Genomic DNA, 55,155 nt, shown 5'->3' on the forward strand with positions numbered 1-55,155 from the left:
GGCTTGCCGAAGCCCAGCGAGTACGACACGTCGGTGTGCATGATCCTGTCGCGCACGCCCCGCGTCGGCGCCGCGGCAGGCGCCTCCAGGGCATCACGCACCGCGCGGGAGAGGCCCAGCTCAGCAGCGCCGGTGGCCGCGGCGCCGTACAGCTTGGCGACGGCCCGTGCCGTGGTCGTGCCGTTGACGGCGGGCATCTCGACGACGCGGAATTCGTCGCGGTTGAGCGCCGCGGCGTCAACCACCCCCTGGGCCAACACGAAGGCCCGCGCCACGAGGCTGGCCTTGTTCATCATCGCCAACGCGAACATCGGCGGCATCGTGTTCATGTGGAACAACAGATCCAACCGGGACAGCGCCTCGAGGCGGGCGATGCGCTCACGGTCGACGGATGCAGGAACCCCGATGAACAAATCGAGGTCGAGGGGCGCGGCGATCTCGTCGGCGAGGAATTGACCCACTGTCCGCCGCTGCGGGTCGACCTGGCGGATCAACGCCGACTCGTACCAGCCGAGGGTCACGGCGTGATAGCCGTGGCGGGTCCCAGGTGGCCATGCGGGAGCCTGTTTCGCGATCCGCGCCGACATGACGTCGGGGTCGGCGATCTCCGAGATCGTGAGCGGGGGGTCGATGGCGACCAGACCGGCCTGGTGGCTCAGCAACTGGCGCACGGTGATGTCGGCCTTGCCGGCCTGGGCGAAGTCGGGCCAGTACTCGGCGACTCTGGTGTCGTAGTCGAGGAGACCGCGCGAGGCAGCGACCGCCACGGCAAGGGAGGCAACACCTTTCGTCGTCGAAAAGACGTTGACGAGCGTGTCGCCCCGCCACGGCGACCGCGTGGATGCATCGCGGTAGCCGCCCCATAGGTCCACCACCTTGCGACCGTCGCGGTACGCCGCCACCGCCGCGCCGATTTCGCGTCCGCTGCTCAGGTTGCGGCGGAATGCGTCGGCGACCTTCCCGTAGCCCTCGTCGACGTCACCGCCGATCAGGTCGGGCGAGATTCTGGTCTTCTGCCCCATCGCGTGATGGTAGGCCGCCCGCGCCGAACGGAGCGGTCGTTCCGGTGAATGCTTCGGCTAGGCGGCCGTCTGCTTGCGGCCGCGCGACCAGTTGGCGTGCAGTCGCTGGCAATCGGCGAACCGCAGAGGGTCGGCGCCGGCGAAGTCCGGCCGCACCGCGACCGCAGCCGGGATCTCGGGCGTGCCCTCCCCCGTGATCACCAGGGTCGGCATTCCGGCGGTGTTCGCCGCCCGCAGTCCGGACGCCGAGCCGGTGATCGCGAACGCCTCGTCGGCCGACAGGCCGAGCTCCCACAGCGCGTGTCGGTGGGCCTCCGCATCGGGCATCGGTTTGACGACATCCTCGGCGGCGACCACGACCTCGACGAGGCCCTCACCGACCAGCTGGCGCACCAGCGGTTCGGCCCAGCCGCGCTGGCCGTTCACCACGACGGCCACCTGCGCACCGCCGCCGACGGCGTCCATCACGAAGTCGACGAGGCCGGCGCGCGGGGCCAGGTCCCGCTCGAGGATCAGCTCGTCGAACAGCATGGACTTGGTGTTGTAGATCTCGTCAGCCAGCAGCTTGGTCAGCACATCGGCCTCGGTGGCCACGCCGCGCTTGCGCAGTTCGGCCGCGACCCGTTGCCGCTCATCGGTGAGCGCGAGCAGTTGCCGGTAGCGCGGCACCGACCACTGGAAATCCAGTCCGTGCGCCTCGAAGGCGGCGTTGTAGGCGACCCGGTGGCCGTCGATCTCGATGTCGGTCAATGCATCGAGGTCGAACACCAGACCGCACGCCGCCCTGCGCGAACCGGGAGGCGCGCAGTCCCACCAGAACCGGCCCGCCCGCCACGTCGTCTCCTGCGTTGTCGGCATAGGTAAAGAGTGGCCGCCATCACACGCCTGGGCCTCCCCCAATCGGGGGATCATCGGTGCGGATTCCTCCCGCCACGCCCCGACAACCTGCTTCACCTGGGAAATGACGCCTCTAAGGTGGGGGGATGCCGAGCAGCCCACCGGTGCGTCTTGTGCTGGTCGACGACCACGAGATGGTCATCGAGGGCCTCAAGGCCATGCTGGCGGCGTTCTCCGACCGGGTGCAGGTCGTCGGCCAGGCCGTAGGTGCCGAACGCGCGGTCGCGGTGATCGACGATCTCGACCCGGACATCGTCCTGTGCGACGTGCGGATGCAGGGGGCGAGCGGGCTGGACCTGTGCGCCGAACTGCGCCAGCGCAACGCCGGACGCAAGATCGTCATGCTGTCGGTCTACGACGACGAGCAGTACCTGTTCCAGGCCCTCCGGGTGGGGGCGTCCGGTTATCTGCTCAAGAGCATCAGCAGCGACGAGTTGGTCCGTCAGCTGGAGTTCGTGCACCGCGGCGAAACCGCCATCGATCCGGGCATGGCGGCCAGGGCCGTCGACACCGCGGCTCGGCTGCAACGCGACGAGTTCTGGCCGGGCGCGCGCCAGGGCCTGACCCAGCGCGAGAGCGAGATCCTCTCGCTCGTCGTCAACGGGCTGTCGAACCGGGCGATCGCGGCCAAACTCGTGATCGGCGACGAGACGGTGAAGACGCACCTCAGCTCGATCTACCGCAAGCTGGGCGTCAACGACCGCACGGGCGCCGTCGCGACCGCTCTTCGCGAAGGAATCTTCAAGTGACCACGGCGCCGGGCTCATCGGACGCGGTGCACGATCTCAGCCAGTACGCGCTGGCCGCCGACCGCGAGCTGGCGCTGCTGCGCGAGCTGATCCAGGCGGCATCTAAAGGGCCGGGCGTCGAACCGCTGGCCGCCGCGGCCGCGCGGATGATCACCGCGGCGACGGCCAGCGACGTGTGCTTCGTCCACGTGCTCGACGACAGCGACCGCTCACTCACGCTGGCGGGCGCCACCCCGCCCTTCGACGCCGAGATCGGCAAGATCAGACTGCCGCTGGGACAAGGCATCTCCGGCTGGGTGGCGAGCCACCGCGAACCCGTAGTGATCACGCAGGACAAGGAGTCCGACCCGCGCTACATGCCGTTCCAGTCGCTACGGGGTTCGGACTTCACGTCGATGGTGTCGGTGCCGATGGAGACCGATCCGGGCGGCCTGGTCGGCGTGCTCAACGTGCACACCGTCGAGCGCCGCGAGTTCACCGACCGTGACGTCGAACTGCTGGTGGTGATCGGCAGGCTCATCGCGGGCGCGATGCACCAGGCCCGGCTGCACCGGCAGCTGGTGGCCCGCGAGCGCGCGCACGAGAACTTCGTCGAGCAGGTGATCCAGGCTCAGGAGCTCGAAAGGCGCCGTCTCGCAGGCGATATCCACGACGGCATCTCACAGCGGCTGGTGACGCTGTCCTACCGGCTGGACGCCGCGACCCGGTCCGACGACCCCGCGATCGTCGCCGAACAACTCGGCAAGGCGCGCGAACTCGTCGACCTGACGCTTCAGGAGGCGCGGGCGGCGATCAGCGGGCTGCGCCCGCCGGTCCTCGACGACCTCGGACTGGCCGGCGGCCTGGCCAGCCTCGCCCGGTCGATACCGCAGATCGGTATCGACGCCGACCTCGCCGAGCGCCGCCTGCCCGACCACATCGAGCTCGCCCTGTACCGGATCGCCCAGGAGTGCCTGCAGAACGTGGTCAAACACGCCAAGGCGACATCGGCGCGCCTGATGTTCACCGTCGATTCCGGTGACAACGGCGATGTCGCGCGGCTCGAGATCGTCGACGACGGAATCGGTTTCGACACTTTCGAGCATCCGCTGGGTGGCGACGACATGGGCGGCTACGGCCTGCTGTCGATGGCCGAGCGCGCCGAGATCGTCGGCGGCCGGCTCAACATCCGGTCGCGCCCGGGCGCGGGCACCGCGGTGACGGCGACCATCCCGCTGCCGTCGGTGCCGGACTAGGGCCGATCACTCCAGGGTGCAGTCCTTGGCCCGATGCTCCTCGATCGCGGCGATCACGTCTTCGGACATCTCGCGAATCGCCGCCAGCCGTTTCGGGCCGAGCACGTCGATGAACAACTCCCGCACCCGCGCGGCATTGGCGGGTGCCGACGCCTTGATCGCGTCACGCCCGGCCTCGGTCAGCACGATGTCCGGATAGCGGGCCCCTGAGTCTTCGCGGCGGATCATCCCGCGCTTCTCCATCCGGCGCAGGTGATGCGACAACCGGGTCTTCTCCCAATGCGTGGCCCTGCCCAGTTCATACGCCCGCATCCGACCCTTCGGCGCCTCGGACAGGTTGACCAGGATCTCGAAATCGGAGTCCGACAACCCGAAATCCCGCTGTAGGTGGGCCACCAAGTGACGCTCCAGCCCGTGGCGCATCGCCACGAACGCACGCCAGGCGTCCAGTTCTTCCTGCGGCAGCCGCCCATTACCAGCCATGTTTCCGATCCTACCCGATTGGGTTGACATATCAACCTAGCGCGCTACTCTGGATTGGGTTGACGTATCAACCTAAGAGGAGATGACCATGTCGCAGCAATTGATCACCGTGGTGGGGGCCACCGGCAAGCAGGGCGGCGGGCTGGCCCGAGCGATCCTCGCCGACCCGGACCGGCAGTTCCGGGCGCGCGCGATAACGCGCAACCCGCAGTCGCCGCAGGCCAAACAGCTGGCCGACGCCGGCGCGGAAGTGGTCGAGGCCGACCTCTACGACACCGCGAGCCTGGAGCGCGCGTTCGACGGCGCCTCGGCGGCGTTCGTCGTAACGAATTACTGGGCGGACCGGACGGCGCAGGAGGAGGCCGCACGCAGCCGCGCGGAATCCGAACTACACCAGGCTGAAACGGCCGCCCGCGCGGCGAAGTCCGCCGGCGTGGCACACGTCGTCTGGTCGACGCTCGAGGACACCCGTGACCACTTCGGTGAGGACGACCGGGTGCCGACGGTCGAAGGCCGATACAAGGTGCCGCACTTCGACGCCAAGGCCGAGGCTGACGGCTTCTTCACCGAATTCGGTGTGCCGACGACGTTTCTGCGCACCGCCGGGTTCTACGAGGGATTCACCGCGGACCTGCAACCGGTGCGCGCCGACAGCGGCGAACTCGTGCTCACGCTGCCCATGGCGGACCGGCCGATGGCCGCGATCGCCGTGGACGACATCGGCCGGACCGCGCTGGGCATCTTCAAGCGCGGGGCGGAATTCATCGGCGAGACGGTGAGCATCGCTGGTGACCAGTTGACCGGCGAGCAGTTCGCCGCGGAACTGTCGACGTTGCACGGCGAACCGGTGCTCTACCGTCCCCAGTCCTGGGACGAGTTGCGCGCGCTGGGCTTTCCCGGCGCAGTCGAGATAGCCAACATGTTCCAGTACTACGCCGAGGATTCCGAGCGGTTCATCGCGGTGCGCGATCTGGAGTTCGTCCGGACACTCAATCCCGATCTGCAGTCGTTCCGCGACTGGGTGGCGCGCCAGAAAGCGTGAGTAACGACTCCCGCGAGCAGACGAAAGTTGCCTATTTTCGGCGGTTTTCGGGCAACTTTGCGTCTTCTCGGCGTGCGGCGCGACGCACGCCGCGCCGTGCACCGACCGGACCTAGAAGTCCCCGGAGTTGCGGCGCAGAGTCTGGATCGAGTCGGCCAGCGCTCGCGACTCGGCGGCCGACATACCGATGTCGGCGAAGACCTCGTTGTTCAATGTCACCGTGGCGTCCTCGACCGTCGAGCGGCCGAGTTCGGTGATCTGCACCAGCGTCGTCCGGCCGTCGGTCGGATGGGGAATCCGCTCGACCAGAGCGTCGGCCTCGAGCCGTCGGATCGCGTGCGTGACGCTGGTGACGTGGACCTGCAGCCGGTCGGACGCCTTGGTGATCGGCAGTGCGCCGTTACGGGTGAACGCCAGCAACCTCAGCAGCTCGAAGCGCGAGAAGCTCAGGTCGTAGGGGCGAAGTGCGCTTTCGACGCGGGCCAGCAGGATCTGGTGGGCCCGCATCACCGACGTCACCGCCACCATGCCGTCGGCGACATCCCCCCAACCCGAACGCTGCCAATTGGCGCGGGCGAGCGCGATCGGGTCACGGTCGTCCTGCGGCGGTCGTGACGGTTCAGGGGCCACGCCTCTTCATACCGCATCGCTCGACGCGGTCCGCAGATTTCAGCGCAGCGCCTCGGCCACCGCCGCGACCACGGCGCGCGTCGACCGGCGATCGCCCACGGTGATGCGCACACCGCCGTCGGCGTACTGCCGGACGCGCACCCCCGTCGACGCGAATGCCGGTCCCCAATCTCGGCCGCGCTCCGGCACGTACACGAAGTTGGCGTTGCTCTCGGTGCTGTACACGCCCATCGACCGTAACCGCATGCGCAGGTACCGACGCTCGCTGGTGATCATCCGGATGCGTTGGCACAGCTCGGCTTCCGCGTCGAAGGACGCCGCCACCGCGACGAACGCCGTGATCGCCACACCGAACGGCAACTGCATGGTCCACAGCCGGCGGGCGAGCCGAGGTGCGCAGAAGCCGTAACCGATGCGCAGTCCGGCCAACCCGTACGCCTTCGAGAACGTCCGTAGCACTACGACATTGGGGTAGCGCGCCACCAGATCGACGGCGTCGATCCGGCATTCCGGCGCCAAGAACTCCGCGTAAGCCTCGTCGAGGAGCACCACGGTATCCGGCGACACCTTCCGCAAGAACCGCTCGAGGTCGGCGGCGGGTTCAATGGTTCCCGTCGGATTGTGCGGGCGGCACACCACCACGACGCCGGCATCGGTGGCGGCCGACGCCATCGCGTCGAGATCGTGGTGACCGTGCGCGTCCAGCGGAACGGTGACGGATCGGAGCCGCGCCATCTGCGCGAAGATCGGATATCCGTCGAACGTCGGCGAGGCCATGAGCATGGTGTCGCCTGGGCTCGTCACCGCATGCAGCACCTGCATGATCACACCGGTCGCACCGGCCCCGATGATGACCTGCTCGTCGCACAGACCCATCCGATCGGCGATCAACGAACGCAGCCGCTCGGGTAGGTACTCCGGATACCGGTTGGCCGCCTCGATCGAGGCCGTCAACGCTGCTCGCACGGAGGGCAGCGGCGGAAAGGGATTCTCGTTGAGCGACAACGCCGTCGGGTCCAGGGCGGTGGGTAGCGCGCCGACGGCCTGCGCACCGCTGTGCCTCGGGGCCGCCATCAGCCGCGGCCGCCCCAACGCACAGCGGCCGCGCCTGCGAAGTCACCGGCATGAGCGAACGCGGCCATCAGGACGACGTCACCCGACGTGAGCGTGCCAGTGCCGATCGCGCGATCCAGATTGATCGGAATGCCCGCGCCGAACAGGTTGCCGCACTCGTCGAACGTGTCGACGTGACGGTCGGCGGGAAGTTCGAGCGCATCACGCCAGTTGCGCAAGAACACCCGGTTCGGCTGATTGGTGACGAGCACGTCGAGGTCGGGTGGCTTGATCCCGATGCGGTCGCACACGGCGTACGACACCTCGGGAACCTGCCGGTTGCCCCGCGCCAGCACCTTGGTGATCTTGCTCTCGGTGAAGCCGATGTAGCCCTCGCCGGGGCCGGGCTGCCACCATTTTCGCGGCGGATCGGAGGTGACCGTCATATCGCCGGCGAACTCTCCGTACGTACGGCATTCGACATCGAGTATCGGCGACTGCTCGGACAATGCGACGAGGCCGACGGCCGCACCGTCGCCGGGCACCGCCGCCTGCGCCTTGCGCCGGACCCCCGGCTGGTCGAAAGCCTGCCCGGCGGCGTTCTGCGCGACGGCGATCAGCGCCGTGCGGCCGGCGCCGGACGACAACAGTTGTCGCGCCACCTGAAGGCCGAGCACGAACGCCGCGCAGCCGCCGTTGTGTAGATCGAGCACCCACGACGGTTTCATGCCGAGCCGGTGCGCCATGGCGCCGCCGCCTCCGTAGAACGGCACATCGGGCATCTGTGTGTGGGTGATCAACACGTCCGCGCCCGCGACCGCATCCTGGCCGTGACGCTCGATCAGGCCCGCGGCCGCCCGCTCGACCATGTCCACGGCCGTCTCGTCGGGGGCTACGTGGTGACGGAATCGCGGTGCGCGGAACATCAGGTTGTCCCGCAGGTCGTCGGATTCGGCGAACTGCGCATAGTATTCGGCGCCGATCGGTTCGCCGGGCAAATACGTCGAGACGTCGAGAAGGCTGACGGTCATCGGTTCACCTCATCCAATCGGGTGTCACGGGAAGGCCGTTGCGGTGCCGGTACTCGGCAATGGCCTTGAGATTGCGCAACTCGAGCAGATGGCCGGGCCCGAACATGTCCCAGAAGTCACCGACCCAGACCGGCCGCTCGGGCGGGGCCGTTTCCGGGTAGGGGTTTCGGTCGTAGAACGGGTGATGACAGTTCGTCCACAGCACGACCGATCCCGGCGTGTCGAGGACGACTCGTGCGTCGACGACGCGCATCAGGTAGATCATCCACAGATGCCTGCCCTGATCCCACGCGCAGTGGTAGTCCACCGTCATGGCTGCTTCGTTCGCCACCGTGCGGGTGAAAATCTGTGTCTGCGAACCCAACCGGTCGTAGGCCGCCCACAGTCCCGGTTCTTCGGTGGGCGCGAAGCCGCGCAGGCTGTACGTCCATTCCTCGAGACACCGGGTATCGGACAGGTACGCGAACAGCTCGTCAGGCGGACAGTCGACGTAGTCGTTGACGGTGCAGTACTCGCCGTAGACGTAGTCGTGTGGATAGACCGAACGCATCATCTCCATGATGATCGGCGTCGCCCTCTCACGCGGCGACGTTTCGACGCGTATCAGGCCGTCCAGCGGCTCGGCGGTGCCCCGGTGGGCCGTGATGTCGTCAAGGGCGGGTAGCGACATGGCTTGAGTTCTCCTCTGTGGCGGGCGCTTTGGTGGTGGCCTGGTCGAGAAACGCGGCGAACGGCGGAACCTCGTCGGCGGAACATTCGACGCTGACGACCGCGGGGCCGTCGGCCCGCAGCGCTGTGCTGAGCGCGTCTGGAAGCGACGCGATGTCATCGACATCGGCGCTCGGCAGTCCCGGGAACATCGCACCGATCCCCGCGCCCAGCCGACTCGGCCCAAACCGGTTGTAGCTGTAGCGATCTGAATAGAAGCGCTGCTCGCGGGTGACGCACATCGCGTGCGCATGGTTGTCGAACAGGCAGAACGTCACGGGTAGGTGGTACTCGCGTGCGGTGTGGATCTCCATGCCGTGCATGAGGAAGCTGCCGTCGCCGGCGATCACCAGCGTGCGCCTGCCCCTACCGAACGCCATTCCGATCGCGGCGCCGAAGCTGTATCCCATCCCACCCATGCCCAGCGCGACGACGAAGCGACCGTCACGGCGCGCCGCCAGGTGGTGGATCGCCGCCGCCCCGATGTTGCCCGCGTCGACGACGATGTCCACGCCGTCGGGCAGCACCGCGTCGAGCGCGATCATCGCGTCGCGGTACCGGATCCCCGGCCCGCGGTGCGTCGGCGGCCGCAGCTCGGACCGCGTCACCGTGTCGGGCACCCGCACGTGCGTAGGGCGGCCCGCACCCGACAGCGCTTCGGTGAGCGCCGCCAGCGAGCCGCGAAGATCGTCGGTGTGCACATGGGTGCACGCGAAATACGGTGGCGCGGCACCGATCGAGTACACGGGCACCGAGGCCAGTGCGTCGTCGAGACCGGCGCGGGCCGTCACCGTCATCCTGCTGCCGATCACCAGGCACACCGCGCTGCCGGCGAGTGCGGAGGCGATGTGCGGACGCCCCATCACACCGGTCACGCCGAGCGCCGACGACGAACCCATCCCCGGCGTGCCCGCCACATCCTTCGCATCGGGCACGGTGGCGACCCGGGCGCGCAGAACCGCCCGCAGCGCCTCGAGCTCTGCGCGCGCATCGTCTCGCGCGACCTGTTCACCCGCGATGATCGTGACCGGCCCCGTGGCCCGGCGCAGCGCCCGCGCGATCACCCGCGGGTCGCCCGAGCGCACCTCCGCCTGCTCACCGACCACCACGCCACCGTTGGCCGGCACCTCGCCTTGCTGAATGTCCTTGGCCAGCAGCAGGACCGACGGTCCCCGCCGGGTCCGCGCGGCCTCGATCGCGGCGGGCAGCGCGGTGACGATGTCGGCGGGCGCAGTCACCCGACGGCAGTGCACGGACACCGCCGAGAACAGCGCGTGTGCGTCGAGTGCCCCGTTGCGGCCACTGGTGTCCTGAAACGCGCCGCGGCCGTCGAGCGCGGTCGGCGACTGCCCGATCAGGGCCAGCATGGGAACTCGGCTCGCGAAGGCCTCGCCCAGCGCGGGAACGGTGTTCAGCGCACCGCCACCCGACGTCGCGGCCATCACGCCGATGCCGCAGCCACTACGGCTGTAGCCGTCGGCCATGGTCGCGGCGGAGAATTCGTGTTTGGCGAGCACGGCGTGGATGCCGGAACGGAAGAACGCCGCATCGTAGAGATCCTCGATGTTGGCGCCGTCGACACCGAAGATATGGCGCACTCCGATCGCCGCGAGGTACTCGACGATGTGGTCGACGACCCGATGGCCCATTGCTCACCTGCTTTCGGACTTCACGAATGACACGGTGCGCGGGCCGGTGGAGTTCATATGTTCAGCGAACTCACAGCGAACGCTCGAGAAGCACCTTGCCCGAGTCGGGTGAAACCAGTTGCACGGCAGCGATTTCGTCCATCTGCATCGGCGTGGTGGCGCTCGGCAACGCGGTCGCCCCGGAGAGCCCCAGCCATGTCGCCACCTGGCTGCGGCTGCCGTCATGGCCCACGACCACCATCCCCAGGTTCTGCGGCGGCGCATCGCGACGGCCCCAATCGCCGTACGTGCACGCCATGTCGATCCGGGTGCCCCAGCCGTACCCCGTCATCGAGATGGTCGCGTTGATCGGCGTCTCGGACACCTTGGCCATCTCCAGTTGCTGACCCGAGGCCGTGGGCGGTGTGCCGGCCTGCAGCCCGAATGCCTCCGGACGAACCGCGATCACGATCCCGATCGCCAGCACCGCGGCGGCCAGACCGACGGCGGCCGAGGCCAGCCACCGCGAGCGCCTGCGCCGCGTGCGCACCGTGTCGAGCAACCCGGTCAGCAGTTCGGCTGGCGGTTCGGCCCGCGCCGGGTCGAGGCCGTCGAACTCCGCGGGTTCGACCGTGCTCAGCAAGGCGGGGATGGCACTGAGTTCGGCCACGGCGGCCGCGCAGCGCTCACATGCGTCCAGATGCGCCTCGTACTCGCGGCGCTCCCCCTCGGAGAGCGATCCCAGAACGTAGGCGGCGTCCCATGTCGCGTACCGATCGTCGTCCGTCCGGCCCAGGGCCGGTTCGAATGCCGTCACGGTGTCACCCCCATCTCCTCCAGCCGGAGCTTGAGCGCACGCACCCCGTAGTGGAGCCGCGACTTCACGGTTCCTTCCGCGATGTGCAGATCGGCCGCAATCTGCGCCGTGGTCCAGCCCTGGTAATACGCGCGACTGATGACCGCGCGATGCTCCTCGGACAGTTCACCGATGGCTTCGCCGAGCATCATTCGGTTCAACGCAGCCTCCACCTCGTCGGGCCCGGGCCGGTCCGCGGTTGTTTCCATGTCGGCGGTGCCCGACTCGCTGCGGAACCGGGCACTGCGCGCTTCGTCGATGATGAGATTGCGGGCCACGGTGAACAGCCACGCCCGCGCCGATCTCGAGGCGTCGGCCGTCACCTCGGGGTGCCGCCACGCCCGCAGTAGCGTTTCCTGCACGACGTCCTCCGCCCGGGCCGTATCGCCCGTCAGCCGCACCGCATAACGCCAGATCGCGGCGGCGTGCTCCGCGTAGAGCACCCGCATCACGGTCGCTTCCGGGTCGTCCAATATCAACCTCCGCTTTAGACACGAGGTTGGCGGTCATCCGGTTCAGTATCGGCGCTGCGCCCTCACAGCGGGACGGAGTTGCGCCGGGCGCCGGCCTGACTGTCGGCGAACCGCTCATGGAGGGTGCGCAGTACCGCTGCGCATGCCGCACGCTCGGCCGGGTCGATGTGGTCCAGCACCCGGGCGAGTTCGCGGCGACGACGAGCGGTGACCTGCCGGACCAGTTTGCGGCCCTGGGCGGTCAGTTCCAGGGTGACGACGCTGCGGTTCGACGGATCCGAACCGCGCACCAGGTGACCCGATGCATGCAGCCGGTCGGCCAGCCGCGTCACCGTGGATCCGACCACGCCGAGCGCCCTGGCGCATTCCGTCGATGTCGACCGGCCATGCTGCTGCAGCACCGCCAGCAACCGGAACTGCGGCAGCGAGACGTCGACCTCGTCCACACTGCGCAGTGCAAGGCCCACGAGGTCCCTGGCCGCCACCTCGAACGCCGTCAGCTCTTCCTTCGGCGTCTTGGTCACATCGGTATTCCGCGCGGATGCATGCCGAAAGTATCGCACGCAGGCGCGGCCACTCAGCACGGCCGACGTCGAGGTATTGCGTTTTGCAAGCCTTGCATAATGCAAGAGGATGGGGCACACTGGATTCTTGACTGGTTCAAGTATCCGGAGGGCCGCATGTCCGTGACTCGTTGGCACGACGACCTGCGCGCCGCGGGGTTGCGTATCACCAAGCCCCGACTCGCGGTGCTCGCCGAGGTGCAGAAGCATCCGCACGCCGACGTGGAAGAGATCGCCGCCAGAGCGCGCCGGCGCATCGGATCGCTTTCGACACAAGCGGTTTACGACGTGCTCTACGCCCTCACCGGCGCGGGCCTGTTACGCCGGGTCGAGCCTGCCGGCTCACGCGCCCGCTTCGAACTGCAAACCGGCGACAACCATCACCACGTGGTCTGTCGATCGTGCGGAGCCATCGACGACGTCGACTGCGCCACCGGGCGCGCCCCGTGCCTACAGGTCGACGGCGCGACCGGCTACGCGATCGACGAGGCCGAGGTGACTTTCTGGGGCCTGTGCCCCGACTGCAAAGGCAGCACACAACCCACCTGAATGGAGATTCCCATGACCGCTTCACAATTCGGTTCCACGACCGGCACCGGCGCACCGGCGTTCAGCGACCGCAACACCCTCAGCGTCGGCCCCAACGGGCCACTCGTCCTGCACGACGTGCATTTCCTGGAGCAGATGGCGCACTTCAACCGTGAACGGGTACCCGAACGCAGCCCGCACGCAAAGGGATCGGGCGCCTTCGGCGTTTTCACGGCCACCGAGGACGTCTCGCAGTTCACCAAGGCCGCACTGTTTCAGAAGAACACCACAACCGATATGTTGATCCGGTTCTCGACCGTGGCCGGTGAGCAGGGCAGCCCGGACACGTGGCGCGACGTGCGCGGCTACTCGATGAAGTTCTACACCTCCGAAGGCAACTACGACCTCGTCGGCAACAACACGCCGATCTTCTTCGTGCGCGACCCGATGAAGTTCCCCCACTTCATCCGCAGCCAGAAGCGGCTGCCCGACTCCGGCCTGCGATCCTCGCAGATGCAGTGGGATTTCTGGAGCCTGAACCCCGAGTCGGCCCACCAGGTGACCTACCTGATGGGTGAGCGCGGCCTGCCGCGGACCTGGCGCCACATGAACGGCTACGGCTCGCACACCTACATGTGGGTCAACGCCGCCGGCGAGAAGTTCTGGGTGAAGTACCACTTCCACACCGACCAGGGTCTGGAGTTCCTCACCAACGCCGAGGCCGCCGCCCTGGCCGGTGAGGACAGCGACTTTCACCGCCGGGACCTCTTCGATGCGATCAACCGCGGCGAGCACCCGAGCTGGCGGCTTTCGGTGCAGGTGATGCCCTACGCCGAGGCGGCCGACTACCGGTTCAACCCGTTCGACCTGACCAAGGTGTGGCCGCACGCGGACTACCCGCTGATCCCGGTCGGCACATTCACGCTCAACCGCAACCCGGAGAACTTCTTCGCCCAGATCGAACAGGCGGCGTTCTCCCCGGGCAACACGGTGCCGGGTGTCGGGCTGTCGCCGGACAAGATGCTGCTCGGTCGCGCGTTCGCCTACAGCGACGCGCAGCGCAACCGCATCGGCACCAACTTCCACCAGCTGCCGATCAACCAGCCGCGCGACGGTGTTGCGATGAACTCCTACATGTTCGACGGCCAGATGGCCTACCACCACTCGGGCGCGGCACCGGTGTATGCGCCCAACAGCGGCGGACGGCCGTGGTCGGACACCACCGGCCCGGCCGAGGACGGTTGGGAGGCAGACGCCGAACTGGTGCGCTCGGCCTACTCGCTGCACGCCGAGGACGACGACTTCGGCCAGGCCGGCACGCTGGTGCGCAAAGTGTGGAACGACGCGCAACGCACCGCGGCCGTCGAGACGATAGCGGGCAGCCTCGAGGGGGTCACCGGCGACGTGCTCGACCGGTCGCTGGACTACTGGCGCAGGGTCGACGACGACCTCGGGGCCGGCATCGAGAAGGTCGTGCGCGGTGACGCCGCGAGCCGGCCGGTCCAAGGCATGGGCGAGGGCTGACGCCCGGTGAGCGGCCTACTGCGTGAGGATGCGCGGTCCGTCTTCCGTGGCGGCCACCGTGTGCTCCCAGTGCGCCGCACGCGAACCGTCCGCGGTGATGACGGTCCACTCGTCGTCGAGGACCACCGTCTTGGTGGTGCCGAGCGTGAGCATCGGCTCGATGGCCAACACCGAGCCGACCGCCAGGTACGGCCCGCGGCCCGGGGCACCCTCGTTGGGCAGGAACGGGTCCATGTGCATCTCGCGTCCGATGCCGTGGCCGCCGTAGCCGTCCACGATGCCGAACGCGCGGCCGTACCGTTTCTCGGCGGCGCGCGTCGCGGTCTCGATGGCGTGCGAAACGTCGGTGAGCCGGTTGCCGGGCACCATCGCCGCGGCACCGGCCTCCATGGCCTCCTTGGTCGCCTGCGATAACGCCTCGTCGACCGGGATCAGCGTCCCGACCCCGAACGTGATCGCCGAATCCCCATGCCAGCCGTCGACGATCGCCCCGCAGTCGATGGACACCAGGTCCCCGGGCGCGAGGGTTTCGTCCGAGGACGGAATGCCATGCACCACACGGTCATTGACCGAGGAGCAGATGCTGGCCGGATATTCGTGGTATCCGAGGAACGACGGCACGCCGCCGCCGTCGCGGATCACCGACTCGGCGATCTCGTCGAGCGCCAGCGTCGATACCCCGGGAGCCGCGGCTTCACGCACCGCCGCCAGCGCGGAGGCCACCAGGGCTCCGGCGACCGCCATCGCGTCGAGTTCACCGGGGGTGCGCTGCGGAACGACCTTGCGGCCGCGCAGGCCTATCAGGCCCATACCGGACTACTTACCGAGCGCCTGCAGCGCCCGCGCGAACACCTCGTCCAGGCCGCCGACCGCGTCGACCTGCTGCAGATTGTTGCCGCTGTAGTACTCCAACAGCGGGTAGGTCTCGTCACGGTAGACCTGCATGCGGTTGCGGATCACGTCTTCGGTGTCGTCTTCGCGGCCGCGGGACTTGAGCCGCTTGAACAGCTCGTCCTCGGAGACCTTGAACTCCAGCACCGCGTCGAGCTTGGTGTTGTGGCGTTTGAGCATCTCGTCGAGGGCCTTGGCCTGCTCCACCGAGCGCGGGTAGCCGTCGAGGATGAATCCGTCGGCGGCGTCGGCCTGTTCGATGCGGTCCTCGACGAGCTTGTTGGTCAGCTCCGAGGGCACCAGATCGCCGGCGTCGAGGTACCTCTTGGCCTCCACACCCAGCGGTGTGCCGTCGCCGATGTTCTTGCGGAAGAGGTCACCGGTCGAGATCTGCGGGATCCCGAGCTTCTCGGAGAGCTTCTGTGCCTGTGTGCCCTTGCCGGCGCCGGGCGGTCCGAGCAGAACGACTCTCACTTCAGGAACCCTTCGTAATTACGCTGCATCAGCTGGCTCTCGATCTGTTTCACGGTATCCAAGCCGACGCCGACCAGGATCAGAACGCCCACACCACCGAACGGCAGGTTCTGCACCGGCCCGCTGCTCCCGACGGAGAGGAACAGGTTGGGCAGGACCGCGATCAAACCCAGGTAGATCGAACCTGGCAGGGTGATCCGGCTCAGCACGTAGCGCAGGTAGTCCGCGGTCGGCTTGCCTGGCCGGATGCCGGGGATGAAGCCGCCGAACTTCTTCATCTCGTCGGCCCGCTCATCGGGGTTGAACGTGATGGACACGTAGAAGTAGGTGAAGAACACAATCAGCCCGAAGTAGATCGCGATGTAGGCCGGGCTGCTCGGGTCGGTCAGGTAGCTCGCGACGAAAGTGCTCCACCAGCTGTTGCTGTTCGGGTTGGAGCTCCCACTCTGGATTAGCTGCGTGATGAGCTGCGGGATGTATATCAGCGACGAGGCGAAGATCACCGGGATGACGCCGGCCTGGTTGACCTTCAACGGTAGATACGTCGACGTGCCGCCGTACATCTTGCGGCCGACCATCCGTTTGGCGTACTGGACGGGGATCCGGCGCTGGCCCTGTTCGACGAACACCACGCCGATGATGATCGCCAACGCGCCCGCGCAGACCAGGGCGAAGACCAGCCCGCCGCGGCTGTCGAGGATGGTCTTGCCCTCGGCCGGAATCGCGGAGGCGATGCTCGCGAAGATGATCAGCGACATGCCGTTGCCGATGCCGCGCTCGGTGACCAGCTCACCCATCCACATCACCAGCGCCGCGCCCGCGGTCATCACGAGCACCATCACGACGAGCGTGAAGATGTTCAGACCCTCGTGCTGGCCCTGGATGATGTCCAGCGAGCAGCCCTGAAGCAGGCCGCCGTTCGCGGCGAGCGCCACGATGCTGGTGCTCTGCAGGATCGCCAGCGCGATGGCCAGATAGCGCGTGTACTGCGTCATCTTGGCCTGACCGGACTGGCCTTCCTTACGCAGCTGCTCGAACCGCGGGATCACCACCGTCAGCAGCTGCACGATGATGCTCGCGGTGATGTAGGGCATCACACCGACGGCGAACACCGACAGGCGCAGGAGCGCGCCGCCGGAGAACAGGTTGATCAGCGAGTAGATCTGCCCGGACTCACCGCCGGTGACCTCCGCGACGCACTGCTGCACATTCGGGTAGTTCACCCCGGGAGACGGGATCGAGGCACCGACCCGGTAAAGGATCACGATGCCCAGGGTGAACAGGATCTTTCGCCTCAGGTCGACCGTCCTGAGTGAAGAGATGAAAGCCGAAAGCACTCTTCCTCCTGCGCAGCCGGCCTGTTGATCGCGGCGTGCGGATGGGGCTGGATTCGACCAGCGTCTTGGTTAAGTCGTGTGCGGACCCCCGTCAAGCGCGCAGCCTGCAGAGTCACCCGTCAAACAGTCTACGAGAGTAACAGTTGGGACCCCGTTGGCCCGCATCCCGCTGATCGTCCGGCCCTCACAGCGTCTTCTCAGCCCGGGAACATAACGTGGACCCAATCTCGTTATATCCACTAATTAATAACGTCAGGAGCGATAGATGGCACGTAGCGACAACGACACCTGGGACCTCGCATCGAGCGTCGGCGCCACCGCGACGATGGTCGCGGCCGCGCGGGCGATCGCCAGCACCGGCGACGACCCGCTGATCTCCGACCCCTACGCCGAACCGTTGGTGCGCGCCGTCGGTGTCGACTTCTTCACGCGCCTCGCCAGCGGCGAGCTCAAGCTCGAGGATCTCGACACGGACAACGCGGCGGTCGGTATGGCGCGGATGACCGACAACATGGCGGTGCGCACCAAATTCTTCGACGAGTTCTTTCTCGCCGCCACCGGAGGTGGCGATTCAACGGGAACGGGCGAGGCGGGCATCCGACAGGCAGTGATCCTGGCGTCGGGTCTCGACGCGCGGGCGTACCGGTTGGCCTGGCCGGCCGGGACCACGGTCTACGAGATCGACCAGCCCGAGGTCATCGCGTTCAAGAGCCAGACGCTGGCCGACATCGGCGCAGAGCCGACCGCGCAGCGCCGTGCCGTGGCCATCGACCTGCGGTTCGACTGGCCGGACGCGCTGAAAGCCGCCGGTTTCGATCCGGCCCTTCCGACGGCATGGAGCGCCGAGGGGCTGCTGGGTTACCTGCCGCCGGAGGCGCAGGACAAGCTGCTCGACACGATCTCCGAGCTGAGCGCACCCGGCAGCCGGGTGGCGGTCGAGAGCGGCCCGGCGAGCACAGATCCCGCCGACCGCGAGAAGGTGCTGGCGCGGATGCAGGAGTCGGCGCAGCGGTGGCGCGAGCACGGGTTCGAACTCGACTTCGCCGATCTGATCTACCTCGGCGACCGCAACGAGGCAGGTGCCTATCTCGAGGAGCGGGGCTGGCACCTGACGCGGCGGACGGTCGGTGAGCTGCTGGCCGAAAGCGGTCTGCCGCAGCTGCCCGACGATGACGAGGTCAGGTTCGGCGAGCTGCAGTACGTCACGGGGATACTCGAGGGATGAGCCGGACGGATTCGGACAGCTGGGATCTGGCGTCGAGCGTGGGCACCACGGCCACGATGGTCGCGGCCGCCCGCGCGATCGCCAGCCGCGAGGAGGATCCGCTGTTCGACGATCCGTACGCCGCTCCCCTGGTGCGCGCGGTCGGCATCGACTTCTTCACGGGCCTGGTCGACGGCGGCATCGAGGGCAACGACATCGACGGCGCCGGAGCGGACTTCATGGCGAAGATGATCGCGGTGCGCACGCGGTTCTTCGACGACTTCTTCGCAGACGCGACGAGCGCGGGCATCCGGCAGGCGGTGATCCTGGCGTCCGGTCTGGACTCGCGGTCCTACCGGTTGCCGTGGCCACCCGGGACCATCGTCTACGAAATCGACCAGCCGCAGGTGATCGAGTTCAAGGCTTCGACGATGTCGTCACTGGGGGCCACGCCGTCGGCCGAGCTGCGCACGGTCGGTGTCGACTTACGTGACGACTGGCCGAAAGCACTGCGGGACAGCGGTTTCGATCCGGCACAGCCCACAGCGTGGAGCGCCGAGGGGCTGCTCGTTTACCTGCCACCCGAGGCGCAAGACCGGCTGTTCGACGACATCGGGGCGCTGAGCGCACCGAGCAGCAAGCTGGCCACCGAATATCATCCCGACGCCGCGGCGACGATCGGCGAACGCAGCAAGGCGATCAGCAAGCAGTGGGGCGACAACGGCGCGCACCTCGACATATCGCACCTGTTTTATGCGGGCGAGCGCCGCCACGTCGGCGAATATCTCACCGAACACGGATGGCAGGTCTCGACGAGAAACCGGCCCGAGGTGTTCGCGGGATACGGCCGCACGTTTCCCGACACCGATCTGCTTGCCCCGATGCGGGATTCGCTGGCGATCATCGCAACCCGAAACTGAGGAGCACGAATGGCACGCACCGACAACGACACCTGGGACCTGGCTTCCAGCGTCGGCTCGACCGCGACGATGGTCGCCGCACAACGCGTGTTGAGCCACCGCGAGGGCTTGATCGACGACCCGTACGCCGAACCTCTGGTGCGCGCGGTCGGTCTGGACTTCTTCGTGCGCGCGCTCGACGGCGAGATATCGCTGAACGCGATCGATGCCCGGTTCAACACGCGGCGGGCCGCCGAGGGCATGGGCGTGCGCACCCGCCATTTCGACCGCATGTTCACCGACGCCGCGGATGCGGGTGTCCGCCAGGCGGTGATCCTGGCCTCCGGGCTCGACGCCCGCGCCTACCGCCTGCCGTGGCCGGCAGGCACCACCGTCTTCGAACTCGACCAGCCAGACGTCATCGCCTTCAAGACCAATACGCTGGCGGCGCTGGGGGCCGAGCCGACGGCGGACCGACGGGCGTTGGCGATCGACCTGCGCGAGGACTGGCCGAAAGCCCTGCTGGACAACGGTTTCGACCCGACGAAGCCGACGGCGTGGAGCGCGGAGGGGCTGCTGATCTACCTGCCGCCCGAGGCCCAGGATCTGCTGTTCGACCGGATCGACGAGCTGAGCGCGCCGGGCAGCCGGCTCGCGACCGAGCACATCCCCGACGTCAGCATGTTCGCCGACGAGCGCTCGCGCGAGATCGCGGAGCGCTTACAGGCATACGGGCAGAACATCGAGATGGGTGAGCTCATCTATCACGGCGAACGCAACGACGTCGTCGAGTATCTCACCGACCGCGGCTGGGACGTCACGACGCAGAAGATGCCAGATGCCTACGCCGCCAACGGTTTCACATTCGACGAGGACAGCACCATCGGGTTGTTCACCGACATGAGCTACCTGTCGGCGATCAAGCGCTGACTCAGAACCGGTGCTCGCCCAGCCACAACGCGCCCAGCCCGGTGAACGATCGCTCCGTCTGATCGACCAATTGCATCACCGACCGCCCCAGCATCCCGACCACGGCATCGGGCAGCGACGCCGCGGGCTGTGACGACGGCTTGGGTCGCAGCCGGTCCATCAGCGACGAACCGGGATACGACACGATGCGCGCTTCGGCCTCGGCGTCCATCCCCGCCAGCACCTTGGCCCGCGTGATCGCGGTGCGAAGGCCGCCGAGGTGGTCGACCAAACCGCGGTCGTGTGCGTCCGCGCCGGTCCACACCCGGCCGCGCGCTACGGCGTCGACGTCCTCGACGCTCATCTTGCGGCCCACCGCGACCCGCTCGATGAAATCGGTGTAGAGCAGGTCGGCCTCGGCCTCCACGAGCGCGCGCTGTTCGTCGGTGAACGGTTCGTTGAGCGACCACGCGTCGGCGTTGCGGTTGGTGCGTACCGTGCCGGAGCCGACGCCGAGGCGGCCCTTGAGTTCGCGGGCGACGAGCTTGCCCGCCAGCACGCCGATCGACCCGGTGATGGTGCCGGGATTGGCCACGATCTCGTCGGCGGCCATCGACACGTAATAGCCGCCCGACGCGGCGACCGCACCCATCGACGCGACCACCGGCTTGCCCTTGTCACGGGCCCGCTGCACTTCGCGCCAAATGGTTTCCGATCCGGTGACCGAACCGCCTGGGCTGTCGACCCGCAGCACGATCGCCGAGACATCGTCGGAGGACGCGGCCTCACGAAGCGCCGCGGCGATCGTGTCTCCGCCTGCGCTGGAACCACCGATCGGCAGTGGCTGCGTGCCGCCGCGGCCACTGACGATCGCGCCGTGCAGCGTGACGACGGCGATCGTGGCCTTCTTCCGGCCCGGGATCGGCGGCGCCGGAAGGCTCTGACGCCCGGCCGTGGCCCGCGCGTACCGCGACAGGAACAGCCGCGGCGGTGCGTCGTCGGCGTCCGCATCCGCCCCGGGCGTGAAGTCCGGTGCGCCAACCAGTTCGGCGATGCGGGCGTAGGCCTCATCGCGGAAACCGACGCGGTCGATCAGCCCGCCCGCCAGGGCGTCGTCACGAAGCAACGGCGCCTTGTCGGCGAGGGCGTCGATCTCCTTGGCCTCCAGGTGGCGCGATTGTGCGACCGCCTCCAGCACCTGACCGTGCAGGCTTTGGATCAACCGCTCGTCGGCCTCACGATGGGCGTCGGTATAGCGGTCCTCGGTGAAACGGTTTGCGGCAGACTTGTATTCACCACGCGCGACGAACTGTGCCTCAAGTCCGATCTTGTCGAACGCGCCCCGAAGGAACGTCGCGTTCGTCGCGAATCCCACCAGGCCGACGGTGCCCGCCGGTTGCATCCAAACCTCGCGGAACGCCGACGCCAGGTAGTACGACAGGGTGCCCGGATAGGTTTCGGCCCACGCCAGTGACGGTTTGGCGTCGCTGAACGCGGAGATCGCCGACCGCAGTTCCTGCACCGCGCCCGGCGACGCGGCCGGCAGCTGCACGCGCGCGACCAACCCGGCGACCCGGTCGTCGTCCGCCGCGCGGTGGATCGCGGCGACGGCCTCACCCAACAACAGCGGCTTGCCCGCTCCGGATATCAACGCGAGCGGATCGAACCCGCCCGTCTCGTTCGGCACGGACGTCAGATCGAGTTCGAGCACACATCCGTTCGGGACACCGTTGTGGCGGGCGGTGTCGATGCGCCGGGCCAGTGCGCGTACATCGGCCAGACCGGGCAGTCCGGACATGCCGGGGAGGAAGGCGAGCATGGTTCGAGCGTACCGACGCCGCCTCGCGGCCCACCCCGTCTACCGTGGTGCCGTGCGCTTCGACATCTCGCTTCCACAGCGCGTGGCGGCCGGCTTCGACGCCGAGGGCACTCGCGACTACCTGATCCGGGCCGAGGAACTGGGCTTCACCGGTGGGTGGACGCTGGAGCAGACGATCGGCCCGTCACCACTGCTCGCGCCGCTTCAGATGCTGGCCTGGGCCGCGGGGCAGACCGCGCGGCTCCGCCTCGGGGTGGCCGTCCTGGTCACCACCCTGCACGAACCGCTGCAGCTGGCTTCGGCGGTCACGGCCGTCGACCACCTCAGCCACGGCCGGCTCGACCTCGGTGTGGCTCCGGGCGGGGGCACCCGCAAGTTCGCCGCGTTCGGTGTCGAACCCGCCACGTTCGTCCGCGCCTTCACCGAGGGACTCGAGCTGATGAAGGCGGCGTGGTCCGACGACTCGAAGGTGACGTACCGCGGGCGTTTTCGCGACGTCGACGCGTTGCCGGTACAACCGAAGCCCGTCCAGCGGCCACACCCGCCGATCTGGTTCGGGGCCAACGCCCCCCGCGCGATCGCCAGGGCGGTGCGGCACGGCGACGCCTTCCTCGGGGCGGGATCGTCCACGACGGCCGCGTTCACCGAAGCCGTCCAGACCGTCCACCGCGAGCTCAACGAACAGAACAGGGAGGCAACGGGTTTCACGATCGGCAAGCGCGTGTACCTGATTGTCGACGACGACCCCGCGCGCGCCAGGGAGCGAGTGTTGGCAGGCCTGCACCGCATCTACGGCGGCATGGCGGGCATCGACACCGTACCGGTCTCAGGCACCCCCGCCGACGTCGTTCGAGGGCTGCGCGAGGTCATCGACGCAGGCGCCGAGATGCTTCTGCTCAACCCGGTCGGGGAGAACGTCGCCGAGGACCGCGAACAGATGGAACGTTTGGCCGCAGAGGTGATTCCCAACCTGAGGTGACGCCCCGACGCGTTGGAGAGTTTGCTAACGCTTAGGTGTTTTAACTTTTCTTGATCTTGGTGGTAAACCGGAATCATGATCGCGAAACTGAGAACCCTCGCACCGCTGCTGATGGCGGGCGCGGCGGCGACGGCGATCGCCGCGGCACCCGTCGCAATCGCCCAGAGCTATCCGGGCACGCCGATCAGTCATTCTGCACAGGGCCCCGATTACGGCGGATGCACCGCCGACGGAACATGCGGACGCGGCGGCCGCGGACGGTGGTGGAGGCTGCACCGCCGACGGGGTCTGCGGACACGGCGCCCCCTGGGGTGGCGGCGGGTGCGTCCCCGGTGTCGGCTGCTTCGAGTGGCGGCAGTAGGTCAGCGGCCCAGATAGCGGGCGTGCTGCGGGCAGTAGAGGCCGACGGCCGCGCGCATCAGTCCCGCGGCCTGCCCGCGGCTCATGCCCGCACTGGTGAGGCGGTTCACCACGCCGCGCACGACGGGCACGGGGTTGGCGGTACCGGCCAACCCGGTGGTGAGCATGTCGCAGATTCCGTGACCCAACTCGGGTAGATCGGTCTCGCCGAGCGGGATCTCCAGGGCGGCGACCTGTTCGGCGAACTTCGCGTCCACCGCCGAATTCTCATCCTGGGCGATCGCCGTCGCGGTACCTGCCGACAGTGCGAGACCGGCGGCCATGGCGATGGCGGTAAGCAGGCGGATGGACGTCATATATCTGCTCCTGACGAGTTGCGCCTACGCACAATATCGTTCGACGACGGGTGGCGTTACGCCCGCCCGAACACGAAAGCCCCCGCCGTGACGGCAGGGGCTCCCGGTCGACAGCGGACTACAGCTCGGTCGCCGAACCGCCCGCTGCGGAGATCTTGTCGCGGGCGCTGCCACTGAACTTGTGCGCGGTGACGTTCACCTTGACGGTGAGCTTGCCGTCGCCGAGCACCTTCACCAGCGTGTTCTTGCGCACCGCACCCGCGGCCACCAGCTCGTCTACGCCGACATCGCCGCCCTTCGGGAACAGCTTGTTGATGTCGCCGACGTTGACGACCTCGTACTCGGTGCGGAAGCGGTTACGGAAGCCCTTGAGCTTCGGCAGCCGCATGTGGATCGGCATCTGGCCGCCCTCGAACGTCGCGGGGACGTTCTTGCGGGCCTTGGTGCCCTTGGTGCCGCGACCCGCGGTCTTACCCTTCGAACCCTCACCGCGGCCCACACGGGTCTTGGCGGTCTTCGAACCGGGTGCCGGCTTCAGGTCGTGGAGCTTGATGGGTGTCATTTCGTCTCGACCGCCTCTACTTTGACGAGGTGATGCACGGTCTTGATCAGGCCGCGCGTCTGCGCGTTGTCCTCGCGGACGACGGACTGGCGGATCTTGCGCAGCCCCAGCGACCGCAGGCTCTCCCGCTGCTTCCAGCGCGCACCGATGGTGCTGCGCACCTGGGTGATCTTCAGCTCTGCCATGATTTACGACCCCTCACGCGCAGCCGACGCGGCGAGCGCCTCGGCCTCACGACGCGCCCGCAGCATGCCCGCGGGCGCCACGTCCTCGATCGGCAGGCCACGCCGGGCCGCGACCTCTTCGGGACGCTGCAGCAGCTTCAGCGCGGCGACGGTGGCATGCACCACGTTGATCGCGTTGTCACTGCCCAGCGACTTGGCCAGGATGTCGTGCACGCCGGCACATTCCAGCACCGCGCGAGCGGCACCGCCGGCGATCACACCGGTACCGGGGCTGGCCGGTCGCAGCATCACGACACCGGCGGCGGCTTCGCCCTGCACCGGGTGGGTGATGGTGCCGCCGATCAGCGGGACCCGGAAGAAGTTCTTGCGGGCCTCTTCGACGCCCTTGGCGATGGCGGCCGGAACTTCCTTGGCCTTGCCGTAGCCGACACCGACCATGCCCTTGCCGTCGCCGACGATCACCAGCGCGGTGAAGCTGAACCGGCGACCACCCTTGACCACCTTGGACACGCGGTTGATGGAGACGACGCGCTCGAGGTAGTTGCTCTTGTCACCGCCGTCGCGACCACGACCACCACGGTCGTCGCGGCGGCCACGTCCGTCGCGGTCTCGCGAGCCGCGGCCGTCCTGGGGGCCGCCGGCTGTTGCCTGTTCGGCCATCATGCAGTCCTTCCCATTGTGTTGAAGTCAGTCATCAGAATTGCAGTCCGCCCTCGCGCGCCGCATCGGCCAGCGCCGCGATCCGTCCGCCGTAGGTGTAACCCCCGCGGTCGAACACGACCTTGTCGATCCCTGCGGCCTTCGCGCGCTCGGCGATCAGCTGACCGACCCGCACGCTGTGCGCCTTCTTGTCCCCGTCGACCGCCCGCACGTCGGCCTCGATCGAGGACGCGGCGGCCAACGTGGTGCCTTCGAGATCGTTCACCAGCTGCACGTGGATGTGCCGCGACGAACGGTTGACCACCAACCGCGGCACCTCTGCCGTGCCGGAGATCTTCTTGCGCAACCGAGCATGGCGACGCAGCCGCGCCACCCGACGGGTCTCGGAGATGTTCTGGCCCACGGGCTTGCGCGCAGGCGCTGCCGAATCCTTTGTGGTTGAAGCCATTTCTACTTACCTGTCTTTCCGACCTTGCGGCGGATCTGCTCGCCCTCGTAGCGAATCCCCTTGCCCTTGTAGGGGTCGCTCTTGCGCAAGCGGCGGATGTTCGCCGCGACCTGGCCGACCTTCTGCTTGTCGATGCCGGAGATCGAGAACTTCGTCGGCGTCTCCACCGCGAACGTCACACCCTCGGGCGCGTTGATCGTCACCGGGTGGCTGTAGCCCAACGCGAACTCGAGGTTGGACCCCTTGAGCTGCACGCGGTAACCGACGCCGAAGATCTCCATCTTGGTGGTGTAACCCTCGGTGACGCCGGTGATCAGGTTCGCCACCAGGGTGCGCGACAGACCGTGCAGCGAGCGGCTGCGCCGCTCGTCGTCCGGACGCGTCACCACGATGGCGCCGTCGTCGTCACGGGACACCCGGATCGGGTCGGCCACCGACAGTTCGAGGGTCCCCTTGGGTCCCTTGACCGACACGTTCTGTCCGTCGATCGAGACGTCGACCCCGCTGGGGACCGGGACCGGCTGCTTTCCAATACGCGACATTTGAGCTCTACTCCCTCTCGCCTACCACACGTACGCGAGGACTTCGCCGCCCACGCCCTCTTGGGCTGCCTGGCGGTCGGTTCGGAGCCCCGACGACGTGGAGATGATCGCCACGCCGAGGCCGCCGAGAACCCGCGGCAGGTTGGTGGATTTCGCGTACACCCGCAGACCAGGCTTGGACACGCGGCGCAGACCGGCGATGCTTCGCTCCCGGCTGGGGCCGTACTTCAGTTGCACGATGAGGGACTTGCCGACCCGAGCTTCCTCGGTGCGGTAGTCGGCGATGTAGCCCTCGCGCTTCAGGATCTCGGCGATGTTGGCCTTGATCTTGGAGTGGGGCAGTGTCACCTCGTCGTGGTACGCCGAATTGGCGTTGCGCAGACGCGTCAAGAAGTCTGCGATCGGGTCCGTCATAGTCATCGAGCGCTGCTCCTCTTCGTGGCTGCGTCCCCCTCGCAGCTGCGCTGCTGGGGGCACCCCCACCGCATCGTCGTCATAGCGGTCATGACAGCGGTCTCACCTTTCTCGCGGTGGTTCCCGGTATCCGGGCCTGCCGCAACTTGTTTGGTTGGTCTGGTCTGTTGAGCTGGATTACCAGCTGCTCTTCTGCACGCCGGGCAGTTCGCCGGCGTGCGCCATTTCGCGCAGGCAGATCCGGCACAGGCCGAACTTGCGGAAGACGGCGTGCGGACGCCCGCAGCGCTGGCAGCGGGTATAGGCGCGCACCTTGAACTTCGGCTTCTTGTTGGCCTTGTTGACCAGTGCCTTCTTTGCCATTACTCAGTTCTCCTTGAACGGAAAGCCCAGCGCCCGCAGCAGCGCTCGTCCTTCGTCGTCGGTCGTCGCCGAGGTGACGACGGTGATGTCCATGCCACGGGGACGGTCGATGGAGTCCACGTCGATCTCGTGGAACACCGACTGTTCGGTCAGACCGAAGGTGTAGTTGCCGGTGCCGTCGAACTGCTTGGGCGACAGGCCGCGGAAGTCGCGGATACGCGGGAGCGCGATCGAGATCAGCCGGTCGAGGAACTCCCACATCCGGTCGCCGCGCAGCGTGACGCGGGCACCGATCGGCATGCCCTCGCGAAGCTTGAACTGCGCGATGGACTTGCGGGCCCGGCGGACCTCCGGCTTCTGGCCGGTGATCAGCGCGAGGTCGTTGACCGCGCCGTTGATCAGCTTGGCGTCGCGGGCGGCGTCGCCGACGCCCATGTTGACGACGACCTTGACCACGCCCGGAATCTGCATGACGTTGGCGTAGCCGAACTCCTTGGCCAGCGCGTCGCGGATCTCCTCGCGGTAGCGCTGCTTGAGGCGCGGCAGTGTTTTCTCAGCTGTAGTCATCTCAGATGTCCTTGCCGTTGGTCTTGGCGATGCGGACCTTCTTGCCCGTCTCCTCGTCAACCCGGTATGCGACGCGGGTGGGCTTGCCGTCGGAGTCGACGACCATCACGTTGGAGGCGTCGATCGGCGCCTCCTGGGTGACGATGCCGCCGGACTTGGCGCCGCGCTCGTTGCTCGACACCGCCGTGTGCTTCTTGATCCGGTTGACGCCCTCGACCAGCACCTTGTTGCGGGTCGGGTAGGCGACCAGCACCTTGCCCTTGGCGCCCTTGTCTTTACCGGAGATGACCAGGACGGTGTCGCCCTTGTGGACCTTCATCTACAACACCTCCGGAGCGAGCGAGACGATCTTCATGAAGCGCTTCTCGCGCAGTTCGCGGCCGACCGGCCCGAAGATGCGCGTACCACGCGGGTCGTTGTCGGGCTTGATGATGACGGCGGCGTTCTCGTCGAACTTGATGTAGCTGCCGTCGGCCCGGCGGCGTTCCTTGACGGTGCGCACGACGACGGCCTTCACCACATCACCGCGCTTGACGTTGCCGCCCGGAATGGCGTCCTTGACGGTCGCCACGATGACATCGCCGATGCCGGCGTAGCGTCGCGACGAGCCACCGAGCACACGGATGCACAAGATCTCCTTGGCGCCCGTGTTGTCGGCGACCTTGAGCCGCGATTCCTGCTGAATCACTCGATCTCCTCGACCTGGTTTTTGTATGCACGCCAGATACCGACCTGGACGTGCGCGGTCTTGCTGTCACCTATGAGCACGCGGGGCCTGCCGGAACGACTGGCCGAGGTCTGCCTAAGGCAACCGCCTGATTCTATGGGAGGACCTGCAGGAAACCAAATCGCCGCTGATCAGCGGCCCCCTGCCCCACGGGCGGGCTCGTGCGTCGACGCCGTCAGGGTATGACGATGCCGAAGTCGCCCAGCAGCGGCGAGGTCAGCGGGTCGAAGGCCGCACCCTGCGCCGGGGCCTCGACGTGCACCGCGACCAGGTAGTCGCCGCTGGTCGTCGGGATATGGGCCAGCCGGTCGCCGAACTCGACAGCGTGTTCCGGGGAGTCCGCCCACGATCCGAGCAGCTTCTGGCCGCTGAAGCCGCACAGTTCCGCCGGCAGCACGCTCAGGGTGCTGATGTCGGAGGCGGCCATGGCGTCATCGGCAAAGCGGTCGAAGGCCTCGGCGGGCGGCAGCGTCGTCCTGGCGATGGTGACCGACGCCGACATCCCGTCCGGACCGGTCAGCCGAAGGCCGACGTCACCCTGTCCCGGCGCGGTCGACCATCCCGCGGGGAGCACCACCGTGATCTTCGGCGCGGCCGGATCGGGCACGGACGCCTCTTCGTAGGGCGGCTTGGGCACATCGCAGGCGACGCCCGTCGGCGAAGGCACCGCGGTGGTCGGCACGATGCCGGGCTGTTCGGTATCGGGTTCAGCAGCGGCGCTCGTGGTCGACGACGGCGGGGCGGTGGTGGCGGAGATGGTCGTATCGGAGACGACGGCCTCTTCCGCGATCGGCGTGCCCTCGCTGTTGTCGACGCACGATGTGAGCAGACATGTCATCGCGATCGTCGGCCACACGGCGTTTTTCATGAGCTGGATCCCGCCTTGTCCTCAGTCCTGCGCGGTCCTCAGTCCTGCGCGAAAGCGCGCGCGAACTCCCTCTCCACATCGACGTACGGCTTACCCGAGACGTCGATGTTCACCTGGGTGATGGTGCCACCGGTGAAGGCGAACGGCGGCTTGTACGACCGCGAGACCGGGGATCCCGCGTTTCTGCCGATGCTCAGACTGGCACCGGCGAGCCCGAACGTCCCCGGATGCACACGCATGCCGCTGAACGTCGCGACCTGTTGGTCGTCGATGTAGAGCGCAGCGTCTCCCAACGGAGTGTGGCTGCCCTCTGCGGTTCCGGTGCGCACGTACGCGACCCCGAAAACATGCCGCCCCAACGGTATCGGGTCCGGCGTTGACAGCTGTTGTTCCTGTTCGCCCAGGAAGTTGTAGACGTAGTGGAGCCGGCCGTCCTGAATGAACATCACGTGTCCCCCGTGTGCGCCACCGTGTTTGAAGATCACACCCTCCGCGCCGGAGGTGTCGATCGTCATCTCGGCCATCACCGAGAACGACCGTCCCATGATCTCGGCCGCCGCGCCGGTGCCGACGTCGGCCGTTCCGGGGTAGTAGACGTAGGACTCGCGCTGCCCGGCGAGGCTGGGCCGCCACCGGGATATGGTGTCGAAGATGTTGAGGTCGCCCAGCGGCAGCCCGTTGTACTTGTCGGCTTCGGCGAACCACAGTTTCTTGAGTTCTTCGAGCTTGTCCGGCTTTTCGGCGGCCAGATCGTGGCACTGGCTGCGATCGCTTTCGAGGTGGAACAGCTCCCACCGGTCTTTGTCGAAGTGCGACCAACCGGCCGGGGAGGCGGCGTGGACGGTGTTGGCGAACCAGCCGTCATGCCAGATTCCCCGCGTGCCGAGCATCGTGTAGAACTGCGTGTGCTTGTCGGTCGCGGCCGACGAATCTTTGAGCGCCGCCTCGAAACTCACACCGTCCAACGGCTTTTGCGGCACTCCCCTGACCGTCTCCGGCGGCGTGATTCCCAGCAGTTCGTAGATCGTCGGGGTGACGTCGCAGACGTTGATGTAGGTGTCCAGTACCTCGCCGTGCGCGGCGATGCCCTTGGGCCAGGAGATGATTGCGGGGTCGGCGATTCCGCCCTCGTGCGACGCGTAGCGCTTGAAGAGCTTGTAGGGGGCGTTGAACGCCATCGCCCAGCCGGTCGGATAGTGGTTGTAGGTCTCCGGTCCGCCGAGATTGTCGAGCAGCCTTAGACCGTCCTCGACCGTGTCGATGTAGCCGTTGAAGAACTTGACCTCGTTGACCGAGCCGTTCGGTCCGCCTTCTCCGCTCGCCCCGTTGTCGGAGATGACGACGATGATCGTGTTGTCGAGCTGACCCGACTCCTCCAGATAGTCGAGGATGCGGCCGATCTGGGCGTCGGTGTACGACAGGAAGCCGGCGAACACCTCGGCCATGCGGGAGAAGAGGCGTTTCTCGTCGTCACTGAGGTCGCCCCAGGGACGCACCGAGTCCTGCTCCGGCCACGGTTCACCGTTGGGTCCCGTGACGTCTCCATACGGATTCATCGGTGAGAGTTCAGTATCGGCGGGGACGATACCGAGCCTCTTCTGGTTCTCGAGCACGATCTCGCGGTAACGCTCGTAGCCCATGTCGAACTTGCCGGCGTAGCGGTCGGCCCACTCCTTGAAGACGTGATGCGGCGCGTGGCCGGCTCCTGGACACACGTAGGAAAACCACGGTTTGTCCGGTGCGATGACCTTCGCGTCGCGGATGAACTCGATCGTCCTGTCCGCCAGGTCTTTTGACAGGTGGTAGCCCTCTTCCGGTGTCCCCGGCGGAGCAACGGGATGGTTGTCGTAAACCAGGTCCGGATACCACTGGTCCGTCTCACCGCCCATGAACCCGTAGAAGCGCTCGAAGCCACGCGACAGCGGCCAATGTCGCTTGGCGGAAGCCAGATTCGACTCCTCGAGGGGGGTCAGATGCCACTTTCCCACGCAGTAGGTGTTGTATCCATGCTCGACGAGCACCTCGGGCAGCAGCGCGGTGTCGAACGGAATCCGGCCGTTGCAGCCGGGAAAGCCGTCGGTGAACTCTTCGATGGTGGCCATGCCGACGGTCGTCGGATTTCGTCCGGTCAACAGTGAGGCGCGGGTCGGCGAGCAGAGCGCGGTGGTGTGGAACTGCGAGAGCCGAACGCCGCGTTCGGCGATACGGCTCATCGCCGGCATCTCGACCAGGCCGCCGAAGCAGTCCCATGTGGCGATCCCGATGTCGTCCCACACGAGGTACAGGATGTTGGGTGCGCCGTCGGGGGCGGTGGGCGCGGCGTAGGGTCCCCAGTCCGGTTCGGAGTCTCGGATGTCGAGTTCGATCTTGCCGTTGAATTCGGTCGCCATGCCCCGCCTCGGTGTCGCGTCGAAGGTTGGCCCGGAGATTACACCCGGGGCGTCTCGGTTAGCTGACGATCTGACGACGACCTCATCAACGCGAGTTGTGCCCCTGTCAAAGGGTTTGTCCCACAGGAAGCCACGGCAGCGGGACCCCTCCGGCATGGGGCGATATCACTTGAAGACCAGCCCTTTCGTATACCGTTCGCTCTTGTGACCAAGTCGCTGCAGGCCTTCGATGAGTGGCTCAACCGCTCACTCGAAGAGTGCGCGCGCAACGCCGGCCTTGATGTCGAGTCCTATGTCGCGCGCGCGGTCGCGTCGCAGATGGTCGCCGACCAGATGCGCACGAAGGTTTCGGCGAAGGAACTGCTTGCCCACCTCTCGCAGTCCGGGGTGCTCGCCAGCGACGAGATGCCGGACGTATCGGCCGCCGTCACGGACCCCGACAGGCTGAGGTCCCTGCACTCCACCGGACTCATGGATACGCCGCCGGACCCTGCCTACGACCGCATCACCCAGGCAGCCGCCGAAGCGCTGCATACGCCCTTCGCGGCCGTGACCCTGGTCGATGCCGACCGCACGTATTACAAGAGCACCGCTGGGATGGGCAAGCTGTCAATCGAGGAGCGGCAGATGCCGTTCGACCAATCCATCTGCCAGTACACGGTCGCCGACGGCACCCCCCTCGTGCTCGAGGACGCCAGGATCGACCCCGTGTTCAGCAACCATCCGGTGGTCCGGGGCGGTGCGATGGCTGCATACCTCGGCATTCCCTTGATTGATCATGAGGGCCGCGCAATCGGCACGTTGTGTGTGTCCGACAGCAAGCCCCGGCAGTGGGGCACGGGCCACGTCCAGATCTTGAGCGACCTGGCGCAACTTGCCGTGGAGCGCATGTTCGGGCAAAGCCCGAGCCCATGACGCGTATGCCCCAGCTAACACGCCGTCGTTGTGTTTCGAGGCGCGGCGCCTTCGGACAACGGGTTGGCGAGTCATATTGACGTACTGGTGGGTAAAGTACCCCTAGTATGAGTTGCCACTTCCGTTCAAGAGAGTGATAAATGCAGCTTAAGGCCGATGTTTCGGACCACGCGTCAAGTAGCCAGCGGACCGTTCCGCAGCTGACGGTCGTGCCGGATCCGGCTCATGGATCGCTCGGTAACCGAACGCCGCGCTGGGTCGAGGTCCTTCGCGTCGATCCCTGGTACTCCGTGATCACGGTGGTGCTCGACGCCGTCCCCGCGGTGGCCGCGGTTGTCCTGGCGCATTGGTGGATTCCTGGCGATTTGGAGAACGAGCGCAACGTCGCGCTGACCTCGTGGCTCTTCATCCCAATGCTGCTCATCGTGATGGGCGCCCGGTCGATGTACCGACAGAAGCTGAACGAAGGATTCCTCGACCAGTTCGAGCCCGTCGCAACCTCGATAGCGTTGGCCGCTCTGGGGACGTTGACCATCATGGTGCTCTTGGTGCCGCGCCTCCCGATCGGCGAGGTTCTGTCCCCGTACGTGCGCCCGAGCGAGATCGTCCTGAAGATCTGGCTCTGCGCGGCTCTTCTCGTACCGGCAGTGCGCCTGTCGAGGTCGTTGGTGAACCGATGGCTGCGGCGGAAATGGCAGGTCGGCAGGCCCGCACTGATCGTCGGCTCCGATCCGGTCGCCCACCAACTCATCGCCCGCATGCGTGAAATCCGCGACTACGGCATGTGGCCCGTGGGTGTGCTGGACGATTTCCGGCCGCAAGACGTCGAGATGTTCGACGTGCCTTACCTCGGCCGCACACACGACCTCGAGGCCGCTGCGCGCGCTACACGCGCCGAGGAGCTCGTCATCGCTCCGTCCCAGCTGCCCGACGAACAGCTGGCACGCACCGCCCAGCTGGCTCAGGAACTCGGGATGCGCGTTCGGGTGGTCCCGCGGCTGATGGACGTCGTCGGCACCGGCACCCGGATCGAGCACATGGGCGGCGTACCGCTGATGGTGCTCACTCGCGTCGATCCGAAGGGCTGGCAGTTCGCCGTCAAACATTGCGTCGATCGCGTCGCTTCCCTGATCGGGCTCGTACTGATCTCGCCTCTGCTCGCTGTCCTCGCCCTAGCCGTGAAGTTCAGTTCGCCGGGCCCGATCTTATTCGCCCAACCGCGGATCGGCCGCGACGGAAAAGTCTTCGGTTGTTTGAAGTTCCGCACCATGCGCCAGCCTGACGCGTCGGAGACGGATTTCGACCTGGACGAAGGCACGGCGCCCGGAGGAGTCGAGGGTTCGGACCGACGCACGCGGATCGGCCGCATCATGCGCAGGGCGTCGCTGGACGAACTGCCCCAGTTGGTCAACGTGCTGCGCGGCGAGATGAGCCTTGTGGGCCCCCGGCCGGAACGGCCGGAGTTCGTCGAGTTGTTCGAGATGCACGTGCGTCGCTACGGCCAGCGCCACAGGGTGAAGGCGGGTATGACGGGCTGGGCTCAGGTCCACGGTTTCCGTGGGCAGACGTCGATCGCCGACCGCGCCGAGTGGGACAACTACTACATCGACAACTGGACGCTGTTCCTCGATCTCAAGATTTTGGTCTTGACGGTCCTCGCGGTGCTCCGGCCCGCCGAAGACTGAACCCCCGCACGACCAAAACCGAAAAACCCCCGACACATTACGTGCGGGGGTTTCCGTTGGCGGTGCGCCCTATTTGGCCTTCTCGAGGATCTCGACGAGCCGCCAGCGCTTGGTCGCCGACAGCGGACGGGTCTCCATCAGCGACACCCGGTCGCCGATGCCCGCGATGTCGTTTTCGTCGTGCGCCTTGACCTTCTTGGTGGTGCGGATGATCTTGCCGTAGAGCGGGTGGCTCTTACGATCTTCCAGCTCGACCACGATGGTCTTCTGCATCTTGTCCGACACCACGTAACCGATGGCCGTCTTACGCCGGCCGCGCTCTTCTTCCTTACGCGGCGTGTACTTGGGGCCTGCCCCTTTGTTCTCTGCCATTACGAATCCTCACCCACGGGTCCGGAGGCCAGACCCAACTCACGTTCGCGCAGCACGGTGTACACACGCGCGATTTCCTGACGCACCGTGCGAAGCCGGCGGTTGTTCGACAACTGGCCGGTCGCCATCTGGAAGCGCAGGTTGAACAGCTCTTCCTTGGACTCGCGCAGCCGATCCTTCAGTTCGTCGTCGGTCAGCTCGCGCAGTTCGCCCGGCGTCACTCCCACTGCCATCAGAAGTGCTCCTCTCGGGTAACGATGCGTGCCTTGATCGGCAGCTTGTGGATCGCACGGGTCAGCGCGGCCCGGGCGGTCGCCTCGTCGGGGTAGCTCAGCTCGAAGAGCACGCGACCTGGCTTGACGTTGGCCACCCACCACTCCGGCGAACCCTTGCCGGAACCCATGCGGGTCTCGGCCGGCTTCTTGGTCAGCGGGCGGTCCGGGAAGATGTTGATCCACACCTTGCCGCCACGCTTGATGTGCCGGTTGATCGCGATACGAGCCGACTCGATCTGCCGGTTGGTGATGTAGGCGTGTTCCAACGCCTGGATGCCATAGTCACCGAAGCTCACCGTCGTGCCGCCGCTGGCGATGCCGCGCTGTCTCGGGTGGTGTTGCTTACGGTGCTTGACCTTGCGGGGAATCAACATGATTCAGCTCTCCGTGTTTTCCGTGGGCGTCTCGACCGCAGCCGCTGCCTGCGCAGCCGCGGCGTTGTCTGCCACACTGCCTGCCGGAGCGGTGCCGCTCTCGGAACCGCCGGTGGCCGCCCGGCCGGCTTCGGTGCTCGTCGCGGTGGTGCCCGACGCGCCGCTACGGCGAGGCCGGGTGCCCGACGGACGCTCGCGACGCGGACGATCCGCACCCGCGGGCACCGCAGCGGCCAGCTCACGCTTGCCACCGACGATGTCGCCCTTGTAGATCCACACCTTCACGCCGATACGGCCGAAGGTGGTCTTGGCCTCGTACAGGCCGTAGTCGATGTCGGCGCGCAGCGTGTGCAGCGGCACCCGACCTTCGCGGTAGAACTCCGAGCGGCTCATCTCGGCGCCACCGAGGCGGCCCGAGCACTGCACGCGGATGCCCTTGACGTTCGGCTGCCGCATCGCGGACTGGATCGCCTTGCGCATGGCGCGGCGGAACGCCACGCGGTTGGACAGCTGCTCGGCGACGCCCTGGGCCACCAACTGCGCCTGCGACTCGGGGTTCTTGACCTCGAGGATGTTCAGCTGCACCTGCTTGCCGGTCAGCTTCTCCAGATCGGCGCGAATGCGGTCGGCTTCGGTGCCACGGCGGCCGATCACGATGCCAGGACGAGCGGTGTGGATGTCGACGCGCACGCGGTCGCGGGTGCGCTCGATCTCCACGTCGGCGATGCCGGCGCGCTCGAGACCGGTGGCCAGCAGCCGTCGGATCGCCACGTCTTCCTTGACGTAATCCTTGTACTGCTTATCGGCGTACCACCGGGACTTCCAGTCGGTGGTGATACCGAGCCGGAAGCCGTGGGGATTGATTTTCTGGCCCACTACTCCGAGCCCTCCTTCGCATCGGACGCTTCAGCAGTCGACTTCTCGGCCTTGGTGCTGGCCTTCGCCTCTGCCGACTTCTTGGGCGCTGACTTCTTGGCTGGAGAGTTCTGGGCGGCCTTGTTGGCGGGTGCCTTCGTGGCCGCTTCAGCGCTCTTGGCCTTGCTGCCCTGAGCGCGACGTGCGCGCGCCGCGCTGGCCGACTGGCCGCTGCCACGCTGCTCCTGGCTCACTCGGCTTTCCAGGACCACCGTGATGTGGCTGGTGCGCTTGCGGATCCGGAAAGCACGGCCCTGGGCGCGCGGCCGGATGCGCTTGGCGGTCGGGCCCTCGTCGGCGTAGACGGTGGCGACCACGAGGGTGGACGGATCCAGGCCCTCGTTGTTCTGCGCATTGGCCGCCGCGCTCGCGATGACCTTGGCGACCGGCTCGCTGGCCGCCTGCGGCGCCCACCGCAGGATGTCCAGCGCTTCGGACACCGACTTGCCGCGCACCAGGTCAATGACCCGGCGCGCCTTCGTCGCCGACACGCGCACGAAGCGCGCCTTGGCGACGGCAGACGGATATTCAGTCGTGATACTCATCAAAAGCCTTTGCTCTTCGCGCAAGCGCTCATCGGCGCTTAGCCTTCCGGTCGTCCTTGATGTGACCCTTGAATGTGCGGGTCGGGGCGAACTCGCCGAGCTTGTGACCCACCATCGCCTCGGTGACGAACACCGGGACATGCTTGCGGCCGTCATGCACCGCAAAGGTGTGCCCGATGAAGTCGGGGATGATGGTCGACCGACGCGACCAGGTCTTGATGACCTGCTTGGTGTTCTTCTCGTTCTGTGCGTCGACCTTCTTCAACAGATGGTCGTCGACGAACGGACCCTTCTTCAGGCTGCGTGGCATATTCCTTTACCTGCCTACTCTCAGCGCTTCTTGCCGGTGCGCCGGCGACGGACGATGAGCTTGTTGCTCGCTTTGTTGGGCTTGCGGGTACGGCCTTCGGGCTTACCCCACGGGCTCACCGGGTGGCGACCACCGGAGGTCTTACCCTCACCGCCACCGTGCGGGTGGTCGACCGGGTTCATCACGACGCCACGGACGGTGGGACGCTTGCCCTTCCACCGCATGCGGCCGGCCTTGCCCCAGTTGATGTTCGCCTGCTCGGCGTTGCCGACCTCACCGACGGTGGCGCGGCAGCGCACGTCGACGCGGCGGATCTCACCGGACGGCATACGCAGCGATGCGTAAGTGCCCTCCTTGCCCAGCAGCTGAATGCTGGACCCGGCCGAACGCGCGAGCTTGGCTCCGCCGCCCGGTCGCAACTCGACCGCGTGCACGAGCGTGCCCGCGGGGATGTTGCGCAGCGGAAGATTGTTGCCCGGCTTGATGTCGGCGTTCGGACCCGACTCGACGATGGTGCCCTGCTTGAGACCCTCGGGGGCGATGATGTAGCGCTTCTCGCCGTCGAGGTAGTGCAGCAGTGCGATGTTCGCGGTGCGGTTCGGGTCGTACTCGATGTGCGCGACCTTGGCGTTGACGCCGTCCTTGTCGTTGCGACGGAAGTCGATCACCCGGTAGGCGCGCTTGTGCCCGCCACCCTTGTGCCGAGTGGTGATGCGCCCGTGTGCGTTTCGGCCGCCCCGACCGTGCAGCGGACGAACCAGCGACTTCTCCGGATGGTCGCGGGTGATCTCAGCGAAATCGGAGACGCTGGCACCGCGGCGACCTGGGGTCGTCGGCTTGTACTTACGAATTGCCATGATTCTCTAAGTTCTTTCTGCCGGCTAGGCCGGCGCTCCGAACAGGTCGATGGGCTTGCTGCCTGCGGCCAGCGTCACGATGGCGCGCTTGGTGCTCTTGCGCTTCCCGTATCCGGTCCGGGTGCGCTTGCGCTTGCCCTGCCGGTTGGCGGTGTTCACCGAGTCGACCTTGACGCCGAAGATCTTCTCGATCGCGATCTTGATCTGCGTCTTGTTCGAGTCGGGATGCACGACGAACGTGTAGACGTTGTCCTCGATCAACCCGTACGACTTCTCGGAGATGACCGGCGACAGGATGATGTCGCGGGGATCAGTGACGGTCGCCATCAGGCCGACACCTCCTCTTTCGCAGTCTGGTTGGCGCTGATGTAGGCGTTGAGCGCCTCGACACTGAAGATCACGTCGTCAGCGTTCAGCACGTCGTAGGTGTTGAGCTGATCGGGCGAAAGCACGTGCACGCCGGGGAGATTGCGCACGCTCTTGGCGCCCACCTCGTCGGTGCGGCCGATGACCAGAAGCACCTTGCGGCGATCGGTCAGCGTGGCCAGGAACGCCTTGGCGCTCTTGGTCGACGGGGTCTGACCCTCGACGATCTCGGTGACCGCGTGGATCCGGTCGTTGCGCGCGCGGTCCGACAGCGCACCGCGCAAAGCGGCGCGGATCATCTTCTTCGGGGTCCGCTCGCTGTAGTCGCGCGGCTTGGGACCGTGCACCGTGCCACCGCCGGAGAACTGCGGGGCGCGGATCGAGCCCTGACGCGCGCGGCCGGTGCCCTTCTGCCGGTACGGCTTCTTGCCGCCGCCGGAGACCTCACCGCGGGTCTTGGTGGAGTGCGTGCCCTGCCGTGCCGCGGCCAACTGCGCCGTCACCACCTGGTGCATCAGCGCGATGTTCGCCTCGACGTCGAACAGCTCGGCGGGCAGCTCGACGGAGCCGTCCTTCTTACCCGCCGGGGTGTGGACATCAACTTTGAGAGCTCCGCCTGTGTTGCTCCTCGCGTCCGCGGTCACTTCTCGCTCCTCTTGATTGCGCTGCGGACCATCACGAGCCCGCCGTTACGGCCGGGGATAGCGCCCTTGATCAACAGCACGCCGTTCTCGGCATCGACCTTGTGCACCAACAGGTTCTGCGTCGTCACGCGGTCGTTGCCCATACGGCCCGACATACGCGTGCCCTTGAACACCCGGCCCGGTGTGGCGCAGCCACCGATGGAGCCGGGGCGGCGGTGCACAGCCTGCGCGCCGTGGCTGGCGCCCTGACCGCGGAAGCCGTGCCGCTTCATCGTGCCGGCGAAACCCTTGCCCTTGCTGGTGCCGGTCACGTCGACATAGGCGCCGTCGGCGAAGATCTCGGCGGTCAGCTCCTGACCGACCTCGTATTCGGCGACGGCGGACTCGTCATCGAGCCGCAACTCGGCCAGATGCCGGCGCGGGTTCACCCCGGCGGCCGAATACTGGCCCGTCACAGGCTTGTTCACCTTCCGAGGGCTGATCTCGCCGTAGGCCAGCTGCACAGCGCTGTACCCGTCGCGCTCCGGCGTACGGATGCGCGTCACCACGTTAGGCCCGGCCTTGACGACCGTCACCGGCACGACCCGGTTGTTCTCGTCGAACACCTGTGTCATGCCCAGCTTGGTGCCCAGAATGCCTCGCCGCGGGGCGGCGGATTTACTACCGCTAGCCATGTTCTGGTTCTCCTACTGGATGTTGACGTCGACGCTGGCCGGCAGATCGATGCGCATCAGAGCGTCAACGGTCTTCGGCGTCGGGTCGAGGATGTCGATCAGCCGCTTGTGAGTGCGCATCTCGAAGTGCTCCCGCGAGTCCTTGTACTTGTGCGGGGACCGGATGACGCAGTACACGTTCTTCTCAGTCGGCAGCGGCACAGGACCAACCACGCTGGCGCCGGTTCTGGTGACCGTTTCCACGATCTTGCGCGCCGAGGCGTCGATCGCCTCGTGGTCGTAGGCCTTGAGCCTGATGCGGATCTTCTGTCCCGCCACGCTTCTCCTACCTCACTCATACTGGGCCCGGTTGGGCCGCTCTCACCGGCGCAGTCATGCTGCTATGCCGCCGCTGTTCTTCTGTCTGTGGTCCACCGGTCCCCGCGGTCGGGTGTGTCGCCCGCACACGCACTCGTCCGCTCCGAAAATCGTCGCGATCGAGATTGGCACCGGATGCGCCCGGTTGGGCGCCGGTCGTATGCCCCGGCCACGCGGTCCGAACAGGCACCGTCCCGGCTCAAGGCAACCCGAACAGTATGCCCTAGAAAACGGCACGCTCCAAATCCCTGGCCACGGGAAACCCGGCTGCGGGGACGCCGGCGGCCGCAGTCGACCTTACCGCGCAGTAAGTATGCCGCCCGGGCCGCTGCGACCTCTACATATCGCGTCTGGCGATCGGTCGCGGTAGGTGCCGTGGCCCTCGCGGACGAGTCCGTGGGCACCGAAGATGAGGACCTCGTTGACCAGTCCGCCGCGGTGATTGCGGTAGTTGATCACCAACGTCGACTCACCGCGGTAGACGCCGACGACCTCGAAGTGCAGATCCGGCTGGGTAGCCAACGCCGCGACCCAGTACTGACGCAACGCATCCTTGCCGCGCACCACTCCCCCGGTCGGCGGTAACACCCGCGCGGCGACCGGCGAGGTGAACAGCACGTCGTCGGTGAAATGCGCGAGCACGGCCTCGACATCGTGCGCGTTCCACGCGCGCACCCAGTCGTCGGCGAAGCGTTCGGGGTCAGGGGTCGGCACGCGATCAGCCTCGCAGACCCGCCCAGAAAGCGCACTGGTGTTTTTCGGCGAAGTCCGTGATGACGCGGTTGCCGTTTGGTTCCAATGACATCCGCTCTCCCGCAGGGGAATTCGCCAGCTTCGGCCAGTCGGGTCCTGGCGACCCGGTTGCGACGAACCGCGCCCAGTAGTCGATCATCTCGTCGGACAGTCGCTCTTGCGCGGGGCTCAGCGCCGTCGCACCGCCGACGTCGAACAGATACCGCAACTCCAGCGAGTGCGCCGCCCCGATCGGGAACGGTGCTGCGTGCAGCGGTTCGGGCGCAGGCGCGTCTTGGTCGCCGAACTCGTATGCATAGACCGGCCGGTCCGCCATGGCGCCGGCCATCCGGTCGGCCACGCACGCGAAGTCGGCAGAAGTCACCGCCGCCGAGTACGCCAGCGCGACGTTGCCGCCGTACCGGTCGGGCGGATACCGCTCCGCCACGGCGGGGGCATGCGGCCCGAACGCCAGGGCCAGCAGTTCGGGGTAGTGACCAGCGTCGAACGGGCGGCCGCCCAGCGTCTGCAGCGCGGCGAACAAGGCGAATTCGTCCGCGGTGGTGCCGATCATGACCGGCACGCGGGCGGCCTTACCGTCGGTGATCGCGGCGAACGAGTTCTCGGGCAGCGCCTCGGTGCCCGCGACCGGACCGCTCAGCCGTTCCGTGCCGAATCGGGCGTAGGTGAGCGGCTTTTGCAAACGGTCCGCGGGTAGCGACCGAAGGCAGTCCGCGGCGACGCGGGGATCGGCGCATCCAACGTCTGCCGCGTAGGCGACGCTGGCCTGCTGGGCGGCGGGCAGGTCGTACTGCGCCTGACATGGCGCGCTCTGGATGATCGCCGCGTTGAACAGGCCGCGCGATCCAGGAGCGACGAGGTGGTCGCACACCGCCATCCCGCCCGCCGACTCGCCCGCGATGGTGACCTTGTCGGGATCGCCGCCGAATCCGGCGATGTTGTCGCGGACCCAGCGCAGCGCGGCCTGCTGGTCGGCGAGGCCGTAGTTTCCGACATCACCGCCGGAGCCGAACGCCGGGTGGGCGAGGAAGCCCAGGGCGCCGAGTCGGTAGTTGATCGTGACGACGACGATGCCGCGCTCGGCCATGCGTCGTGCTGGGTAGATGTCGCCGCTGCCGTTGAGGAAGCTGCCGCCGTGGATCCACACCAGCACCGGACGCTTCTCATCTGAGGGCGGCGGGGTCCAGACGTTGAGGGTCAGACAGTCCTCGCTGGGTGGCCGCCGGTCGACGTCGGAGCTGGTGTCCTGGATGCACCGCGCGCCGGGGCGCGTCGCGTCGCGAAATCCCGCCCACGGCGCTACCGGCGCGGGTGGCTGCCAACGCAGCGCTCCGACCGGCGGTGCCGCATAAGGGATTCCGGCGAAGTAACGGTGATCGTCGGCGATAGTCCCTCGCACTGCGCCCGCGGCGGTTCGCACCACCCCGGGATCGACGGGCACATCCACGGCGGCGGTCTCGCCCTGGCCGCACCCGGACAGCGCGAGGGCGAGCAGAACGAGCAACGCCATCGCGCGCCGGGGGCCGCGCCGGGCCGGCCGCCCACCCAGTCCACTCGCCACGTCGCGAGCGTACTGAGCCGATGCGGGCCCCAAGCCGCGCCATCGCTTAGAGTGCGTACTTGACAGCTGTCAAGAATGACCCTGAGCGAGGGAACTATGAGCACGCCGATCATCGACGACGCCGCCAAGGTGCTGGCGGACCCGAAGGCCTACGCCGACGAGGCGAGCCTGCACGCCGCGTTGACCCACCTGCGCAAGAACGCCCCGGTGTCCCTGGTCGACGTGCCCGACTACCGGCCGTTCTGGGCCGTCACCAAGCACGCCGACATCATGGCGATCGAGCGCGACAACGAGCTGTGGATCAACGCCCCGCGCCCGATGCTCGTCACGGCCGCTACCGACGACCTCTCACAGGCCAACCTCGCCGCAGGCGGCGGGCTGCGCACGCTCATCCACATGGACGACCCGCTGCACCGCGACATCCGAAAGATCGGCGCGGACTGGTTCCGCCCCAAGGCGATGCGCGCGCTGAAGACCCGGGTCGACGAGCTCGCCAAGATCTACGTCGACAAGATGGTCGAAAAGGGTCCCGAATGCGACTTCGTCCAAGAGGTCGCGGTGAATTTCCCGCTGTACGTGATCCTTTCGCTGCTCGGCCTGCCCGAATCGGACTTCGGCCGCATGCTCAAGCTCACCCAGGAGATGTTCGGCGGCGACGACGACGAGTTCACCCGCGGCAAGAGCGCGCAGGAACTGCACGAGGTCATCACCGACTTCTTCCGCTACTTCACCGCGTTGACCGCCGAACGCCGGGCCAACCCCACCGACGACCTGGCCTCGGCGATTGCCAACGCCAAGATCGACGGCGAATACCTCAACGACGTCGACTGCCTGTCCTACTACGTCATCGTCGCGAGCGCCGGGCACGACACCACGAGCGCCGCGATCTCGGGTGGTCTGCTGGCGTTGATCGAGAACCAGGACCAGCTCGCCCGCCTGAAGGCTAACCCGGAGCTGATGGGCACCGCGGTCGAGGAGATGATCCGCTGGACCACCCCGGTCAAGGAGTTCATGCGCACCGCCACGGCCGACACAGAGGTCCGCGGCGTGCCGATCAAACAGGGCGAGTCGGTGCTGCTGTCCTACGTCTCGGCCAACCGCGACGAGGACATCTTCTACGAACCGTTCCGCTTCGACGTAGGTCGCGACCCGAACAAGCACCTCTCGTTCGGATATGGCGTGCACTTCTGTCTCGGCGCCGCACTCGCGCGCATGGAGATCAACAGTTTCTTCACCGAACTGGTGCCGCGGCTCGATTCGATCGAGCTGGCCGGCGACCCGGAGTTCATCGCGACGATCTTCGTCGGCGGGCTCAAGCACCTGCCGATCAAGTACGCGCTGCGCTGAGGCTCGGCGCCATCGGGTGACCTCGCGGTGATGGAGCTCACCCTCGCGGCACGACGTGGTGGCAGTCACATAGACTGCACTTGACACCCGTCAAGTCGTTTCCGAGGAGCTTCATGAGCACGCCGACGATGGACCAGGAATCACAGGAAGCCGCGAAGGTGTTCGCCGACCCCAAGGCGTACGCCGACGAAGACCGGCTGCAGGCCGCGCTGGCTCATCTTCGGGCCCACAACCCGGTCCCCTATGTGGACCATCCGCCGTATCGGCCGTTCTACGCGATCACCAAGCACGCCGACATCATGGAGATCGAGCGGGCGAACAACCTGTGGTTGAGCGAGCCACGGCCGCTTCTGGCGACCGCCGAGGCCGACGACCTCGCGCGGGCTCAACTCGAGGCCGGCATGGGGCTGCGCACGTTGATCCACATGGACGATCCGCATCACCGCGACGTCCGCAAGATCGGCGCAGATTGGTTCCGCCCCAAGGCGATGCGTGATTTGAAGGTCCGGGTGGACGAGCTGGCCAAGCGCTACGTCGACACGATGCGCGACATCGGACCGGAGTGCGACTTCGTCGAGGACATCGCGGTGCACTACCCGCTCTATGTCATCCTGTCGCTGCTCGGCCTGCCCGAGGAGGACTTCCCGCGCATGCTCAAGCTGACCCAGGAGATCTTCGGCGGCGACGACGAGGAGTACCAGCGCGGCACCACTCCCGAAGAGAAGCTGCAGACGGTGATCGAGTTCTTCGCCTACTTCCACGAACTGACCGCCTCACGACGGGCCAACCCCACCGACGATCTGGCGTCGGCCATCGCCAACGGCACCATCAACGGTGAGCCGCTCTCCGATGTCGACACCGCGTCGTACTACGTCATCGTCGCGACCGCAGGCCACGACACCACCAAGGACGCGATCTCCGGCGGCCTTCGCGCGCTGATCGACAATCCCGACCAACTCGCCCGGCTGAAGGCGCAGCCGGAACTGATGGGCACCGCGGTCGAGGAGATGATCCGCTGGAGCACCCCGGTCAAGGAGTTCATGCGCACGGCCGCCGAAGACACCGAGGTCCGCGGCGTGCCGATCGCCAAGGGTGAATCCGTTTATCTCGCTTACGCATCCGCCAACCGCGACGAAGACGTGTTCGACGAGCCGTTCAAGTTCGACGTGGGGCGCGATCCGAACAAGCACCTGTCCTTCGGATACGGGGTGCACTTCTGTCTCGGCGCCGCGTTGGCGCGCATGGAGATGAACAGCCTGTTCACCGAATTGCTACCGCGGTTGGATTCGATCGAACTGGCCGGCGAACCCGAACTCGCCGCGACGGTGTTCGTCGGCGGGCTCAAGCATCTCCCGATTCGGTATTCGTTGAGGTGATCCCGCTCGGCCTCTTCGCGTGAGTGGCCAGAAAGCCATCCACCGCGGCCTCGGCGCATGCGTGGTAATCGAAGTCGGCGACGGTCGACAACCTGCCGAGAATCAACGGGCCGATGAGCAGCGACAGCGTCTGCAAGCGGTCCACCTCGTCCAGCTCATTGGCCGCCTGCGGACCATCGAGAATCGCGTCGAAGGGTGCCGAGTACAGCGCGATGATGCGTGACCTCAAGGTGCCGACCGCATCCAAATTCGGCTCCTGCACTTCGGAATACGTCCCCACATCGGGACCGGAGGCCATCCACGTCATGGCCGTGAGCATTGTCGGCACCTCGGCGATGGACTCCGCCCACCCGACAACGACCGCGATCAACTGATCGCGCAGGCTGCCCTCGGCGGGCGGCATCGGCGCAGGGTTGAGCAGGCTCATGAACGCCGCAGCCATCAGATCGTTGGCGCTGGAGAAGTGGCGGTACAGGGTGGCACGCGCGACGTTGGCGGTGCGGGTGACCGCATCGATCGTGACCGCACTCGGGCCGCCGGCTCGCAGCAGCGTCGTCGCCGCTTCGAGCAAGCGGGCCCGGGACCGCGCGGGCCTCGGGTCGGTACTCGCCCCGCTCATCGTTTAACCCACCTCCTCGCCGGGAACAAGACTATCGGTCTCACAACAAGACTGTTAGTCTCAAAAATCTTCGGCGGAAGAGAGCGACACATGGTCGACACCCTCAGCCGGTCTGATCAGGATATCGGCGCCAGCGTCGCGGACCTGTCGACCCGAGCGCGCGTCTGGTTACTCACGGTGGCCTGCATGGGTGTCGCGCTGGCGATCAGCTCGATGGTGGCGCTCAATGCCGCGCTGCCCGACATCGCGGTCGAAACCACGGCCACCCAGGCGCAGTTGACGTGGGTCGTCGACGGTTACACCTTGGTGCTGGCATGCCTGTTGCTGCCCGCCGGTGCGATCGGCGACCGGTACGGTCGCCGCGGCGCACTGCTCGCCGGGCTGGCCATCTTCACCCTCGCCTCGGCCGCACCGCTCGTCGTCGAGGGTCCGGTCGCCCTGATCGTCGCCCGCGCCGTGGCCGGTGTCGGTGCGGCGTTCGTGATGCCGGCGACGTTGTCGCTGCTGACGGCCGCTTACCCGAAGTCCGAGCGCAACAAGGCAGTTGGCATCTGGGCAGGCGTCGCCGGCTCGAGCGCGGTGGTCGGGTTCCTGGGATCCGGTGTACTGCTTCACTTCTGGTCGTGGCAGTCCATCTTCTGGGCCTTCGCGATCTCCGGTGCGGGGCTGTTCGGCCTCGCCTGCACCGTGGCCTCGTCGCGCGATCAGCAAGCCACACCGCTGGACTGGTCGGGAGCCTTGCTGGTCGGTGGGGCCGTCGCGGTCTTCGTCTACGGGGTGCTCGAGGCGCCCACCCACGGCTGGACGCATCCACTGGTATACGGATGCATGGCAGCGGGGGTTGTCTTGGCGGCCGCGTTCGCATTGTGGGAATTGCGCAGCGCGCACCCGTTGCTCGACATTCGGTTGTTCGCCAAGGCCGAATTCACCACCGGCGCCGTGGTGGTGACGTTCTTCTTCCTTGCGAACTTCGGCTTCTTCTTCGTGGCAATGCAGTACATGCAGTTGTTACTCGGCTACAGCCCACTGCAGACGGCATTCGCGTTGGCGCCCCTGGTCGCCCCTCTGTTGGTCCTCAGCCTGGCGACACCGTGGTATCTGCCGCGGTTGGGTCTGAGAATTGTCCTGTCCACCGGCCTGACACTGATCGCGGTCGGGTTGTTCTACATGCAAACACTCGAGGTCGACTCGCCATACCTGGACCTCGCGCTGCCGTTGCTCATCATGTCGACGGGCATCGGATTTTGCACGGCACCAGCGACTTCGGCGATCATGGGTGCGGTGCCGGACGAGAAGCAGGGCGTCGCGTCGGCGGTCAACGACACCACCCGAGAGATCGGCGCAGCCCTGGGCATCGCGGTGGCGGGCTCGGTGCTCGCCGCTCAGTACGGCGATAGGCTGCGACCCCATCTGGACGGACTACCGGAAGCGCTCCGCACAGCCGCGTCGAACTCGTTGGCCGAGGCGCTCGAAGTATCTGCCCGGCTGGGCCCGCAGGGCGCCACGCTGTCACAGGCCGCCCGGCTGGCGTTCGTGGAATCGATGCACGTCTCCCTGATCGCGCTCGGCACACTGTGCGCGGTAGCCGCGGCGTTCATCGCAGTGTGGGCGCCCGGCCGCGACGGGAGGCAGTTGCGCTTCCTGGAGCGACTGACCTCGCGGTCAGACGATGAACTCGGCGGCTCGGTGCCCGAGCATGACGATGGTGGCGTGCGGTCCGCGGCTCGGAATCACCGGTAGCACCGACCCGTCGACGACCCACAACCCCGTGATGCCGTACACCCGGCATCGCGGGTCGACAACCGCGATGTCGTCGCCTTCGGCGCCCATCGGCGCGGTCCCCGAGAGGTGCTGCGACGTCGACCATGAGGTCGGTCCGACTTCGGCTGTCGCGCTGATGAGTTCGCGCGACAGCGCGACTCCGGCGCGGAGCTTGTCGACATCGTCGGGCTCGCTGTCGTAACGGTGCTCGATGATCGGAGGCACATCGGGATCGGCGCTGACGATGCGTACCACGCCCCGCGATGTCGGTCGCATCAACGTCACCCCGATGTGGGGACGGTCTGCCGGATCGTCGCGCCGACCGCTCACCATCGCCCCGAAACCCGCGGTATACGGCCGGATTTCGAGACCGTCGTCGGTGATGAGCACGGCTTCGAGTGGCGGCAGGCCGTGGGTCTCGGTCCAGTTCACCGGCAGCACCAACTCGGGATGGTCCGACATCACCACGCCCACCGGGAGATCCGCCGTTGTCGGGATGCCCGCGGCTGCCAGTACCTCGGGTGGGCCCACACCGGACAGCATCAGCAGGTGGGCCGACCCGATTGCGCCGGCACACAACACGATGCGGTCGGCCTCGAGATAGGCTGCGCCGCCACGACTCGTGCACTCCACGCCGACCGCCTCGCCGTCGACGATGCGGATGCGTCGCACGCGGGTGTCGGTGAGCAGCGTGAGGTTAGAGCGAGACAGTGCGGGGTGAAGGTAGGCCCCGCCGGGACCCATCCGGGTGCCCTGGTGGATGTTCAGCGGCACCGCCCCGACTCCGCCGCCCACCGGGTGCTCGGTGGTGGAGCCGTTCAGATCGGTTATCCACGGATGTCCGGCCGCCGTCGCGGCATTCACGAATGAGGCTGTGCAGCCGTCGAATTCGGATACGCGCCGCACCGTTATCGGCCCGTCCGACCCATGTACAGCGGTGTCGAAGTCGAGGTCGGTCTCGATGGCGCGGAAGTGCGGGAGCACGTCCGACCACGTCCAGCCGGGCAGTCGCAAGTCGTTGAAGTCGGACGGTAGCGCGCGGCAGAAGTAGCCGCCGTTGACGGCCCCGGAGCCGCCCACCACCTCGCCGCGCATGAGCATCGCGTGGCGGACCGGGTCGACGGTCAGGGTCGTCGGGTACCGGCGCACCACCGAGCTGGCCGTGCCGATCGGGAGCCGCAGTCCGTCGCTGATCTGCGCCGACACGTGGGGGTCGGACGGTCCAGGTCCGGCTTCGACCACCGTGACGGTGCACTCCGGATCGGCGGAGAGCCGCTCGGCCAGAACGGATCCGGCGCTACCGGCACCGACGATCAGGACGTCACTGCGCACGTATTGTGTCGCTCAGGTCCGGATCTGGGGTTTGAGCGCACCGAGATTCCGCTCGCGCATCACACCGGTCCACAGGCCGACACCGTAGGCGATGTCGTCGAGGCGCTTGAGGAGGATGTAGGTGACCAGCCCGACCCGCTGGGTATCGTCTTCGGTGTTGCGGCTGCGCGTCAACCAGTCGACGATCCCTTCCACCACCGCGGCCACCAGTACCACCTGACGGCATCGTCGAGACAGCAACGCGGCGATGAGTGCGAGCGGCCAATAGTGTCGGCAGATCGCCGAGGCCAGCTGCATGGCGGCGGACCACAGTCCGTGTGCGGCCACCACCGCGATGTCCTTGGGTTCGGTTTCGACGCTCGACAGCGACTTGGCGATGCGGCGGCCGGTGATGGCGGCGACGACGACCGAGGCCAGATATCCGATGGACGATCCCATCGCCATCAGTATCCAGGCCACCAGCGTCCAGCCCGAGATCACCAGCGGGGCGGTCTTGCCGGGATGGCGGACCGACAGCGGTGCGGCGGCCTCACCGTAGAAAGACCTGCGCACGAACCACTCTCGTAGTTGAGTGCGGTGGTCGTGGGCCACCAGGGCGATGGGCTCGTAGCGCAGGCGGGCGCCCGACTCGATGAGTCGCCAGCACAGATCGACGTCCTCGCCGGCGTTCAGCGTCTCGTCGAAGCCACCGACCTCGCGCAGCATCGCCCGGCGGCCGATGATCGCCGCACTGGGAACATAGGAGACCGTGCCGTACGGCATCACCGGTGCCTCACGCAGGCCGAGGTCGAGCGACGACCGGACCGCCTCGTAGCGGGCGACCAGATTGTCCGGTTCGCGAAGACCGACGATGCGAGGCGCCACCAGGCCGACGGCGGGATCGCAGAAGTGCCCGAGCAGTGCCTCCAGCCATCCGCGCCGCGGCACGACGTCGCTGTCCAGGAAGGCAACGAAGTCGGTGGTGCACGCGGCCAGTCCGGTGTTGCGGGCGGCCGCGGGACCCCGGCTGTGCTCGTGCCGCAGCACCCGCACCTGCGCGTGAACGTCGGCGAAGTCGGTGTCCTCGATCGGCATGGCCGAGCCGTCGTCGACCACGATGACCTGCAGGCCACGCACGGCGGTCAGCAGCCGCCTGACGCCAGAAGCGTTGTCGCGCACCGGGATCACCACAGTCACATCGCGATGCGACGGGCCGCTGGCAGGACGCGGATGTGCCACCGTCGCGTCGAGCAGCGTGCGCGCAAGCTGGGCGCTGACGGCGTCGTGCACTTCGAGCCGACCGCCGCTGAGCATCGTCTGGGCGGCGGGGGCCAAGCGAAGGAGACGAGTAGGTGAACCGCCGAGGAGGGCCGACCCCTCGCCGAGCACCTTCACCCGGCGGTCGACCTGAACGGCGAAGCCGTCGGGCAGCCGCGGCCCGGTCATGTCAGCATCCCGTCGCGGTCCGGAGCCCAGCGCGTGATCCGCCGAAGGCATGTCCCGACCATATCGGGAAAAATCCGCGAGCCGTCCTCCACGGTGGCGGTCGTGGGATCGCCGAGCACCCCGACCTCGCTCACCGCGGCGACACCACCCCGGCGCAGCTCTCCAATCAGCTCGCGCAGGGGCGCGACGTTGCCGGGCACCCGCTCGTCGACGCGGACGTCCTGGGGCGAAATATGTAGCAATACAGACGTTTCGGTATGGCCGGCGTGCGCGTCCGCACCCGCGACGGTGCAGGAGCACCAGCCCGCGTCCCGCCCTTCGTAGCGCAGCAAAGCGGTCGCGGCGGCGAGCGCCTCGACGTTGCCGCCGTGGCCGTTGACGAAGACCAGCCGGGACGCCCATCGCGATGCCGACCTGCCGAACTCCACCAGCAACAGCCGCAGCGCGGATGTCCCGATCGAGACGGTGCCGCTGAACTCCTCGTGCTCGCCGCTGGCGCCGTAGCCGATGGCCGGCGCGACCAACCAGTTCGCTTCGTCGCGGTCGGCCAGCCGGTCAGCAACCGCCCGGCACACGGCGGTCGCGATCCGCGTGTCGGTGTCCAGCGGAAGATGGGGGCCGTGCTGCTCGGTGGAGCCGACCGGGACGAGGAGTGCTGACGTGGTGCTCTGCAGCTGCTTCGACGTCGCATTCGCGAGCTCGCTGACAGATGGCACTCGCCGATGGTAGGCCGAATTCACCTGTCGTGCGCCAATTGTTGAAGCAAGCACAGCGATTGATTCACCGATTTCTCCGCCAGCGGCGCCGGTGTCGTCCCCCCTGCCCCCTGCGCCCCGCCTGTACCAGCACGTTCCCGGACGCAGGGTCGGCCGTCAGGACGTCGAGCCTCCGGGCACCCCGAGTGCGCGGACGAACCCGGGCGGGACCAGCACGTCGTCGGGCACAAGATCATGTACGGATGCTCGGCCCAGACCCATCAATGCAGAATCGATGCCTCCGCGCAGCACGTCGAGAACGTTCTCGACGCCGGCCTGCCCGTTGGCCGCGAGGCCCCACAGGTAAGCCCGGCCGATCATCACCGCGCGGGCGCCGAGCGCGACGGCCTTGACCACGTCGCTACCCCGGCGGATGCCGCCGTCGAGCACCACCTCGATGTCGTCGCCGACCGCCTCGACGATCGGGCGCAGCGCGCGGATCGACGCGGGCGTGCCGTCCAGGTTGTTGCCGCCGTGATTGGACACCGAAATCGCCGAAACACCGGCGTCCACAGCACGTTTCGCGTCGTCGACGCGCATCACACCCTTGAGCATGAACGGACCGCCCCACAGCTCGCGCAGCCAGGCGATGTCCTCCCAGGTCGGCGGAGGAGTTCCCATCCACTCGCCGTAGGCGGCGAAGAACGGCGGACCGTCCTCGCCGCGCGCGGCCTGGTTGGGCACCCGCAGGTTCGGCGGCCGCAGGGTCTTACCCCACTGCCACATCCAGCTCGGCCGCGTCAGACCGGTGGGGAGCATGCGCAAGGTGGTGCGCAGGTCCATCTGCTCGGGGATCTTCGGGCTGCCCCAGTCGCGGCCGTGGGAGAAGCTCCAGTCCGTGGTGACGATCAGGCCGACCGCACCCGCTTGGCGGGCCCGCTCGACGCGGGCCGCGATCGCATCCCGGCCGCCCAGCCAGTACACCTGGAAGAACAGTTTCGGGTTGGCCGCGATCACCTCTTCGATCGGCTTGCTCGCAAACGACGACAGGCCCATGGCCGTACCGCGCGCGGCCGCCGCACGCGCGACCGCGACCTCGCCGTCCGGGTGGACGGCCTGCACACCCGTCGGCGAGATCAGAACGGGCAACGAAATCTCTTGTCCCATAACGGTGGTGGCGAGATCGCGCTTCTCCGTCGCTCCGACCACGTGCGGCGCGAAGCCCAACTCGGCGAACGCGTCGACGTTGTCGGAGACCGTGACGCCCTTCTCGCTCGCAGCGATGAGCGCCGAGTACACCGGCTTGGGAAGTCGACGCTTGGCCCGTTCCTGGGCGGCGGCGACGGTTTCGAACCACGTGGCGGCCATGATCAAACCGGACTCTCGTTGCAGAGGCGTTTGGGAGGCGTCGTGAGCAGCTTGAGCATCACCGGACCGGACCGCGAATGGTCGACGCTGGACTTGGGCTTGACCCGCTCACGGGCCAGGGCGGGTGCGCCGTAGCCCTCGACGCACTCGGGGTCCGGGCCGTCCATCGGCAGCCCGGTGAAGAACTTGGCGGCCATGCACCCGCCGCGGCAACTGTCGTAATGATCGCAGCTGCTGCACGCGCCGGCCGACTGCGGTTCACGCAACTCGCGGAAGAGCGGCGCGTTCTTCCATACATTCTGAAAACCGCCGTCGGACAGGATGTTTCCGGCGTGGAAGCGGTCGTGGATGGCGAACGGGCAGGCGTAGACATCACCGACTGGGTCGATGAGGCAGACGACGCGCCCGGCCCCGCACAGGTTCAGGCCGGCGAGCGCGCCCGGCTCACCCAACCCGGCGAGGTGGAAGAACGAGTCACCGGTGAGCACGCGCTCACCCTTGGCCACCAGCCAGTTGTAGAGCTGGACCTGCTGGTCGGCGGTGGGGTGCAGGTCATCCCACACATCGGCGCCGCGGCCCGACGGCCGTAACCGGGTGATGCGTAACGTCGCGCCGTATTGGTCTGCCAGGGCGGCGAATTCGTCGAGCTGGTCGACATTGTGGCGGGTGACCACCACCGAGATCTTGGCATCCTTGAAGCCCGCGTCGGCGAGGTTCTGCAGCGCCCGGGTGGCCATCGCGAACGAGCCTGCGCCGCGCACGGCGTCGTTGATCTCCGCGGTCGCACCGTCGAGCGAGATCTGCACGTCGACGTAGTCGCTGGCCGCCAGCCGCGCCGCGACCTCCGGGGTGATGCGCACGCCGTTGGTGGAGAACTTCACGCCGACGTGGTGGGCGGTGGCGTAGTCGACGAGCTCCCAGAAGTCCGAGCGCACCGTCGGCTCGCCGCCGCCGATGTTGACGTAGAAGACCTGCATGCGCTCGAGCTCGTCGATGATGTCCTTGCACTGCTGCGTGGTCAGCTCACGCGGGTCGCGCTTACCCGACGACGACAGGCAGTGCACGCACGCCAGGTTGCAGGCGTACGTCAGCTCCCAGGTCAGGCAGATCGGGGCGTCGAGACCGTGCTCGAACTGCTCCACCAGCTTCGGCACACGGACAGTTTCCGTTGATGTCATTGCGGCACCAGCATTTTCGATCGAGCAAGCACGCCAAGCGCTTGCAGGTACGGCGCCTGCTGGGTGTCGTCGATACCGGCGGCACGGCAGGCCGATCGTACGTCGGGATATTCGGACAGCGTGTTGACGACGTCGACGATCGTCCGGTTCTTCAGGAACGACAGCTTGCGTGTCCCGAAGTGGTAGAGCAGCGCCCCGAACGGCTCCGGCCGCACCGCCACCTGGTGGTGCAGCCGCCAGCCGACTTCCGGGTCGAATGCGGTGCCTTGCTCAGACGCCGCCGACGACGAGGTCACGATCAGTAGACCCCGCACATCCCGTCGATCGACACCTCTTCGACGAGCGTCTCGGTAACCAGCTCGTCGTTCTCCACCTGCTGCTTCGGTTCCATCTCGCTCCGCCTTTCAATATCACCGGTTCTCGACAACTGTGATCGAGGTCGCAATAATATGGCATCGAGTGCCTAAATGGAAAGGGGACCCCCATATGGGGCCGGACCAGCACCGGGCGGGCCGCCGGCGCTCGACGACGTGGGACCACATCAGCAATGTGGCGATCGAGCTGTTCGCCGCGCGCGGTTTCGACGACGTCAGCGTCGACGACATCGCCGAGGCCGCCGGGATCGCCCGGCGCACGCTGTTCCGCTACTACCCGTCCAAGAACGCGCTGCCCTGGGGGGACTTCGACGCGCATCTGGCCCACATGCGGGATCTGCTCGCCGATCTCGACCCCGAGGTGCCGATCGGCGAGGCGCTGCGCACGGCGTTGCTGGCCTTCAACAGCTTCGACGAGGCGGAGACGGCGCGGCACCGCATGCGCATGCGCGTCATCCTCGAGACGGCCGCGCTGCAGGCCTATTCGATGACCATGTACGCCGGCTGGCGCGGCGTGGTCGCCGACTTCGTCGCCAAGCGCCTGGACGCCACCGCCGGCGACCTCGTCCCGCAGACGGTGGCGTGGACGATGCTCGGCGTGGCCCTGTCCGCCTACGAACATTGGCTGGCCGACGAGGCGGAGCCGTTGTCGACGGCGCTCGGCGCGGCGTTCGACACCGTCGCCGACGGCCTGTGGGTCCTCGATCGCTGAATCACCGCGGCGCACTCGGTCACCGCGATAGCTTTGGGGCCGTTGCGGAAAGGACACCGATGGCCGAGGATCGCTCCGACAAGACGGGTCACGACCTGTTGTTCGACTCGCTGTGGACGAAGGGCACCGCGTTCACCCACGACGAGCGCCGCGAATTCGGTTTACTGGGGCTGCTTCCCACCGCCGAGAAGACTCTCGAGCAGCAGACCGAACATTCGTGGCGAGAGTTCAGCAGGCGTCGCGAGCCGCTGGACAAGCACATCTACCTACGAAACCTGCAGGACCGCAACGAGACGTTGTTCTATCGGCTGCTGCGCGACCACATCGCCGAAACCATGCCGATCGTCTACACGCCGACCGTCGGCGAGGCGTGCCAACGCTTCAGCGAGATCTACCAACGTCCGCGGGGGTTGTTCGTCTCCTATCCCGACCGCGAATACCTGCGCGAGGTGCTGCGCAACCGTCCGCGCCGCGAGGTCGACGTCATCGTCGTCACCGACGGACAGCGCATCCTGGGGCTCGGCGACCAAGGCATCGGCGGCATGGGCATCCCGATCGGCAAGCTTTCGCTGTACACGCTCATCGGCGGCATCGACCCGGCCCGCACGCTGCCGATCGTGCTCGACGTGGGCACCGACAACGTCGAGCTGCTCGAGGATCCGCAGTACCTCGGCTGGCGTCACCGCCGGATAACCGACGACGAATACTATTCATTCATAGACGATTTCGTCGCCACTGTGCGTGAGGGGCTGCCCGATGTGCTTCTGCAGTGGGAGGATTTCGCCACCGCGCATGCACTGCCGATCCTGCAGCGCTACCGCGATCAGCTGCTGACATTCAACGACGACATCCAGGGCACCGCCGCGGTGACGCTGGGGGCGCTGCACGGCGCGGCCAAGGTGGCGGGGCGTCCGCTGTCGGAGCAGCAGGTGGTGATGCTGGGCGCCGGCTCGGCCGGCATCGGGGTTCTCGGGATGGTGCACCGTCAG

65 protein-coding genes (1 of these 65 only partly in view) are annotated in these 55,155 nt (G+C 67.2%); 16 read left to right on the forward strand and 49 right to left on the reverse strand.

What is annotated here, in order from left to right:
• Nucleotides 1-1,022, reverse strand: a 1,022-nt coding sequence (locus tag A5698_RS26570) for a serine hydrolase domain-containing protein (protein WP_068303232.1), incomplete at its 3' end; no start/stop codon positions are given.
• 57 nt (nt 1,023-1,079) lie between these two features.
• Nucleotides 1,080-1,880 (reverse strand): HAD hydrolase-like protein, encoded by an 801-nt coding sequence (locus A5698_RS26575; RefSeq protein WP_068303235.1) that lies wholly within the window; start codon nt 1,878-1,880, stop codon nt 1,080-1,082.
• A 125-nt stretch (nt 1,881-2,005) separates the two neighbouring features.
• Here A5698_RS26575 and A5698_RS26580 point away from each other — a divergent pair, with 125 nt between their 5' ends.
• Together A5698_RS26580 and A5698_RS26585 are read left to right on the forward strand one after the other, a co-directional pair.
• Nucleotides 2,006-2,668 (forward strand): response regulator, encoded by a 663-nt coding sequence (locus A5698_RS26580; protein WP_067298479.1) that lies wholly within the window; start codon nt 2,006-2,008, stop codon nt 2,666-2,668.
• A gap of 26 nt (nt 2,669-2,694) precedes the next feature.
• A complete protein-coding gene (locus A5698_RS26585) occupies nt 2,695-3,903 on the forward strand; it encodes a GAF domain-containing sensor histidine kinase (protein WP_156670911.1) in 1,209 nt (402 codons plus the stop codon).
• A gap of 6 nt (nt 3,904-3,909) precedes the next feature.
• Here the strand turns inward: A5698_RS26585 and A5698_RS26590 are convergent, their stop codons facing one another.
• Complete coding sequence (locus A5698_RS26590) at nt 3,910-4,386, reverse strand: MarR family winged helix-turn-helix transcriptional regulator (RefSeq protein WP_068303240.1); 477 nt, start codon at nt 4,384-4,386, stop codon at nt 3,910-3,912.
• A gap of 88 nt (nt 4,387-4,474) precedes the next feature.
• Here A5698_RS26590 and A5698_RS26595 point away from each other — a divergent pair, with 88 nt between their 5' ends.
• The gene (locus tag A5698_RS26595; protein ID WP_231967565.1) at nt 4,475-5,428 is read left to right on the forward strand and encodes an NmrA/HSCARG family protein; all 954 of its coding nucleotides are present in this window, start codon (nt 4,475-4,477) and stop codon (nt 5,426-5,428) included.
• A gap of 111 nt (nt 5,429-5,539) precedes the next feature.
• On the opposite strand, the gene A5698_RS26600 is transcribed toward A5698_RS26595, so the two are convergent.
• The 8 genes from A5698_RS26600 to A5698_RS29675 form a co-directional block, all read right to left on the reverse strand.
• Complete coding sequence (locus A5698_RS26600) at nt 5,540-6,058, reverse strand: MarR family winged helix-turn-helix transcriptional regulator (RefSeq protein ID WP_068303246.1); 519 nt, start codon at nt 6,056-6,058, stop codon at nt 5,540-5,542.
• A 39-nt stretch (nt 6,059-6,097) separates the two neighbouring features.
• Entirely contained in the window at nt 6,098-7,132 is a 1,035-nt protein-coding gene (locus A5698_RS26605; protein ID WP_068303336.1) for a pyridoxal phosphate-dependent aminotransferase, read from the reverse strand.
• On the reverse strand, nt 7,132-8,142 hold the full coding sequence (locus A5698_RS26610) for a 3-oxoacyl-ACP synthase III family protein (RefSeq protein ID WP_068303249.1): 1,011 nt from the start codon (nt 8,140-8,142) through the stop codon (nt 7,132-7,134). Before A5698_RS26610 ends, A5698_RS26605 begins: the two co-directional genes overlap by 1 nt.
• 4 nt (nt 8,143-8,146) lie before the next feature.
• Nucleotides 8,147-8,812 (reverse strand): hypothetical protein, encoded by a 666-nt coding sequence (locus A5698_RS26615; protein ID WP_068303252.1) that lies wholly within the window; start codon nt 8,810-8,812, stop codon nt 8,147-8,149.
• Nucleotides 8,793-10,499, reverse strand: coding sequence for a thiamine pyrophosphate-binding protein (locus A5698_RS26620; protein ID WP_068303255.1), 1,707 nt, complete (start codon nt 10,497-10,499; stop codon nt 8,793-8,795). Before A5698_RS26620 ends, A5698_RS26615 begins: the two co-directional genes overlap by 20 nt.
• Before the next feature lie 70 nt (nt 10,500-10,569).
• Nucleotides 10,570-11,295, reverse strand: a complete 726-nt coding sequence (locus A5698_RS26625; protein ID WP_068303258.1) for an anti-sigma factor family protein — start codon at nt 11,293-11,295, stop codon at nt 10,570-10,572.
• Nucleotides 11,292-11,807 carry a sigma-70 family RNA polymerase sigma factor gene (locus A5698_RS26630; RefSeq protein ID WP_067298470.1) on the reverse strand — a complete coding sequence of 172 codons (516 nt, stop codon included), beginning with the start codon at nt 11,805-11,807 and terminating at the stop codon, nt 11,292-11,294. The genes A5698_RS26625 and A5698_RS26630 overlap by 4 nt, the downstream gene beginning before the upstream one ends.
• A gap of 62 nt (nt 11,808-11,869) precedes the next feature.
• Nucleotides 11,870-12,331 (reverse strand): MarR family winged helix-turn-helix transcriptional regulator, encoded by a 462-nt coding sequence (locus A5698_RS29675; RefSeq protein ID WP_064400540.1) that lies wholly within the window; start codon nt 12,329-12,331, stop codon nt 11,870-11,872.
• 156 nt (nt 12,332-12,487) lie between these two features.
• Here A5698_RS29675 and A5698_RS26640 point away from each other — a divergent pair, with 156 nt between their 5' ends.
• Nucleotides 12,488-12,919 (forward strand): Fur family transcriptional regulator, encoded by a 432-nt coding sequence (locus tag A5698_RS26640; protein WP_068303339.1) that lies wholly within the window; start codon nt 12,488-12,490, stop codon nt 12,917-12,919.
• A 12-nt stretch (nt 12,920-12,931) separates the two neighbouring features.
• Nucleotides 12,932-14,422: a catalase gene (locus A5698_RS26645; protein ID WP_156670910.1), complete on the forward strand. Its 1,491-nt coding sequence runs from the start codon at nt 12,932-12,934 to the stop codon at nt 14,420-14,422.
• Between the two features lie 15 nt (nt 14,423-14,437).
• Here A5698_RS26645 and map read toward each other — a convergent pair whose 3' ends face one another.
• The 3 genes from map to secY are packed head-to-tail and all read right to left on the reverse strand — an operon-like array spanning nt 14,438 to nt 17,124.
• A complete protein-coding gene (gene map, locus A5698_RS26650) occupies nt 14,438-15,232 on the reverse strand; it encodes a type I methionyl aminopeptidase (protein WP_068303262.1) in 795 nt (264 codons plus the stop codon).
• A 6-nt stretch (nt 15,233-15,238) separates the two neighbouring features.
• A complete protein-coding gene (locus A5698_RS26655; RefSeq protein ID WP_067091090.1) occupies nt 15,239-15,787 on the reverse strand; it encodes an adenylate kinase in 549 nt (182 codons plus the stop codon).
• On the reverse strand, nt 15,784-17,124 hold the full coding sequence (gene secY, locus A5698_RS26660) for a preprotein translocase subunit SecY (RefSeq protein ID WP_067298467.1): 1,341 nt from the start codon (nt 17,122-17,124) through the stop codon (nt 15,784-15,786). The genes A5698_RS26655 and secY overlap by 4 nt, the downstream gene beginning before the upstream one ends.
• A gap of 265 nt (nt 17,125-17,389) precedes the next feature.
• Between secY and A5698_RS26665 the strand changes: the two genes are divergently transcribed.
• From A5698_RS26665 to A5698_RS26675, 3 genes are read left to right on the forward strand one after another with little or no spacing between them, the layout of a single operon-like run.
• Nucleotides 17,390-18,349 (forward strand): class I SAM-dependent methyltransferase, encoded by a 960-nt coding sequence (locus A5698_RS26665; RefSeq protein ID WP_068303265.1) that lies wholly within the window; start codon nt 17,390-17,392, stop codon nt 18,347-18,349.
• On the forward strand, nt 18,346-19,248 hold the full coding sequence (locus tag A5698_RS26670; RefSeq protein ID WP_068303267.1) for a class I SAM-dependent methyltransferase: 903 nt from the start codon (nt 18,346-18,348) through the stop codon (nt 19,246-19,248). The genes A5698_RS26665 and A5698_RS26670 overlap by 4 nt, the downstream gene beginning before the upstream one ends.
• 9 nt (nt 19,249-19,257) lie before the next feature.
• On the forward strand, nt 19,258-20,157 hold the full coding sequence (locus A5698_RS26675) for a class I SAM-dependent methyltransferase (RefSeq protein WP_068303274.1): 900 nt from the start codon (nt 19,258-19,260) through the stop codon (nt 20,155-20,157).
• Between the two features lies 1 nt (nt 20,158).
• Here A5698_RS26675 and sppA read toward each other — a convergent pair whose 3' ends face one another.
• Nucleotides 20,159-21,955 carry a signal peptide peptidase SppA gene (gene sppA, locus A5698_RS26680; protein ID WP_068303277.1) on the reverse strand — a complete coding sequence of 599 codons (1,797 nt, stop codon included), beginning with the start codon at nt 21,953-21,955 and terminating at the stop codon, nt 20,159-20,161.
• A gap of 52 nt (nt 21,956-22,007) precedes the next feature.
• Here sppA and A5698_RS26685 point away from each other — a divergent pair, with 52 nt between their 5' ends.
• The gene (locus tag A5698_RS26685; protein WP_068303343.1) at nt 22,008-22,934 is read left to right on the forward strand and encodes an LLM class flavin-dependent oxidoreductase; all 927 of its coding nucleotides are present in this window, start codon (nt 22,008-22,010) and stop codon (nt 22,932-22,934) included.
• A 362-nt stretch (nt 22,935-23,296) separates the two neighbouring features.
• Here the strand turns inward: A5698_RS26685 and A5698_RS26690 are convergent, their stop codons facing one another.
• The 13 genes from A5698_RS26690 to A5698_RS26750 all read right to left on the reverse strand — a co-directional run bounded on the left by A5698_RS26690 (nt 23,297) and on the right by A5698_RS26750 (nt 31,376).
• Entirely contained in the window at nt 23,297-23,650 is a 354-nt protein-coding gene (locus tag A5698_RS26690; protein ID WP_068303280.1) for a DUF732 domain-containing protein, read from the reverse strand.
• A gap of 118 nt (nt 23,651-23,768) precedes the next feature.
• On the reverse strand, nt 23,769-24,212 hold the full coding sequence (rplO, locus tag A5698_RS26695) for a 50S ribosomal protein L15 (protein ID WP_067091072.1): 444 nt from the start codon (nt 24,210-24,212) through the stop codon (nt 23,769-23,771).
• Nucleotides 24,209-24,397, reverse strand: coding sequence for a 50S ribosomal protein L30 (gene rpmD, locus A5698_RS26700; protein ID WP_059165151.1), 189 nt, complete (start codon nt 24,395-24,397; stop codon nt 24,209-24,211). The genes rplO and rpmD overlap by 4 nt, the downstream gene beginning before the upstream one ends.
• Nucleotides 24,398-24,400: 3 nt before the next feature.
• A complete protein-coding gene (gene rpsE, locus A5698_RS26705) occupies nt 24,401-25,057 on the reverse strand; it encodes a 30S ribosomal protein S5 (RefSeq protein ID WP_090279624.1) in 657 nt (218 codons plus the stop codon).
• 34 nt (nt 25,058-25,091) lie between these two features.
• Complete coding sequence (rplR, locus tag A5698_RS26710; RefSeq protein ID WP_067298459.1) at nt 25,092-25,505, reverse strand: 50S ribosomal protein L18; 414 nt, start codon at nt 25,503-25,505, stop codon at nt 25,092-25,094.
• A 2-nt stretch (nt 25,506-25,507) separates the two neighbouring features.
• The gene (gene rplF / locus A5698_RS26715) at nt 25,508-26,047 is read right to left on the reverse strand and encodes a 50S ribosomal protein L6 (RefSeq protein ID WP_067298458.1); all 540 of its coding nucleotides are present in this window, start codon (nt 26,045-26,047) and stop codon (nt 25,508-25,510) included.
• Between the two features lie 21 nt (nt 26,048-26,068).
• The gene (gene rpsH / locus A5698_RS26720) at nt 26,069-26,467 is read right to left on the reverse strand and encodes a 30S ribosomal protein S8 (protein WP_068303282.1); all 399 of its coding nucleotides are present in this window, start codon (nt 26,465-26,467) and stop codon (nt 26,069-26,071) included.
• A gap of 171 nt (nt 26,468-26,638) precedes the next feature.
• A complete protein-coding gene (locus tag A5698_RS26725) occupies nt 26,639-26,824 on the reverse strand; it encodes a type Z 30S ribosomal protein S14 (RefSeq protein ID WP_059101363.1) in 186 nt (61 codons plus the stop codon).
• 3 nt (nt 26,825-26,827) lie between these two features.
• Nucleotides 26,828-27,391, reverse strand: coding sequence for a 50S ribosomal protein L5 (gene rplE, locus A5698_RS26730; protein ID WP_067091055.1), 564 nt, complete (start codon nt 27,389-27,391; stop codon nt 26,828-26,830).
• 1 nt (nt 27,392) lies between these two features.
• The gene (gene rplX / locus A5698_RS26735) at nt 27,393-27,710 is read right to left on the reverse strand and encodes a 50S ribosomal protein L24 (RefSeq protein ID WP_067091052.1); all 318 of its coding nucleotides are present in this window, start codon (nt 27,708-27,710) and stop codon (nt 27,393-27,395) included.
• A complete protein-coding gene (gene rplN / locus A5698_RS26740) occupies nt 27,711-28,079 on the reverse strand; it encodes a 50S ribosomal protein L14 (RefSeq protein ID WP_067091049.1) in 369 nt (122 codons plus the stop codon). It lies immediately after the preceding gene.
• Between the two features lie 214 nt (nt 28,080-28,293).
• Nucleotides 28,294-28,986: a hypothetical protein gene (locus A5698_RS26745; RefSeq protein ID WP_068303285.1), complete on the reverse strand. Its 693-nt coding sequence runs from the start codon at nt 28,984-28,986 to the stop codon at nt 28,294-28,296.
• 38 nt (nt 28,987-29,024) lie between these two features.
• Nucleotides 29,025-31,376, reverse strand: a complete 2,352-nt coding sequence (locus A5698_RS26750) for an arylsulfatase (protein ID WP_068303288.1) — start codon at nt 31,374-31,376, stop codon at nt 29,025-29,027.
• 204 nt (nt 31,377-31,580) lie between these two features.
• Here A5698_RS26750 and A5698_RS26755 point away from each other — a divergent pair, with 204 nt between their 5' ends.
• Both A5698_RS26755 and A5698_RS26760 read left to right on the forward strand, forming a co-directional pair.
• Nucleotides 31,581-32,291: a GAF domain-containing protein gene (locus A5698_RS26755; RefSeq protein WP_068303291.1), complete on the forward strand. Its 711-nt coding sequence runs from the start codon at nt 31,581-31,583 to the stop codon at nt 32,289-32,291.
• Between the two features lie 140 nt (nt 32,292-32,431).
• Nucleotides 32,432-33,976 (forward strand): exopolysaccharide biosynthesis polyprenyl glycosylphosphotransferase, encoded by a 1,545-nt coding sequence (locus tag A5698_RS26760; protein ID WP_068303294.1) that lies wholly within the window; start codon nt 32,432-32,434, stop codon nt 33,974-33,976.
• Nucleotides 33,977-34,045: 69 nt separating this feature from the next.
• Here A5698_RS26760 and rpsQ read toward each other — a convergent pair whose 3' ends face one another.
• From rpsQ to A5698_RS26825, 13 genes are all read right to left on the reverse strand, one after another.
• The gene (rpsQ, locus tag A5698_RS26765; protein WP_067091031.1) at nt 34,046-34,348 is read right to left on the reverse strand and encodes a 30S ribosomal protein S17; all 303 of its coding nucleotides are present in this window, start codon (nt 34,346-34,348) and stop codon (nt 34,046-34,048) included.
• Nucleotides 34,348-34,581, reverse strand: a complete 234-nt coding sequence (gene rpmC, locus A5698_RS26770; RefSeq protein ID WP_059101354.1) for a 50S ribosomal protein L29 — start codon at nt 34,579-34,581, stop codon at nt 34,348-34,350. The genes rpsQ and rpmC overlap by 1 nt, the downstream gene beginning before the upstream one ends.
• Complete coding sequence (gene rplP / locus A5698_RS26775; protein WP_059101353.1) at nt 34,581-34,997, reverse strand: 50S ribosomal protein L16; 417 nt, start codon at nt 34,995-34,997, stop codon at nt 34,581-34,583. Before rplP ends, rpmC begins: the two co-directional genes overlap by 1 nt.
• A 3-nt stretch (nt 34,998-35,000) precedes the next feature.
• A complete protein-coding gene (gene rpsC / locus A5698_RS26780; protein ID WP_067091026.1) occupies nt 35,001-35,873 on the reverse strand; it encodes a 30S ribosomal protein S3 in 873 nt (290 codons plus the stop codon).
• Nucleotides 35,873-36,457: a 50S ribosomal protein L22 gene (gene rplV, locus A5698_RS26785; protein ID WP_068303297.1), complete on the reverse strand. Its 585-nt coding sequence runs from the start codon at nt 36,455-36,457 to the stop codon at nt 35,873-35,875. The genes rpsC and rplV overlap by 1 nt, the downstream gene beginning before the upstream one ends.
• A 28-nt stretch (nt 36,458-36,485) precedes the next feature.
• Nucleotides 36,486-36,767 carry a 30S ribosomal protein S19 gene (rpsS, locus tag A5698_RS26790; protein WP_007167837.1) on the reverse strand — a complete coding sequence of 94 codons (282 nt, stop codon included), beginning with the start codon at nt 36,765-36,767 and terminating at the stop codon, nt 36,486-36,488.
• 20 nt (nt 36,768-36,787) lie between these two features.
• Complete coding sequence (gene rplB / locus A5698_RS26795) at nt 36,788-37,624, reverse strand: 50S ribosomal protein L2 (protein WP_067091022.1); 837 nt, start codon at nt 37,622-37,624, stop codon at nt 36,788-36,790.
• Nucleotides 37,625-37,648: 24 nt separating this feature from the next.
• Complete coding sequence (gene rplW, locus A5698_RS26800) at nt 37,649-37,951, reverse strand: 50S ribosomal protein L23 (RefSeq protein WP_067091015.1); 303 nt, start codon at nt 37,949-37,951, stop codon at nt 37,649-37,651.
• The gene (rplD, locus tag A5698_RS26805; RefSeq protein WP_068303299.1) at nt 37,951-38,634 is read right to left on the reverse strand and encodes a 50S ribosomal protein L4; all 684 of its coding nucleotides are present in this window, start codon (nt 38,632-38,634) and stop codon (nt 37,951-37,953) included. Before rplD ends, rplW begins: the two co-directional genes overlap by 1 nt.
• Entirely contained in the window at nt 38,631-39,308 is a 678-nt protein-coding gene (gene rplC / locus A5698_RS26810) for a 50S ribosomal protein L3 (protein WP_068303302.1), read from the reverse strand. The genes rplD and rplC overlap by 4 nt, the downstream gene beginning before the upstream one ends.
• Nucleotides 39,309-39,320: 12 nt before the next feature.
• Entirely contained in the window at nt 39,321-39,626 is a 306-nt protein-coding gene (rpsJ, locus tag A5698_RS26815) for a 30S ribosomal protein S10 (RefSeq protein WP_003883485.1), read from the reverse strand.
• Between the two features lie 336 nt (nt 39,627-39,962).
• The gene (locus tag A5698_RS26820) at nt 39,963-40,379 is read right to left on the reverse strand and encodes a YybH family protein (protein WP_084792641.1); all 417 of its coding nucleotides are present in this window, start codon (nt 40,377-40,379) and stop codon (nt 39,963-39,965) included.
• Nucleotides 40,380-40,383: 4 nt separating this feature from the next.
• Nucleotides 40,384-41,928, reverse strand: coding sequence for a carboxylesterase/lipase family protein (locus A5698_RS26825; RefSeq protein ID WP_068303305.1), 1,545 nt, complete (start codon nt 41,926-41,928; stop codon nt 40,384-40,386).
• A 147-nt stretch (nt 41,929-42,075) separates the two neighbouring features.
• On the opposite strand from A5698_RS26825, the gene A5698_RS26830 reads away from it, so the two are divergent.
• On the forward strand, nt 42,076-43,326 hold the full coding sequence (locus tag A5698_RS26830; RefSeq protein WP_068303308.1) for a cytochrome P450: 1,251 nt from the start codon (nt 42,076-42,078) through the stop codon (nt 43,324-43,326).
• A 113-nt stretch (nt 43,327-43,439) separates the two neighbouring features.
• Nucleotides 43,440-44,702 carry a cytochrome P450 gene (locus A5698_RS26835; RefSeq protein WP_068303311.1) on the forward strand — a complete coding sequence of 421 codons (1,263 nt, stop codon included), beginning with the start codon at nt 43,440-43,442 and terminating at the stop codon, nt 44,700-44,702.
• Here the strand turns inward: A5698_RS26835 and A5698_RS26840 are convergent.
• Nucleotides 44,668-45,321, reverse strand: coding sequence for a TetR/AcrR family transcriptional regulator (locus A5698_RS26840; protein WP_068303314.1), 654 nt, complete (start codon nt 45,319-45,321; stop codon nt 44,668-44,670). The two genes, A5698_RS26835 and A5698_RS26840, sit on opposite strands and share 35 nt — an antisense overlap.
• A gap of 90 nt (nt 45,322-45,411) precedes the next feature.
• On the opposite strand from A5698_RS26840, the gene A5698_RS26845 reads away from it, so the two are divergent.
• A complete protein-coding gene (locus A5698_RS26845; RefSeq protein WP_068303316.1) occupies nt 45,412-47,061 on the forward strand; it encodes an MFS transporter in 1,650 nt (549 codons plus the stop codon).
• Here A5698_RS26845 and mftG read toward each other — a convergent pair.
• The 7 genes from mftG to mftA all read right to left on the reverse strand — a co-directional run bounded on the left by mftG (nt 46,984) and on the right by mftA (nt 53,471).
• Complete coding sequence (gene mftG / locus A5698_RS26850) at nt 46,984-48,414, reverse strand: mycofactocin dehydrogenase MftG (protein WP_068303318.1); 1,431 nt, start codon at nt 48,412-48,414, stop codon at nt 46,984-46,986. The two genes, A5698_RS26845 and mftG, sit on opposite strands and share 78 nt — an antisense overlap.
• 12 nt (nt 48,415-48,426) lie before the next feature.
• Nucleotides 48,427-49,839: a mycofactocin biosynthesis glycosyltransferase MftF gene (mftF, locus tag A5698_RS26855; RefSeq protein WP_068303320.1), complete on the reverse strand. Its 1,413-nt coding sequence runs from the start codon at nt 49,837-49,839 to the stop codon at nt 48,427-48,429.
• The gene (mftE, locus tag A5698_RS26860; RefSeq protein WP_068303322.1) at nt 49,836-50,579 is read right to left on the reverse strand and encodes a mycofactocin biosynthesis peptidyl-dipeptidase MftE; all 744 of its coding nucleotides are present in this window, start codon (nt 50,577-50,579) and stop codon (nt 49,836-49,838) included. Before mftE ends, mftF begins: the two co-directional genes overlap by 4 nt.
• Before the next feature lie 132 nt (nt 50,580-50,711).
• A complete protein-coding gene (mftD, locus tag A5698_RS26865) occupies nt 50,712-51,902 on the reverse strand; it encodes a pre-mycofactocin synthase MftD (protein ID WP_068303325.1) in 1,191 nt (396 codons plus the stop codon).
• A gap of 2 nt (nt 51,903-51,904) precedes the next feature.
• Entirely contained in the window at nt 51,905-53,080 is a 1,176-nt protein-coding gene (mftC, locus tag A5698_RS26870) for a mycofactocin radical SAM maturase (protein ID WP_067090972.1), read from the reverse strand.
• Nucleotides 53,077-53,394: a mycofactocin biosynthesis chaperone MftB gene (gene mftB, locus A5698_RS26875; protein WP_068303328.1), complete on the reverse strand. Its 318-nt coding sequence runs from the start codon at nt 53,392-53,394 to the stop codon at nt 53,077-53,079. The genes mftC and mftB overlap by 4 nt, the downstream gene beginning before the upstream one ends.
• Entirely contained in the window at nt 53,379-53,471 is a 93-nt protein-coding gene (gene mftA, locus A5698_RS29920; RefSeq protein ID WP_067090967.1) for a mycofactocin precursor MftA, read from the reverse strand. Before mftA ends, mftB begins: the two co-directional genes overlap by 16 nt.
• Nucleotides 53,472-53,566: 95 nt before the next feature.
• Here mftA and mftR point away from each other — a divergent pair, with 95 nt between their 5' ends.
• Both mftR and A5698_RS26890 read left to right on the forward strand, forming a co-directional pair.
• Nucleotides 53,567-54,166: a mycofactocin system transcriptional regulator MftR gene (gene mftR, locus A5698_RS26885; RefSeq protein ID WP_067090964.1), complete on the forward strand. Its 600-nt coding sequence runs from the start codon at nt 53,567-53,569 to the stop codon at nt 54,164-54,166.
• A gap of 59 nt (nt 54,167-54,225) precedes the next feature.
• Nucleotides 54,226-55,155, forward strand: the 5' portion of a protein-coding gene (locus A5698_RS26890) for an NAD-dependent malic enzyme (RefSeq protein WP_068303331.1). 726 nt of this gene lie beyond the right edge of the window; the window shows 930 of its 1,656 coding nt (coding positions 1-930); its start codon is at nt 54,226-54,228; its stop codon lies beyond the right edge, outside the window.

Source organism: Mycobacterium sp. E136, assembly GCF_001666865.1.
Classification (GTDB): domain Bacteria; phylum Actinomycetota; class Actinomycetes; order Mycobacteriales; family Mycobacteriaceae; genus Mycobacterium.

Bases quoted from the DNA above. Each gene is read 5' to 3' on its own strand.
- rplC (WP_068303302.1), bottom strand. From the start codon at position 39,308: ATGGCTAGCGGTAGTAAATCCGCCGCCCCGCGGCGAGGCATTCTGGGC.
- A5698_RS26840 (WP_068303314.1), bottom strand. From the start codon at position 45,321: ATGAGCGGGGCGAGTACCGACCCGAGGCCCGCGCGGTCCCGGGCCCGC.
- A5698_RS26675 (WP_068303274.1), top strand. From the start codon at position 19,258: ATGGCACGCACCGACAACGACACCTGGGACCTGGCTTCCAGCGTCGGC.
- A5698_RS26595 (WP_231967565.1), top strand. From the start codon at position 4,475: ATGTCGCAGCAATTGATCACCGTGGTGGGGGCCACCGGCAAGCAGGGC.
- mftF (WP_068303320.1), bottom strand. From the start codon at position 49,839: ATGACCGGGCCGCGGCTGCCCGACGGCTTCGCCGTTCAGGTCGACCGC.
- sppA (WP_068303277.1), bottom strand. From the start codon at position 21,955: ATGCTCGCCTTCCTCCCCGGCATGTCCGGACTGCCCGGTCTGGCCGAT.
- A5698_RS26825 (WP_068303305.1), bottom strand. From the start codon at position 41,928: ATGGCGTTGCTCGTTCTGCTCGCCCTCGCGCTGTCCGGGTGCGGCCAG.
- rpsE (WP_090279624.1), bottom strand. From the start codon at position 25,057: ATGGCCGAACAGGCAACAGCCGGCGGCCCCCAGGACGGCCGCGGCTCG.
- A5698_RS26835 (WP_068303311.1), top strand. From the start codon at position 43,440: ATGAGCACGCCGACGATGGACCAGGAATCACAGGAAGCCGCGAAGGTG.
- rplB (WP_067091022.1), bottom strand. From the start codon at position 37,624: ATGGCAATTCGTAAGTACAAGCCGACGACCCCAGGTCGCCGCGGTGCC.
- rplW (WP_067091015.1), bottom strand. From the start codon at position 37,951: ATGGCGACCGTCACTGATCCCCGCGACATCATCCTGTCGCCGGTCATC.
- A5698_RS26845 (WP_068303316.1), top strand. From the start codon at position 45,412: ATGGTCGACACCCTCAGCCGGTCTGATCAGGATATCGGCGCCAGCGTC.
- A5698_RS26610 (WP_068303249.1), bottom strand. From the start codon at position 8,142: ATGACCGTCAGCCTTCTCGACGTCTCGACGTATTTGCCCGGCGAACCG.
- map (WP_068303262.1), bottom strand. From the start codon at position 15,232: ATGGGCCTGATAGGCCTGCGCGGCCGCAAGGTCGTTCCGCAGCGCACC.
- rpsH (WP_068303282.1), bottom strand. From the start codon at position 26,467: ATGACTATGACGGACCCGATCGCAGACTTCTTGACGCGTCTGCGCAAC.
- A5698_RS26690 (WP_068303280.1), bottom strand. From the start codon at position 23,650: ATGACGTCCATCCGCCTGCTTACCGCCATCGCCATGGCCGCCGGTCTC.
- rplF (WP_067298458.1), bottom strand. From the start codon at position 26,047: ATGTCGCGTATTGGAAAGCAGCCGGTCCCGGTCCCCAGCGGGGTCGAC.
- A5698_RS26640 (WP_068303339.1), top strand. From the start codon at position 12,488: ATGTCCGTGACTCGTTGGCACGACGACCTGCGCGCCGCGGGGTTGCGT.
- A5698_RS26670 (WP_068303267.1), top strand. From the start codon at position 18,346: ATGAGCCGGACGGATTCGGACAGCTGGGATCTGGCGTCGAGCGTGGGC.
- A5698_RS26645 (WP_156670910.1), top strand. From the start codon at position 12,932: ATGACCGCTTCACAATTCGGTTCCACGACCGGCACCGGCGCACCGGCG.
- A5698_RS26615 (WP_068303252.1), bottom strand. From the start codon at position 8,812: ATGTCGCTACCCGCCCTTGACGACATCACGGCCCACCGGGGCACCGCC.
- A5698_RS26620 (WP_068303255.1), bottom strand. From the start codon at position 10,499: ATGGGCCATCGGGTCGTCGACCACATCGTCGAGTACCTCGCGGCGATC.
- mftD (WP_068303325.1), bottom strand. From the start codon at position 51,902: ATGGCCGCCACGTGGTTCGAAACCGTCGCCGCCGCCCAGGAACGGGCC.
- A5698_RS26725 (WP_059101363.1), bottom strand. From the start codon at position 26,824: ATGGCAAAGAAGGCACTGGTCAACAAGGCCAACAAGAAGCCGAAGTTC.
- A5698_RS26665 (WP_068303265.1), top strand. From the start codon at position 17,390: ATGGCACGTAGCGACAACGACACCTGGGACCTCGCATCGAGCGTCGGC.
- A5698_RS26590 (WP_068303240.1), bottom strand. From the start codon at position 4,386: ATGGCTGGTAATGGGCGGCTGCCGCAGGAAGAACTGGACGCCTGGCGT.
- mftA (WP_067090967.1), bottom strand. From the start codon at position 53,471: ATGGAACCGAAGCAGCAGGTGGAGAACGACGAGCTGGTTACCGAGACG.
- A5698_RS26745 (WP_068303285.1), bottom strand. From the start codon at position 28,986: ATGAAAAACGCCGTGTGGCCGACGATCGCGATGACATGTCTGCTCACA.
- A5698_RS26575 (WP_068303235.1), bottom strand. From the start codon at position 1,880: ATGCCGACAACGCAGGAGACGACGTGGCGGGCGGGCCGGTTCTGGTGG.
- rplO (WP_067091072.1), bottom strand. From the start codon at position 24,212: ATGACACCCATCAAGCTCCACGACCTGAAGCCGGCACCCGGTTCGAAG.
- rplP (WP_059101353.1), bottom strand. From the start codon at position 34,997: ATGTTGATTCCCCGCAAGGTCAAGCACCGTAAGCAACACCACCCGAGA.
- mftC (WP_067090972.1), bottom strand. From the start codon at position 53,080: ATGACATCAACGGAAACTGTCCGTGTGCCGAAGCTGGTGGAGCAGTTC.
- rplV (WP_068303297.1), bottom strand. From the start codon at position 36,457: ATGAGTATCACGACTGAATATCCGTCTGCCGTCGCCAAGGCGCGCTTC.
- A5698_RS26580 (WP_067298479.1), top strand. From the start codon at position 2,006: ATGCCGAGCAGCCCACCGGTGCGTCTTGTGCTGGTCGACGACCACGAG.
- rpmD (WP_059165151.1), bottom strand. From the start codon at position 24,397: ATGGCAGAGCTGAAGATCACCCAGGTGCGCAGCACCATCGGTGCGCGC.
- rpsS (WP_007167837.1), bottom strand. From the start codon at position 36,767: ATGCCACGCAGCCTGAAGAAGGGTCCGTTCGTCGACGACCATCTGTTG.
- rpsQ (WP_067091031.1), bottom strand. From the start codon at position 34,348: ATGGCAGAGAACAAAGGGGCAGGCCCCAAGTACACGCCGCGTAAGGAA.
- A5698_RS26605 (WP_068303336.1), bottom strand. From the start codon at position 7,132: ATGGCGGCCCCGAGGCACAGCGGTGCGCAGGCCGTCGGCGCGCTACCC.
- A5698_RS26830 (WP_068303308.1), top strand. From the start codon at position 42,076: ATGAGCACGCCGATCATCGACGACGCCGCCAAGGTGCTGGCGGACCCG.
- rpmC (WP_059101354.1), bottom strand. From the start codon at position 34,581: ATGGCAGTGGGAGTGACGCCGGGCGAACTGCGCGAGCTGACCGACGAC.
- rplX (WP_067091052.1), bottom strand. From the start codon at position 27,710: ATGAAGGTCCACAAGGGCGACACCGTCCTGGTCATCTCCGGTAAAGAC.
- A5698_RS26750 (WP_068303288.1), bottom strand. From the start codon at position 31,376: ATGGCGACCGAATTCAACGGCAAGATCGAACTCGACATCCGAGACTCC.
- rplE (WP_067091055.1), bottom strand. From the start codon at position 27,391: ATGACTACAGCTGAGAAAACACTGCCGCGCCTCAAGCAGCGCTACCGC.
- rplR (WP_067298459.1), bottom strand. From the start codon at position 25,505: ATGGCTTCAACCACAAAGGATTCGGCAGCGCCTGCGCGCAAGCCCGTG.
- A5698_RS26760 (WP_068303294.1), top strand. From the start codon at position 32,432: ATGCAGCTTAAGGCCGATGTTTCGGACCACGCGTCAAGTAGCCAGCGG.
- mftR (WP_067090964.1), top strand. From the start codon at position 53,567: ATGGGGCCGGACCAGCACCGGGCGGGCCGCCGGCGCTCGACGACGTGG.